This window comes from Micromonospora sp. NPDC049275 (genome assembly GCF_043197115.1).
In the GTDB taxonomy this organism is placed as follows: domain Bacteria; phylum Actinomycetota; class Actinomycetes; order Mycobacteriales; family Micromonosporaceae; genus Micromonospora.
Genome location: NZ_JBICSN010000020.1, coordinates 1 through 55,287, shown reverse-complemented (window position 1 = coordinate 55,287; position 55,287 = coordinate 1). Strand labels below are relative to the sequence as shown.

At 70.7% G+C, this 55,287-nt stretch carries 52 protein-coding genes and 2 pseudogenes (1 of these 54 only partly in view); 23 read left to right on the top strand and 31 right to left on the bottom strand.

From position 1 onward, the window contains the following. Positions 1–2,971 carry the 5' end (the start) of a condensation domain-containing protein gene (locus ACGFIE_RS31880; protein ID WP_393301827.1) on the bottom strand. Its footprint begins 3,659 nt before the window's first position, so 2,971 of the gene's 6,630 nt are visible here — the first part of the coding sequence; its start codon is at positions 2,969–2,971; the stop codon falls past the left edge of the window. Further along, positions 2,968–3,783 (bottom strand): thioesterase II family protein, encoded by an 816-nt coding sequence (locus ACGFIE_RS31875; protein ID WP_393301825.1) that lies wholly within the window; start codon positions 3,781–3,783, stop codon positions 2,968–2,970. The genes ACGFIE_RS31880 and ACGFIE_RS31875 overlap by 4 nt, the downstream gene beginning before the upstream one ends. An 82-nt stretch (positions 3,784–3,865) precedes the next feature. Between ACGFIE_RS31875 and ACGFIE_RS31870 the strand changes: the two are divergent. Then, positions 3,866–3,982 (top strand): annotated as a pseudogene (locus ACGFIE_RS31870) (transposase); the annotation flags it as partial. Positions 3,983–4,123: 141 nt separating this feature from the next. On the opposite strand, the gene ACGFIE_RS31865 reads toward ACGFIE_RS31870, so the two are convergent. Continuing rightward, positions 4,124–5,044: an RNA polymerase subunit sigma-70 gene (locus ACGFIE_RS31865; RefSeq protein WP_393301822.1), complete on the bottom strand. Its 921-nt coding sequence runs from the start codon at positions 5,042–5,044 to the stop codon at positions 4,124–4,126. 136 nt (positions 5,045–5,180) lie between these two features. On the opposite strand from ACGFIE_RS31865, the gene ACGFIE_RS31860 reads away from it, so the two are divergent. From ACGFIE_RS31860 to ACGFIE_RS31845, 4 genes and pseudogenes are all read left to right on the top strand, one after another. After that, positions 5,181–5,897: a DUF899 family protein gene (locus tag ACGFIE_RS31860; protein ID WP_393301819.1), complete on the top strand. Its 717-nt coding sequence runs from the start codon at positions 5,181–5,183 to the stop codon at positions 5,895–5,897. A 113-nt stretch (positions 5,898–6,010) separates the two neighbouring features. Beyond that, on the top strand, positions 6,011–6,418 hold the full coding sequence (locus ACGFIE_RS31855; RefSeq protein ID WP_393301817.1) for a hypothetical protein: 408 nt from the start codon (positions 6,011–6,013) through the stop codon (positions 6,416–6,418). 255 nt (positions 6,419–6,673) lie between these two features. Continuing rightward, positions 6,674–7,342 (top strand): annotated as a pseudogene (locus tag ACGFIE_RS31850) (hypothetical protein); the annotation flags it as partial. Beyond that, complete coding sequence (locus ACGFIE_RS31845) at positions 7,331–8,035, top strand: FG-GAP repeat domain-containing protein (RefSeq protein WP_393301900.1); 705 nt, start codon at positions 7,331–7,333, stop codon at positions 8,033–8,035. The pseudogene ACGFIE_RS31850 and the gene ACGFIE_RS31845, both read left to right, overlap by 12 nt. 621 nt (positions 8,036–8,656) lie before the next feature. On the opposite strand, the gene ACGFIE_RS31840 is transcribed toward ACGFIE_RS31845, so the two are convergent. After that, on the bottom strand, positions 8,657–9,265 hold the full coding sequence (locus ACGFIE_RS31840; RefSeq protein WP_393301814.1) for a class I SAM-dependent DNA methyltransferase: 609 nt from the start codon (positions 9,263–9,265) through the stop codon (positions 8,657–8,659). Between the two features lie 83 nt (positions 9,266–9,348). On the opposite strand from ACGFIE_RS31840, the gene ACGFIE_RS31835 reads away from it, so the two are divergent. The 3 genes from ACGFIE_RS31835 to ACGFIE_RS31825 all read left to right on the top strand — a co-directional run bounded on the left by ACGFIE_RS31835 (position 9,349) and on the right by ACGFIE_RS31825 (position 11,833). Next, positions 9,349–10,578 carry a low temperature requirement protein A gene (locus ACGFIE_RS31835; RefSeq protein ID WP_393301811.1) on the top strand — a complete coding sequence of 410 codons (1,230 nt, stop codon included), beginning with the start codon at positions 9,349–9,351 and terminating at the stop codon, positions 10,576–10,578. Positions 10,579–10,661: 83 nt separating this feature from the next. Continuing rightward, a complete protein-coding gene (locus ACGFIE_RS31830; RefSeq protein WP_393301808.1) occupies positions 10,662–11,102 on the top strand; it encodes a hypothetical protein in 441 nt (146 codons plus the stop codon). Between the two features lie 137 nt (positions 11,103–11,239). Next, on the top strand, positions 11,240–11,833 hold the full coding sequence (locus ACGFIE_RS31825) for a hypothetical protein (RefSeq protein ID WP_393301805.1): 594 nt from the start codon (positions 11,240–11,242) through the stop codon (positions 11,831–11,833). Positions 11,834–11,984: 151 nt separating this feature from the next. Here the strand turns inward: ACGFIE_RS31825 and ACGFIE_RS31820 are convergent, their stop codons facing one another. Then, on the bottom strand, positions 11,985–12,392 hold the full coding sequence (locus tag ACGFIE_RS31820) for a hypothetical protein (protein WP_393301803.1): 408 nt from the start codon (positions 12,390–12,392) through the stop codon (positions 11,985–11,987). A 112-nt stretch (positions 12,393–12,504) separates the two neighbouring features. Next, on the bottom strand, positions 12,505–12,963 hold the full coding sequence (locus ACGFIE_RS31815) for a septum formation initiator (protein WP_393301800.1): 459 nt from the start codon (positions 12,961–12,963) through the stop codon (positions 12,505–12,507). Positions 12,964–13,065: 102 nt separating this feature from the next. Between ACGFIE_RS31815 and ACGFIE_RS31810 the strand changes: the two genes are divergently transcribed. Genes ACGFIE_RS31810 through ACGFIE_RS31800 form a run of 3 tightly spaced genes read left to right on the top strand, consistent with a single transcriptional unit; the run spans position 13,066 to position 15,642 of the window. Continuing rightward, positions 13,066–13,749 (top strand): response regulator transcription factor, encoded by a 684-nt coding sequence (locus ACGFIE_RS31810; RefSeq protein WP_363684145.1) that lies wholly within the window; start codon positions 13,066–13,068, stop codon positions 13,747–13,749. Beyond that, positions 13,746–15,059, top strand: a complete 1,314-nt coding sequence (locus ACGFIE_RS31805) for a sensor histidine kinase (RefSeq protein WP_393301797.1) — start codon at positions 13,746–13,748, stop codon at positions 15,057–15,059. The genes ACGFIE_RS31810 and ACGFIE_RS31805 overlap by 4 nt, the downstream gene beginning before the upstream one ends. 28 nt (positions 15,060–15,087) lie before the next feature. After that, positions 15,088–15,642: a DUF5872 domain-containing protein gene (locus tag ACGFIE_RS31800; RefSeq protein WP_393301794.1), complete on the top strand. Its 555-nt coding sequence runs from the start codon at positions 15,088–15,090 to the stop codon at positions 15,640–15,642. A gap of 33 nt (positions 15,643–15,675) precedes the next feature. Here ACGFIE_RS31800 and ACGFIE_RS31795 read toward each other — a convergent pair whose 3' ends face one another. Next, complete coding sequence (locus ACGFIE_RS31795) at positions 15,676–16,557, bottom strand: LysR substrate-binding domain-containing protein (RefSeq protein WP_393301791.1); 882 nt, start codon at positions 16,555–16,557, stop codon at positions 15,676–15,678. Between the two features lie 100 nt (positions 16,558–16,657). Between ACGFIE_RS31795 and ACGFIE_RS31790 the strand changes: the two genes are divergently transcribed. Continuing rightward, positions 16,658–17,107, top strand: a complete 450-nt coding sequence (locus tag ACGFIE_RS31790) for a GNAT family N-acetyltransferase (RefSeq protein ID WP_393301788.1) — start codon at positions 16,658–16,660, stop codon at positions 17,105–17,107. Positions 17,108–17,236: 129 nt separating this feature from the next. Next, positions 17,237–17,812 carry a PepSY domain-containing protein gene (locus tag ACGFIE_RS31785; protein ID WP_393301785.1) on the top strand — a complete coding sequence of 192 codons (576 nt, stop codon included), beginning with the start codon at positions 17,237–17,239 and terminating at the stop codon, positions 17,810–17,812. Positions 17,813–17,874: 62 nt separating this feature from the next. Here ACGFIE_RS31785 and ACGFIE_RS31780 read toward each other — a convergent pair whose 3' ends face one another. The 8 genes from ACGFIE_RS31780 to ACGFIE_RS31745 all read right to left on the bottom strand — a co-directional run bounded on the left by ACGFIE_RS31780 (position 17,875) and on the right by ACGFIE_RS31745 (position 25,266). Beyond that, positions 17,875–19,767, bottom strand: coding sequence for an ABC transporter ATP-binding protein (locus ACGFIE_RS31780; RefSeq protein ID WP_393301782.1), 1,893 nt, complete (start codon positions 19,765–19,767; stop codon positions 17,875–17,877). 28 nt (positions 19,768–19,795) lie between these two features. After that, the gene (locus ACGFIE_RS31775; protein ID WP_393301779.1) at positions 19,796–19,960 is read right to left on the bottom strand and encodes a hypothetical protein; all 165 of its coding nucleotides are present in this window, start codon (positions 19,958–19,960) and stop codon (positions 19,796–19,798) included. A gap of 147 nt (positions 19,961–20,107) precedes the next feature. Continuing rightward, positions 20,108–20,455 carry a thioredoxin gene (gene trxA / locus ACGFIE_RS31770; RefSeq protein ID WP_393301776.1) on the bottom strand — a complete coding sequence of 116 codons (348 nt, stop codon included), beginning with the start codon at positions 20,453–20,455 and terminating at the stop codon, positions 20,108–20,110. Next, a complete protein-coding gene (locus ACGFIE_RS31765; protein WP_344353583.1) occupies positions 20,425–20,817 on the bottom strand; it encodes a MerR family transcriptional regulator in 393 nt (130 codons plus the stop codon). The genes trxA and ACGFIE_RS31765 overlap by 31 nt, the downstream gene beginning before the upstream one ends. Before the next feature lie 197 nt (positions 20,818–21,014). Then, complete coding sequence (locus ACGFIE_RS31760) at positions 21,015–22,265, bottom strand: DUF222 domain-containing protein (RefSeq protein WP_393301773.1); 1,251 nt, start codon at positions 22,263–22,265, stop codon at positions 21,015–21,017. A 222-nt stretch (positions 22,266–22,487) separates the two neighbouring features. Further along, a complete protein-coding gene (locus tag ACGFIE_RS31755) occupies positions 22,488–23,699 on the bottom strand; it encodes a chitosanase (RefSeq protein ID WP_393301770.1) in 1,212 nt (403 codons plus the stop codon). Positions 23,700–23,818: 119 nt separating this feature from the next. Further along, positions 23,819–24,328, bottom strand: a complete 510-nt coding sequence (locus ACGFIE_RS31750) for a barstar family protein (RefSeq protein WP_393301767.1) — start codon at positions 24,326–24,328, stop codon at positions 23,819–23,821. Positions 24,329–24,369: 41 nt separating this feature from the next. Next, the gene (locus tag ACGFIE_RS31745; protein ID WP_393301764.1) at positions 24,370–25,266 is read right to left on the bottom strand and encodes a LysR family transcriptional regulator; all 897 of its coding nucleotides are present in this window, start codon (positions 25,264–25,266) and stop codon (positions 24,370–24,372) included. Positions 25,267–25,336: 70 nt separating this feature from the next. On the opposite strand from ACGFIE_RS31745, the gene ACGFIE_RS31740 reads away from it, so the two are divergent. Together ACGFIE_RS31740 and ACGFIE_RS31735 are read left to right on the top strand one after the other, a co-directional pair. Then, entirely contained in the window at positions 25,337–26,215 is an 879-nt protein-coding gene (locus tag ACGFIE_RS31740; RefSeq protein WP_393301761.1) for a dihydrodipicolinate synthase family protein, read from the top strand. Between the two features lie 115 nt (positions 26,216–26,330). Further along, complete coding sequence (locus tag ACGFIE_RS31735; protein WP_393301758.1) at positions 26,331–26,939, top strand: hypothetical protein; 609 nt, start codon at positions 26,331–26,333, stop codon at positions 26,937–26,939. Between the two features lie 42 nt (positions 26,940–26,981). On the opposite strand, the gene ACGFIE_RS31730 is transcribed toward ACGFIE_RS31735, so the two are convergent. Continuing rightward, positions 26,982–28,607 (bottom strand): glycoside hydrolase family 43 protein, encoded by a 1,626-nt coding sequence (locus tag ACGFIE_RS31730; protein WP_393301755.1) that lies wholly within the window; start codon positions 28,605–28,607, stop codon positions 26,982–26,984. Positions 28,608–28,858: 251 nt separating this feature from the next. Between ACGFIE_RS31730 and ACGFIE_RS31725 the strand changes: the two genes are divergently transcribed. From ACGFIE_RS31725 to ACGFIE_RS31710, 4 genes are all read left to right on the top strand, one after another. Further along, positions 28,859–30,154: an extracellular solute-binding protein gene (locus ACGFIE_RS31725; protein WP_393301752.1), complete on the top strand. Its 1,296-nt coding sequence runs from the start codon at positions 28,859–28,861 to the stop codon at positions 30,152–30,154. Between the two features lie 52 nt (positions 30,155–30,206). Beyond that, positions 30,207–31,205 carry a carbohydrate ABC transporter permease gene (locus ACGFIE_RS31720; protein ID WP_393301749.1) on the top strand — a complete coding sequence of 333 codons (999 nt, stop codon included), beginning with the start codon at positions 30,207–30,209 and terminating at the stop codon, positions 31,203–31,205. Continuing rightward, a complete protein-coding gene (locus ACGFIE_RS31715; RefSeq protein WP_393301746.1) occupies positions 31,202–32,041 on the top strand; it encodes a carbohydrate ABC transporter permease in 840 nt (279 codons plus the stop codon). The genes ACGFIE_RS31720 and ACGFIE_RS31715 overlap by 4 nt, the downstream gene beginning before the upstream one ends. Before the next feature lie 90 nt (positions 32,042–32,131). Further along, positions 32,132–33,112: a LacI family DNA-binding transcriptional regulator gene (locus ACGFIE_RS31710; protein ID WP_393301897.1), complete on the top strand. Its 981-nt coding sequence runs from the start codon at positions 32,132–32,134 to the stop codon at positions 33,110–33,112. 27 nt (positions 33,113–33,139) lie between these two features. On the opposite strand, the gene ACGFIE_RS31705 is transcribed toward ACGFIE_RS31710, so the two are convergent. The 10 genes from ACGFIE_RS31705 to ACGFIE_RS31660 all read right to left on the bottom strand — a co-directional run bounded on the left by ACGFIE_RS31705 (position 33,140) and on the right by ACGFIE_RS31660 (position 41,412). After that, on the bottom strand, positions 33,140–33,847 hold the full coding sequence (locus tag ACGFIE_RS31705) for a vancomycin high temperature exclusion protein (RefSeq protein ID WP_393301894.1): 708 nt from the start codon (positions 33,845–33,847) through the stop codon (positions 33,140–33,142). A 106-nt stretch (positions 33,848–33,953) separates the two neighbouring features. Then, positions 33,954–34,292 carry a hypothetical protein gene (locus tag ACGFIE_RS31700; protein ID WP_393301743.1) on the bottom strand — a complete coding sequence of 113 codons (339 nt, stop codon included), beginning with the start codon at positions 34,290–34,292 and terminating at the stop codon, positions 33,954–33,956. Continuing rightward, positions 34,292–35,479 carry a WXG100 family type VII secretion target gene (locus tag ACGFIE_RS31695; RefSeq protein WP_393301740.1) on the bottom strand — a complete coding sequence of 396 codons (1,188 nt, stop codon included), beginning with the start codon at positions 35,477–35,479 and terminating at the stop codon, positions 34,292–34,294. Before ACGFIE_RS31695 ends, ACGFIE_RS31700 begins: the two co-directional genes overlap by 1 nt. Then, positions 35,476–35,796, bottom strand: coding sequence for a type VII secretion target (locus ACGFIE_RS31690; protein WP_393301737.1), 321 nt, complete (start codon positions 35,794–35,796; stop codon positions 35,476–35,478). Before ACGFIE_RS31690 ends, ACGFIE_RS31695 begins: the two co-directional genes overlap by 4 nt. Next, positions 35,783–36,211: a YbaB/EbfC family nucleoid-associated protein gene (locus ACGFIE_RS31685; protein WP_393301734.1), complete on the bottom strand. Its 429-nt coding sequence runs from the start codon at positions 36,209–36,211 to the stop codon at positions 35,783–35,785. Before ACGFIE_RS31685 ends, ACGFIE_RS31690 begins: the two co-directional genes overlap by 14 nt. 132 nt (positions 36,212–36,343) lie before the next feature. Continuing rightward, positions 36,344–37,708 carry a PHB depolymerase family esterase gene (locus tag ACGFIE_RS31680; RefSeq protein ID WP_393301731.1) on the bottom strand — a complete coding sequence of 455 codons (1,365 nt, stop codon included), beginning with the start codon at positions 37,706–37,708 and terminating at the stop codon, positions 36,344–36,346. Between the two features lie 303 nt (positions 37,709–38,011). Then, positions 38,012–38,617, bottom strand: a complete 606-nt coding sequence (locus ACGFIE_RS31675) for a response regulator (protein ID WP_393301728.1) — start codon at positions 38,615–38,617, stop codon at positions 38,012–38,014. Continuing rightward, entirely contained in the window at positions 38,614–39,765 is a 1,152-nt protein-coding gene (locus ACGFIE_RS31670; RefSeq protein WP_393301725.1) for a sensor histidine kinase, read from the bottom strand. Before ACGFIE_RS31670 ends, ACGFIE_RS31675 begins: the two co-directional genes overlap by 4 nt. A 20-nt stretch (positions 39,766–39,785) precedes the next feature. Continuing rightward, the gene (locus ACGFIE_RS31665) at positions 39,786–40,517 is read right to left on the bottom strand and encodes an ABC transporter permease (protein ID WP_393301722.1); all 732 of its coding nucleotides are present in this window, start codon (positions 40,515–40,517) and stop codon (positions 39,786–39,788) included. Position 40,518: 1 nt separating this feature from the next. Beyond that, entirely contained in the window at positions 40,519–41,412 is an 894-nt protein-coding gene (locus tag ACGFIE_RS31660) for an ABC transporter ATP-binding protein (protein ID WP_393301719.1), read from the bottom strand. 312 nt (positions 41,413–41,724) lie between these two features. Between ACGFIE_RS31660 and ACGFIE_RS31655 the strand changes: the two genes are divergently transcribed. Both ACGFIE_RS31655 and ACGFIE_RS31650 read left to right on the top strand, forming a co-directional pair. After that, positions 41,725–43,791: a cellulose binding domain-containing protein gene (locus ACGFIE_RS31655; RefSeq protein WP_393301716.1), complete on the top strand. Its 2,067-nt coding sequence runs from the start codon at positions 41,725–41,727 to the stop codon at positions 43,789–43,791. A gap of 197 nt (positions 43,792–43,988) precedes the next feature. Next, positions 43,989–44,789, top strand: coding sequence for an SAM-dependent methyltransferase (locus ACGFIE_RS31650; protein WP_393301713.1), 801 nt, complete (start codon positions 43,989–43,991; stop codon positions 44,787–44,789). A gap of 65 nt (positions 44,790–44,854) precedes the next feature. On the opposite strand, the gene ACGFIE_RS31645 is transcribed toward ACGFIE_RS31650, so the two are convergent. From ACGFIE_RS31645 to ACGFIE_RS31630, 4 genes are read right to left on the bottom strand one after another with little or no spacing between them, the layout of a single operon-like run. Further along, positions 44,855–45,079, bottom strand: a complete 225-nt coding sequence (locus ACGFIE_RS31645; RefSeq protein ID WP_393301892.1) for a hypothetical protein — start codon at positions 45,077–45,079, stop codon at positions 44,855–44,857. Between the two features lie 10 nt (positions 45,080–45,089). After that, a complete protein-coding gene (locus ACGFIE_RS31640) occupies positions 45,090–46,232 on the bottom strand; it encodes a hypothetical protein (protein WP_393301710.1) in 1,143 nt (380 codons plus the stop codon). Between the two features lie 12 nt (positions 46,233–46,244). Further along, a complete protein-coding gene (locus tag ACGFIE_RS31635; protein ID WP_393301707.1) occupies positions 46,245–46,541 on the bottom strand; it encodes a WXG100 family type VII secretion target in 297 nt (98 codons plus the stop codon). After that, positions 46,534–46,845 (bottom strand): hypothetical protein, encoded by a 312-nt coding sequence (locus ACGFIE_RS31630; protein ID WP_393301704.1) that lies wholly within the window; start codon positions 46,843–46,845, stop codon positions 46,534–46,536. Before ACGFIE_RS31630 ends, ACGFIE_RS31635 begins: the two co-directional genes overlap by 8 nt. Positions 46,846–47,063: 218 nt before the next feature. Between ACGFIE_RS31630 and ACGFIE_RS31625 the strand changes: the two genes are divergently transcribed. Both ACGFIE_RS31625 and ACGFIE_RS31620 read left to right on the top strand, forming a co-directional pair. Then, on the top strand, positions 47,064–49,556 hold the full coding sequence (locus ACGFIE_RS31625; protein WP_393301702.1) for a WD40 repeat domain-containing serine/threonine protein kinase: 2,493 nt from the start codon (positions 47,064–47,066) through the stop codon (positions 49,554–49,556). Positions 49,557–49,578: 22 nt separating this feature from the next. Continuing rightward, a complete protein-coding gene (locus ACGFIE_RS31620; protein WP_393301699.1) occupies positions 49,579–53,832 on the top strand; it encodes an FtsK/SpoIIIE domain-containing protein in 4,254 nt (1,417 codons plus the stop codon). A 72-nt stretch (positions 53,833–53,904) separates the two neighbouring features. Here ACGFIE_RS31620 and ACGFIE_RS31615 read toward each other — a convergent pair whose 3' ends face one another. Continuing rightward, complete coding sequence (locus ACGFIE_RS31615; RefSeq protein ID WP_393301696.1) at positions 53,905–54,891, bottom strand: DUF559 domain-containing protein; 987 nt, start codon at positions 54,889–54,891, stop codon at positions 53,905–53,907. Between the last annotated feature and the right edge of the window lie 396 nt (positions 54,892–55,287).

The following is a 55,287-nucleotide window of genomic DNA, read 5'->3' as shown; positions in this document are numbered from 1 at the left end:
GCACCGCCCGGGCCTGCTTCGCCGCCGGCAGGCCGGTCAGGTCCAGCGTCTCCAGCCACGGGTCGACGTGCGGACGGACGACTGGTTCCGGCTCGCCGCCCCGGCCGGCGAAGGTGGTCCGCAGCACGTCGTGCCGGGCCAGCACGTCGTCGAACGCCCGCCGCAGCGAGGTCGTGTCGAGGTCGCCGCGCAGCTCGACGGCGGCAGTGGTGTTGTGCCGGACCACGTCGTCGCCGAGCTGGTCGAGGGCCCAGAGCCGCACCTGCGCCGAGGACGCCACCGCCGGTGTTCCCGGCGGTGCGGGCGTGAGCGGGGCGAGGGCGGTGGCGTCCGGGTCGGCGTCCAGCACGGCGGCGAGCCCGGCCACCGTCGGGTTGGTGAACAGGGTGTAGAGCGACACCTCCCGGCCGAACTCGGCCTGCACCTGCGACAGCAGGCCGGTGGCGAGCAGCGAGTGGCCGCCGAGGTGGAAGAAGTCGCTCGTCACGCCCACCTGCTCGACACCGAGCGCGGCAGCCCACAGACCGGCCAGCCGCTCCTCGGTCGGGGTGCGCGGCGCGACGACCTCCTCGTCGTCCGTGTCGACCCGCGCCACGGCCGGGCGGCTGCGCTCGGCGATCGCCGCGGCGGTGCTCAACTCCTCGATGACGTACGCGGCCCGCTCCGCGCCGATCGCCGTCAGCAGCCCGCTCCCCGCGCTGGCCGCCACCGGCGCGGGCGGGTCCAGCGGCCAGACGTGGGCGAGCAGCCGACGCAGCTCGTCCCACCCGGCCGGCACGGCCAGCGCAAGCACACCGGGGTACGCGTCGCGCAGCGCCGCGACGGCCTCCGCGTCGGTGTCGAGCACCACGGTCGTGGCCGGGTCGGCGGCGGCCAGCTCGCCGGCCGAGAACGGCCGCACCTCGTGACCGGGCAGCGCGTCGGCGAGCCTGTCGAGCGGCAGCCGCTCGCCGTCGACGAGCACGAGCCGGCGCGGCTGGCCGACGAGCCGCCGCAGCTCCCGCAGCACGATCGTGCCCAGCGCCGCGAAGTACTCACCCGTGTACGGCACGTGGCCCAACTCGTCCGCGCGCTCGTCGCTCACAGGCGCCACCGGATAGGCGCCGGCCTGGTCGGCCGCCCAGACCGCGTGGACCCCCGGGGTGCGGGCGGCCAACGCGGCAAGCCTGTCGTCGAGCCGGCCGGACCGCTCGCCGTGCCGTTCGGCGGCGCGCGGCGACGCCGGGCAGACCACCAGCAGCAGCGGGGCGTCGGTGCGCCGCCGGTACGCGGCCACCGCCGCGTCCAGGTCGTCCATCGCCGTGTCCAGGGCCGCCTCGCCGACGGTGTCGTCCTGCCGGCGCAGCCAGTCCTCCCACCGCAGCAGGCAGACCGTCGCGTCGGCCGTCGGCCCGGCCAGCAGGTGGGCCACCAACTGGCCGTACCCGGCCAGCTCCACCGACGCGGGTACGCGCAGGAAGCGCAGCCAGAACTCCACCGGGTCGCGCAGCGGGTCCACTGTGAAGGTGGCCGCCAGGGCGATGCGGTGCCGGCGCAGCCCGGTCACCTCCGACAGCGGCCGGTCCGGGGCGTCCGCCATGGCGCGCAGCAGCTCCGGCAGCCGGCCCACAGTCGAGGCGATGGTCTCGTCGAGGTACAGGTCGGCGTTGAAGTCGACAGCACCCTCGATCCGGTCACCCTGGACGGTCAGGCTGACGAACAGGTCGAAGTCGGTGAGGCCGCTCTCCGCGGGCACCGGGCGGAAGGTGACTCCGGCGGCCTGCCGCTGCGGCACCCCGCCGTCGGTCATCGTGGCCAGCACCTGGAACAGCGGGTTCACGCTGGGGTCGCGGACCGGCCGGACCTCCTCCACCACCCGCGCGTACGGGGCCTCCTGGTGCGCGTACGCCTCGCTGACCGTGCGGTGCACCCGACGGACGAGGTCGCGCACGCTCGGGTCGCCGCCGGTGTCCACCCGCAGCACCAGCATGGTGGCGAAGCAGCCGATGAGCGGCTCCAGGTCGGTGCTCGCCCGTCCGGCGGCGGGCATGCCGAGCAGCAGGTCGTCCTGGCCGGTGGCCTGCCGCAGCAGGGCTGTCAGCCCGGCGAGGACAACCGCGTTCACTGTCGCCCCGGCCCCCCGGGCCAGCCCGGCGAGAGCGCCGGTCACCTCGGCGTCGACGGAGAACGGCAGGCTGCGGCCACGGTGGGTCTGCACCGGCGGCCGGGGGCGGTCCGGTGGCAGCGTCGAGCGGGCCGGCGCCGAGGCGAGCCGTTCCCGCCAGTGCGCCAGGTGACCGGCCAGCTCCCGTTCGGCCTCCGGCCGGCGGCGGGCGGCGACGTGCGCGACGAACCCTGTGGGCAGCGCGGGCAGCCCGGCCGGCACGTCGGCGGCGAACTCGCCGTACCAGCTCACCAGCTCCTCCACGAACACGCCTGCCGACCAGGCGTCGAAGACGATGTGGTGCGCCGTCACCAACAGCAGGTGCTCGTCGCCGGCGAGGGCGAGCAGCCGTACGGCGAGCAGCGGCCCGCTGGTGAGGTCGAAGATGACGGCCGCGTGCGCGGCGACCTCCCGGTCGACAGCCGCCTGCCGTTCCGACTCCGGCACCTCCGTCAGGTCGAGCACCGGCAGCGGAACCTCCAGGGCGTCCGACACCCGCTGGGTGACGACGCCGTCGACGGACGCGAACACGACGCGCAGCGCGTCGTGCCGGGCCACCACCGCGTTGACCGCCCGGTGCAGCGCCGCGACGTCCAGGGGTCCGCTGATCCGCTCGGCGAAGGGCACGTTGTAGACAGGCGTGCCCGGCTCCAGCCGGTCCAGGAACCAGAGCTGCTCCTGGGTGAAGGAGAGCGGACGGTCCACCGTGGCCGGCGTCGGGTCGGCGGTGTCGGGTCGGTCGGCACGGGCCTGGCGCAGGCGCAGGGACAGCAGCTCCCGCTGCTCGGGGGTGAGGTCGGCGAGGTCCGGGTGCAGGTCCTGGGTCATCGGGTGGCCCCTTCGACGTACGCGCGGTCGGTGGCCGGCCCGCCGTCGAGCAGGCGGGACAGCGGGGGAGGGGAGTCGTGCAGGTAGAGGTGACCGCCGGGCACGACGGTCAGCGAGAAGCCGGCGTCGGTGCAGGCCGCCCAGCCGGCGACCTCGTCCGGGCTGACCAGGGGGTCGTCGATCGCCGCCACCGCGTCCACCGGCAGTGGCAGCGGGGGCACGGTCGCCGGCCGGTACGACGCCACCACCGTCAGGTCGGCCCGCACGGTGGGCAGGATCAGCTCCAGCAGGCCCGGGTCGGCGAGCACCTCGTCGGGGATCCCGCCCAGGTCGTGCAGCCACCGGGTCAGCGCCGCGTCGTCGAGGCGGTGCGCCGCGCCGAGCGGCGGGGCGTTTCGCGGCGGACGGGCCGCCGACACCACCAGACGCTGCGGTACGGGGTCACCCCGCGCGACCAGTCGCGCGGCCACCTCGTACCCGATCAGACCGCCCATGCTGTGGCCGAAGATCGCGAACGGTGCCGGCACCCGCGCGACGATCGCGTCGACAAGCGGGGGCGCCAGCTCGTCCATCGTGCTCAGCGGCGGGTCGGCCAACCGACGCTCACGCCCTGGCAACTGCGCGGTCCACACCTCCACGTCGTCGCCCAGCAGGCTGGCCCACGGCCGGTACGCGGCAGCGCCGGCACCGGCGTACGGCAGGCACACCAGCCGCAGCCGAGCGGCCGGGCGGGGCGCGACGCAGCTCAACCATGCTGCTGCGCCGGCCGCTCGGGTGGCGGTCGTCGGCACGGATACGTGTGGTGTCGCCATGCCCGCACACGCTAGGAACGGGCCGTGACAGCGGTCTTAGCGTCGGCTGAGGGATCCTCGGGGTGTCCACTGCGCGCGACCCGTGGTCACCGACGAGACCGGCTTCCTGAAGAAGGGCGTGTGCTCGGTCGGGGTGCAGCGGCAGCAGTACGCGGGCACCGCCGGCCGGGTCGAGAACAGCCAGGTCGGGGTGTTCCTGACTCCTCAACGCCTTCGTCCTCGCCCTGCCACTACCCCCGGCGCACACCCTGCACTGGTCCACCTGGCGACGAACATCCCAAGCCCGAGCCCGGCGATCCCACTACCAGCGCAGGCCCGGCCACCGAGCTTGAAACAGGCCCTACGGCTCGAGCGTGGCGGGCATGCTGAAGGCGGCGACGTGACGGGCACCGATGAAGGCGTTGCTCTCTACGATCTTCCCGTTCTCGATCCGGAGTACGTCGACGACCAACGCCTCGTAGTGCCGGCTGCCGGGCCGCCGGAGATAGTTGATCAGTGCCGGGCGCCCGTTGGCCGAGGTGGGGAACGTACGCCAGTCGAGCGGTCGGCCGAGGAACTCCGCGACCGCGTCGATCCCGACGACCGGCGGCTCGGGCGGCATCGTGATCCGTACGTCCTCGGCGAGCAGTGCCCGGATCGTCTCCGGGTCCTTCGCGTTGGCGTAGCGGCGCAGGATCTCTTCGTCCTCACTGGTGAGCCGCGGGCGGCGCCAGTCCTTTGGGTCCGACGGAGCGCGCTGCCGGAGGGTGTGGCGGGCCCGCTGGAGGAGGCTGTTGACGGCCGCCACGGCGGTGTCGAGCGCGCCGGCGATCTCCTGCGGCGTCCAGCCGTGGACGTCGCGCAGCACGAAGGCCGCCCGCTGCCGCGGCGGCAGGTACATGAGCGCCGCGATCAGGGCCAGCTCGACGGTCTCCCGGGCGGCGAGACCGGTCTGCGGATCGTCGGCCAACAGGGCGTCGGGATAGGGACCGAGCTCGGTGGACCACTCCAGCGGGTCACCATACGGAACCGTCCGGTGACCGGCCGCCTTGCGGCTGTCCAGGAAGACGTTCGTGGCGATCCGGTAGAACCAGGTGCGCGGCGACGCCCGACCCTCGAAGCGGTCGCGAGCCCGCCAGGCACGCAGGAAGGCCTCCTGCACCAGGTCGTCCGCGTCGGTGACGTTCCCTGCGAGGCGGTAGCAGTGCACGTGTAGCTCACGCCGGTGCTCGTCGAAGGCGCGCTGCAGCCAGACCGCCTGCTCGTCACGCGAGTCGGACATGTGATTTCCCCTGGGCTGAGTGGTCCGCACAACCGTACTGACGACCGCGGACCCATCCGTCATCGGTCACCGATGACGATCGCCGGCTCGGTCGTCTGTACCTGTGACCTATCCCCACTCCATGAAGGAGACAGCCATGACGGCAACCCCCGAGTCCAGCGCCGCCGCGCCCCCGGTCGTCGACCGGGAGACCTGGCTGCGCGAGCGCGATGAACTGCTGGTCCGGGAGAAGGCCCATACCCGCGAAGGAGACGCCATCGCAGCCGCTCGTCGTCAGCTGCCGATGACCTTGATGCCGACGGTGACGGTGCGGGGCCCTGGCGGGGACACCCCGCTGGTGGAGGTGTTCGAGGGCCGCCGGATGCTCATCGCCTACTTCCACATGTGGCACGACGGCAAGCCGCACGAGCATCAGTGTGAGGGGTGCACCTTCTCGACCTGTCACATGCAGATGCTGGACTACCTGCACGCTCGGGACGTCACCTACGCCGTGTTCTGCCAGGGTCCCTACGAGGAAAGTGCCCCGTTCGCGGAGTTCATGGGCTACCCGTTCCCCTGGTATTCGGCGAAAGAGTCCGACCCGGCTCTGGCCGACGGTCGTGACTTCGGGTTCATCGCCTGCTACCTGCGCGACGGCGACCAGGTCTACGAGACCTACTGGACCACCGGGCGGGGCGTGGAGGCGTTGATGACCACCTACCACGCCCTGGACCTCACCGTGTACGGCCGGCAGGAGAACTGGGAAGACTCACCCCAGGGTTGGCCACGGGTCAGTGGTCACCCGTGGCGGCTCAACGGCCGCCCCACCGCCCAATGGTCACGCCCCGGCGTTACGCCGGCGGTGACGTCCTGACGCTCGAGATGGTCATGCTCGGGTCGGCCGCGGTGTCGGCCTGCTGCTGCGTCGTGCCGCGGGCGGGCGCGTCCCGCAGGACCCGGATGCTCGCGGGTGCGATGGTGGCTGTCATGGTCGCGGTGACCCTCGACGCCGCACCGGTTGTGCAACAGACGGGCGCGCTGCTGCTCCTCGCCTTCGCGGTGGCACTCGTCACCAGCGGTCCGACCGAGCGCGGCCCGGAGGTGGAGTGGCACCGTGCGGCCGGGGCCGTGCTCATGGCGCTCGCCGTGCTGATGCATCAACACGGCGGGTCGATGGCTGTCCACCACATGGCCGCCGGGCCCCGGATGGACCACGGCACCGTCACCGGCCATGAGGCGGCGCTCGTGTTGCTACGCGCCGCCACGGCGGTTTACCTCTGCTGGATGGCGGCCGCACTCGTCCGGCTGCGCAATCGACCGATCACGGACCTGCTCCGTTGGGAGCACCTGGCCATGGGGGCGAGCCTCGCGGCCATGGTCTTCTTCATGAGCTAGCCCCCGAATCACCCCTGTTCCCAAAACCCGGCAGAGGCGGTTTATCGACAGAGCTCATCAGCCATCAAACCCTCGCTGGTGAATATGGTCAGCGCCGTTCACTTCGGGCGCGAGAATCAGCCGACGCAATGCTTGCCGTCGCCATCTGATGAGAATAAGCTGGTGGTAGGGCGTCGGCGCACTGCATCCCCGAGCAACTAAAATGAAAGCGAATGAGTGAAACTCCGATCGGCGATCAGAACTGAAATAGCAGGAATCCAATCCAGGCTTGTCGCGGCCTCGATCACCACTTCGGCAATACTGGTGGTCGGCGCTTTCGCGACTCCGGCACCAGCCAGCGCGGCAGATAATCCGAATCCGGCGAGAATTGCCTCTGCCTCCTGGTGGTTGATGGAAGAACTCCTGAAGCTTCAAGAAGGCACGGAAAATGGCGGCATTTACGCCAACAAGTCGGGCTACCACAACACACGCGCCGCCAACGCGTCGAATGACTATTCTGTTCGCGACGATGAGGACAAGGGTGGTCCTTCTGACAAGGCCGCCGCTTACGACTGGACCTTCCCCGAAGCTCAAAGCCTCTCTTTGGCCACCCACCCGATCGACCCCCGAGCGGATCAGCAACTCCCTTCCGACGTAACGGCTGCGGCATCCAACTACACCAACATCGCTCGTTACTCGAACCGGCTTCTGGCGTCCGGCCGGGACTCGAATGATCCGCGCCTCAACGGATGGCGTGAGTTCTACGGTCAAGCCGACAATGACACCTCTGTCGAAGGCTACGACTTTCGCTACGACGGCACCGTAACCTCCGACAGCTCGCACCTCTGGCACATCCACCTGAGCGAGGACCGAGATAAGGTCGAGAGTCTCGACAACAAGCGAGCGCTGCTCAGCGTCCTTCGTGGTGAGACGGTGGAGCAATGGCTGGCGGGGTCCGGGAAAGCTGTGGCAGATTCCCAGAGCACGGACCTCGACGGTGACGGAGATGCAGACCTCCTTCGGGTCAATACCGACGGGACGGTTTCGGCATTCCGAAACAACGGGATCCTGGATGGCAATGCGTGGTCGTCTCCGTTAGTCGTCGCAGCCAGTCCCGGTACGACCGATCCGCTCCGCATGCGGTTCGCCGACCTGAACAACGATGGCATGGCGGAGTTCGTGCGAATCAACAGCGACGGGACGCTCTCGGCATTCCGAAACAATGGGATCCTGGATGGCAATGCGTGGTCGTCTCCGTTGGTCATCGCAGCCAGCCCCGGTACGACCGATCCGCTCCGCATGCGGTTCGCCGACCTGAACAACGATGGCATGGCGGAATTCGTGCGAATTAACAGCGACGGGACGCTCTCCGCTTTCCGAAACAATGGGATCCTGGATGGCAACGCCTGGTCGTCTCCGTTGGTCATCGCAGCCAGCCCCGGCACGACGGACCCGCTCCGCACACGATTCGCCGACCTGAACAACGACGGCATGGCAGAACTCGTCAGAATCAACAGCGACGGAAGCCTGTCCGCTTTCCGCAACAACGGGATCATGAATGACCGGGCCTGGTCAGCTGACGTTGTAATCGCCGCCAACCCCGGGACCACGGACCCGACGCGGCTGGCGATCGCGTAACTCAAGTTAAGCGGTCCTCATGCGGCAGCCGCCGCTAGGGATCTTTCGGGTGCGATTCGATATTGGAGGTGCGGCGGTCATCGCGAGGGCCGTTGTGCTACTTGCGCCGCGACGCCTTCGATGCCGCGTCTGGCGTGCAGTTCGAGGTCGAGTTGGCCCTTCAGCGTGTCGTTGACCGACTCTGCCGGATCGGTTTCAGCAAGTGCTCGCCCGGGTGTGGGGCACGGTTGCGGTACGACAGTGTGGCAACCGCGCCCCACGCTCTGCCAGCCACTGGTCGAGTTCCGCGGACACCTATCCCTTGTCCGCGACGATCAGCAGGCCTGGACGCTCGGTGACGAGGTCAGAGGCGCAGTAGCCGTGGCCGTGGCCGGCCCACCGCGACCACGCGGATCGCCTGCTTGAGCAGCGGCACGCAACCGCTTGTGGTGGCCGGACTGAGCGGGCAGATGCCCGGGGACGAACCGCAGCCAACGGGCTTCGGACCGCACGCCGAGCAGGGCCTGAGCCACGGCCAGGGTGAGCAAGCAGATCAGGTAGGCCGCTGGCCGACCGGCGATCCGGTCGCCTCGTCGCGTCCACCACCCAGCGCTGGGCCGGGCCCGGAACGGCGCCGCGCGCTCACCCGCCGGTGGCGACCGCCGCGATGGCGTAGTGCGGCCGGTGGACGCCACCGTCGGGGCGCTCCAGGCGCTCGACCTCCGTGAAGCCGGCGCGCGTCAGTCGCCCGGAGATCTCGTCGACGGGCCACCGGTAGGCGGTGGTGACCTTGTGGGGAAAGGCGTCCACCTCGTCACCGGCGAAGAGGCCGAGCACCAACCTCCCGGACGGGGTCAGGGCACGTCGGAAGGTGGTGAGCACGCCGTCGAGGCGCTGCGGTGGCAGGTGGATAAGCGAGTACCAGGCCAGGATCCCGGCAACGGAGTGGTCGACGACGTCGAGGTCGTCCAACGACCCGAGGCGGTAGCTGCCGCCGGGGTGGGTCGCCCGTGCGTGGGCGATGAACTCGGGGACCACGTCGATGCCCGTGGCGTCGACGCCCAGCGAACGAAGGTAGTCGGTGAGGTGGCCCGGGCCGCAGCCCAGGTCGAGCACGGGACCGGGTCGGCCCCCCAGGTGCCGGGCGATGTGGGCGAGGTCGTCGGGGTCCACCTTCTCGCGTGTGCCGAACAGTTCGATGTAGAGATCCGCGACCGAGGCGTACGCCTGCCGTACCTGTTCCGTGCCCACCGTCCGACTATAGGAACCCCGTGTCGGGCGGATCGCGCGCAACCCCCCGCCCGAAAGATCGTTGATGCCGAGGGGTGTACCGGATGTCGGACTCGTGGACGGCACGGCTTCTGCGGGATCCGGTGGCCGCACCCCGGGCGGCGTTCCTCGAGCTCTTCTTCGACCTGGCCTTCGTCTTCGCCCTCACCCGTGTCGCGCAACGGCTGATAAGCGAGTTGAACGCCCGGGAGCCCGATCGCGACGTGCTGGCAGGTGCTGCCGAGGCGCTGTTCTTCTTCCTGCTGCTCTGGTTGATCTGGATGTTGGCGGCGTGGGTCACCAGCCTCTACGACCCGGCGCTGGCGTTCGTCCAGGCGTTGGTGATCGTGGTCATGTTCGGCGCGCTGGTGTTGGCCATCACGATGCCCCACGCGTTCGGCGGTCGAGCCGTGTTGTTCGCGGCCACCTACGTCGTCATCCAGCTCGGCCGCCCGCTCGCGCTCACGCTGGCGTTGCGCGGCCATCCGCGTCGGCTGGTGACCACCCGCATCACGATCTGGACGGCGGTCGCCGCGGTGCCCTGGCTCGTCGGGGTCGCCGTGAGCGAGCACGCCCGGCCCGCGGTATGGGCCGGCGCCCTGGCCATCGAGTACGTCGGGTTCGCCACCGGCTGGCCGATACCCCGGCTCGGCGCCTCCCGAGTCAACCAGTGGGTGATCAACGGGGTCCACCTGGTGGAGCGCTACCAGCAGGTGTTCCTGATCGCACTCGGCGAGGCGATCCTGGTGATCGGTCTGGCCTCCAGCGCGGCCCCGATGACCCCTGCGGAGATCGCCGGCTTCGTCGTCGCGTTCGCTGTCACCGTGCTGTTCTGGCGGATCTACTTCCACCGCTCCGGACACCGGCTCCCCACGGCGATCCGCGATTCGCAGACTCCGGCGCGACTCGGCGAGAGGGCGACCTACGTCCACCTCGTGACGGTCGCCAGCGTGCTGATCACGGCGGTCGGATTCGAACTGGTCATCGCCCACCCCACCGGCGAGGGCACGTTGCCGACGGCCGTCATCGTGCTGGGCGGTCCGGCGCTGTTCCTCCTCGCACAGAGCTGGGCGGAGCACGAGGTCTTCGGGCGGCGCCCCATCCGCCGGCTGGCCGGGGTGCTGGTGCTGGTGGCGGCAGCCCCGGTCGGCGCCCTGCTGCCGGGACTGGCGGTCCTGGTCATGGCCGCCGTGGTGCTCAGCGTCGTCGGAGGGGCCGACACACTGGCGGGCCACCTGCGCGATTCCCATGGTGTTGGCGCGGGTCCGTCCGGGGGCGGCCAGGGCACACGCTGAACCAGCGCATCGCCGCCCGGGGCGATGTAGACGCTCGCCTGCTCGTTGAGCGCGCACGTGACGGGTCAACCTAGGCTGCACCGATGGCAATCGACACCACCGGAACGTTCTGGCGGGGCGACAACTTCACCGACCTCGCCGACTACCTCCGCGAATACCAGCCTGGCGGCTACCCGGTGGCTCAGCTCAAGGAAATGGCCTGCGAACAGTGCGGGGGCGCGACCTTCGCGGTCCTCGTCGACGACGAGAACGGTTGTGCACAGGCACGCTGCTTGACCTGCGACGACGACGTCCTGATCGCGGACAGCTCCGACCACTGGCAGGACGCCGACCCCGACGACTGCGCCTGTCCGTGCGGCGGCGAAGCCTTCCAGGTCGCCGTCGGTTTCGCCCTGCGTGCCGACGGAGAGGTCCGGTGGGTCAGCGTCGCGCTCCGCTGCACACAAGATGGAACCCTCGGCGTCTATACCGACTGGAAGATCGACTACTCACCCAGTCGGCATCTCCTGATCGGCGCGACGTGACCAGCACGGCCCGGCGGTAACGCGTTTCGTCGACCGGGTTCAGGGTTGCTCGGTGGAAAACCTGAGGCGAAGACCGGGGCCGTCCCCGGGGCTTCGCCCGGAGTCGGGCGCGTGCTGGGGACCAGATGATGTTGGGCATGAGACGCGCCGCATTCTTCGTCATCGCCGGGCCGGCCTGCATCGTGGGTTACGGGCTCGTACGCCTGTGGGGAAAGTCCGACGGGACGTACGGCCCGGGGTTCGACTGGCAGGCCGCGCACCTGGTCGCCCTGGCGGGCATGGTGTGCTTCGTGCCGGCGGTGCTGGCGCTGGCCGGCCTGCTGCGCCCCAGCCCGTGGCGCACCGGCCTGGTGTCCGTCACGCTTGTCGGGCTCGCCGCCACGATGGTGCAGTTCGGGGCGGACATCGTCGAGGGGCTGCTGGCCGCCGACCGGGCCGAGATGTCGGCGCTCGGCGCGGACTTCAAGGACGTTCCCGGCGTCGACGTGGTCGTCTACGACGTCGTACCGCAGCTGTTCTTTGTCGGTCTGCTCGTCCTGGCGGGCATGCTCGCCGCCCGGCGGCGGCTGCCGTGGTGGAGCGTCGCCCTGCTGCTGGTCGGCATCGTCCTGCCGGCCGTCACGCTCGACCTGCTGCCGCTCGGCGGTTTGTGCATGTTGGTGGCGCTCGCGCCGGCGGTGCCCGCGCTGCGGCGGCCCGCCCCGCGAGCAAGCCTGGAAACCGTAATTTGATCTTACCGACCGGAGTCGCTCTGAGCTGCTGAGATGAAGCGACCCCACCACCTGGGCCACCGTGACGACGGTGACCGGCGCCGACGGCGGTGCGGACGAGCTGACCCACTGCTGACGTGGCCGGCACGGGCGCCCGTGCCACGTCCGTCACTCAGCTGCTGGGCGTCGGTGCGGGCTTCCGGGTGAACGGCCACGGATACTCCCCGAAGAGGTTGGTGCACGCCGTGAGCATTCCCTGTCGGGCGTCGGCCAGGCGTTGGTTGGCGGGTCCCGCGTCCACAGTGGGGTCGTTCTTCACCCAGAGGTCGCCGGCTTCCTTGGCCGCCGATCCCAGCCGCTGACCCGCCTCCCGGACGGCGGGATCGGTCGAGTCGATGGAGGCCATCGCAGTGGTCGCGTCCCCGATGGGGGAATCCTTCGCCTCGATGCTGCGGACCACGCGCGTGCACGCGGAGGCGGCCGCCTTGTCCGAGGGCGTGGTGGAGCTGGGGGCGGGGGCTTCGGCGGGGGAGCAGCCGGTCAGCAGCAGCAGCGAGGCGACAACGAGGGTGCGGTTCACGGCAGGGAGCTTAAACGATCTTCAGGTCCCGATGCCGACCCCTGACGACCTGCTCGTCGTGGCCGGCAAGTCGCTGCTCGACCAGAGGGAGGCGCTGCGAGCTGTCGCGACGTCAGTCGTCGGCCACGGCCACCGGCTCCGCGCCGATGCAACGGACCTTCAACTCGTGCCTGCCGGCCGAGCCCTCGAACGTGACCTCGACGTCGTCGTCCGGGCCCCGGTCCACGTCGCGCACCCGGTAGCCCTGCGCGGGCGCCCAGGAGACGAGGCGTACGCCGGCGGGACCGCACTCGGCCACGGCCGTGCCGCCGTCGGTGGCGAAACTGCGGGGGACGCCGGCATCGGGGCTGGGTGCGGCGCTCGCGGTGCCGGCCGGCGCGACGGCTGTCGGGGCGGCGGACGTCGGCTCCGGCGCGGCGAGCGCCCGTTCGATCTCTGCCTCGCTGCGCACCCCACCCGGTGTGCCGGTGAGGCTCTCGCCCACCAGACGGATCGCGCCCAACCCGATCACTGTCGCCACGGCGACCGTGGCCACCCACCCGACGGCGACGAGAAGCGAACGACGGCCCATGACACGACTATCCCCGATCCGTCCTTGTCGCTGGCACATGCGGAGGCTAAGGCATGGTTAACGTGCGCGTCGCTGCCGGCGGGAGCCGTTAGCCTGCCGGGTGTGGCCCGCCTGCTGCTCATCGAGGACGACCTGACCATCCGTACCCCGCTGATCCGTGCCCTGCGGGAACGCGGCCACGCGGTGGCCGCGGCCTCGACCGCGATGGCGGGGCTGCGCGACGCCCTGGAGGACCGGCCGGACCTCGTCGTGCTCGACCTGGGCCTGCCCGACCTGGACGGACGCGAGTTGCTGCGGATGCTGCGCGCGGTCAGCTCGGTGCCGGTCATCGTTGCCACGGCCCGCGACGACGAGACCGAGATCGTCCGGGTGCTCGACGCGGGTGCCGACGACTACGTGGTCAAGCCGTTCACGGCCGCGCAGCTCGACGCCCGTGCCCGAGCGGTGCTGCGGAGGGGCCCCGCCGGCGCCGACGCGCAGGAGGTGGCCCTCGTCGTCGGCGGGCTGCGGGTCGACAGCCGGTCCCGGCAGGTCACATTGGACGGCACGCCTGTGGAGCTGACGCCGCGCGAGTTCGACCTGCTGCACCACCTGGCCGGGCGGCCCGGCCAGGTGGTCACCAAACGCGAGCTGCTCACCGAGGTCTGGCAGATCCCGTACGGCGGCGCCGACAAGACCGTCGACGTGCACCTGTCCTGGCTGCGCCGCAAGCTGGGGGAGAGCGCCCAACAGCCGCGCTACCTGCACACGGTGCGCGGTGTCGGGGTACGGCTGGAGGCGCCGTGAGGGCACGGCTCGCGCTGCTGGTCGCGGCGGTCAGTGTGCTCACGCTCATCGCCTTCCTGGTGCCGCTGGCGTTGCTCGTCCGTACCGTCGCCCAGGACCGGGCCACCGTGCGGGCCACCGCCGACGCGCAGAGCCTCGTACCTGTGGTCGGGACCGCCGACGCGCCGACCATCCGGCTCACCGTCGAGCAGCTTGCCGCGGAGTCCGGTCGCCAGGTGAGCGTCTTCCTGCCCGACGGCACGGTGCTCGGCGCCCAGGCGCCCCGTACGCCAGCGGTGGCCCTGGCGGCGCGGGGGCAGAGCCTCACCGGGGAGTCGGCGGCCGGCCGGGAGGTGGTCATCGCCGTGCAGGGCCGGGCGGACGGCACCGGCGTGATCCGGATCGTGGTGCCACGGCAGGAGCTGACCGCCGGTGTGACCCGGGCCTGGCTGGTGCTGGCGCTGCTGGGTGTGGTGCTGGTGCTGATCGGGTTGGCGGTCGCCGACCGGCTGGCGCGCACGCTGGTCCGGCCGATCAGCGACCTCTCCGCCGTGTCGCACCGCCTCGCGAACGCCGAGCTGGACGCCCGGGTCACGCCCGCGGGCCCGGCGGAGCTGCGCGAGGTGGCCGGTGCCCTCAACCACCTGGCCGGTCGAATCCAGGTCCTGCTGGTGCAGGAGCGCGAGCAGGTAGCGGACCTGTCGCACCGGTTGCGTACCCCGTTGACGGCGTTGCGCCTGGAGGCGGAGTCGCTGCGCGACCGGGACGACGCGGCGAGGATCACCACCGCCGCCGACGGGCTGGAACGGGCGGTCACCGGTCTGATCCAGCAGGCCCGCTGGCGTCGCGCGCCCGCGCCGGGCACGGCCGCGTCGGATGCCGCGGCGATCGTCGCGGACCGGGTGGCGTTCTGGTCGGTGCTGGCCGAGGACACCGGTCGGGCGGTCCGCCTCGACCTGGCCCCCGGCCCGCTCTCCGTCGGGGTGCCCGCCGACGACCTGACGGCTGCCGTGGACGCGCTGCTCGGCAACGTCTTCGCGCACACCCCCGACGGCACCCCGTTCGCCGTCCGGCTCGCGCGCGACGACGGGGAGGTGCTGCTCACCGTCGCCGACGAGGGGCCGGGCATGCCGTCGGGCGCGGTCCGACGGGGTGCCAGCGCGGTCGGGTCGACCGGGCTCGGCCTGGACATCGCCCGTCGCGCCGCGCAGGCCGGCGGCGGTCGGCTGGAGCTGCGGACCGGGCCGCGGGGCGGGGCGCAGGTGCTGCTCCGCCTCGGTCCGCCGACGTCCGGGCGGGAGGCTCCGCCGACGTCCGAGCGGGAGGCATAGCCGCTGCGGTGCGGGGTAGCTGCCAGCCATGGCGCGGTATACGAAACCCGAGCTCAGAGAACAGATCAAGGAAGAGATCAAGGCTTCCGACAAGGGCGGTCGGCCGGGGCAGTGGTCGGCGCGCAAGTCACAGCTGGTCACTCAGGAGTACAAGAGGCGCGGCGGGGGATTCCTGGGCGAGAAGGACGAGCGGCAGAAGTCGCTCCAGCGCTGGGGCAACGAGAAGTGGCAGACGAAGGAGGGCGACACCCGCGCCCGCAAGGGCGACACGACGAGTCGTTACCTGCCCAAGAAGGCGTGGGACGAGATGTCGGAGAGCCAGAAGCGCGCGACCGATACCAAGAAGCGCGAAGCGTCCCGATCCGGCAGGCAGTACGTCGCCAACACCGGGCCGGCCAAGAAGGCGCGTCGAGACGCCACCACGGCCGGCCGCATGTCGGAGATGTCGGTCGCCGAGGCGGCCAAGCTGGTCCGTGGCCTCGACACCCGCCAGCTCAGGACCGCGCTGCGCAACGAGCACGCCGGCAAGGACCGCAAGACGCTCGTCCAGCGGCTCGAGGCCGAACTCAACAGGCGCGGTTGACAGTGCGGTACGGCTGGTGACGCACCGGGCAGCTCAGCGAGCCTGACCCGCGGCCTCGAAGCCCGTCGAGGTGATTCGGTCGTCCTGTCGGTGGCGCAGGATCTGCACCTCGGTGGTGGCCTCGGTGCCTGTCAACGGCAGCACTCCCACCGAGGCGGGCGCCACGGCGAAGATGCTCGCCGGCGCGATCGTCACCCCGAGGCCTGCCGCGACCAGGTGCGCCACAGTGGCCCAACTGGTGGCCTCCTGGACGATGTTCGGTGTGTAGCCGGCTTCCAGACAGGGCCGGAGATTGCGCTGGTAGGCCCGCTCGCCGGCCACCCGGGGGAAGAAGACGAACGGGTCGTCGCGCAGCACGGCGGCGTCGATCGCGAGGTCTCCCGCGTGCGGGTGATCGGCCGGCAGGACGGCGACGAAGGACTCGGTGGCAAACGTGGTGCCGACCAGGTCGTCGTGGTCGTCCGCGTCCCGAACCACGCCGAGATCGACCTCGCCGTTCAACAACCGGTCGACGATGTGCGCCGTGTACGCCTCGTGCAGGCGCAGGTGGACGGCCGGATGGCGTTCGCGGAATCGGCGGATCGGCCCCGCCAACCCGAGCGGGATCGCCGAGCTGACGAAACCGATGTCGAAGCGCCCCTGCTCCCCGCGCCCGATCCGGCCCGCCTCCTGCACGTCGTCGGCCACGGTGGCCAGCACCCGCCGGCACCGGTCCAGATACGCCTCGCCCGCAGGCGTCAGCGCCACCGACCGGGAGGTGCGTACGAACAGCGGCGTGCCGATCATCGCCTCGAGTTGGCGGATCTGCTGCGACAGCGGCGGCTGGGCCATCCGCAGGCGCATCGCGGCCCGGCCGAAATGGAGCTCCTCGGCGACCGCGACGAAGTAGCGCAGGTGGCGCAACTCGGGTTCCATACTTCAAGGATACGGATGACCCCGAACAAGATATTGGACGTTCGAATGGCGGTGGCCAGAGAATCGAGCCATGAAGCCGAGCACTCTGACCATCACGTCCATGACGACCGCTGCGGAGGCCGAGGCCTTCCGGACGCTGAACGAGGAATGGATCTCGCACTTCTTCACCATCGAGGAGTCGGACCGCAAGACGCTCAACGACCCCTTTGCCGCCATCGTCGACCCGGGTGGCGACGTGCTGATCGTCCGCGACGGCGGGGAGATCATCGGGTGTGTCGCCCTGGTGCGCAGCTCGGACGAGGTCTTCGAGCTGTCCAAGATGGCGGTGCTCCCGTCGGCGCGCGGCAGGGGCCTCGGCCGTCAGCTCATCGAGGCCGCGATCGCGCGCGCCCGCCAACTCGGTGCGACCACCCTGTTCCTGGGCAGCAACAGCAGGCTCGCGAACGCGGTGCACCTCTACGAGACCACCGGTTTCCAGCACGTCAGCCCAGACCAGATCCCGCTGCCGCCGTACGCCCGCGCCGACGTCTTCATGAAGATGGCGCTCTGAGCACGTCCGGCCGACGCGGAGTTCCAGGGCTCGGCGCGGGCTTAACCCGGCCTTAGCGTTCGGACAGCGCGGCGCTATCCCCGTTCGGCCGATCCTCGGAGTCGACAACCGAGGAGAGGTGGACACACGATGAAGCGCACCAATCTGCTTCTGGCGACGGTCGGCGGCTCGGCGGTGCTGGCGGTGGCCGGGGTCGCGCTGGGCGTCGCGGCCGCGAACGACACGCGGACCGGCGACACGGCACTCGCCGCGGCGACCGTCGCCCCGACGGGCACGGACGCGCCGGACGACGGGGCCACCACCGCCGCGCCGGGCACCACCGGCACGTCGACGGCCGGCACCCCATCGGGTACGCCGTCGAGCGGTACGCCGTCGGGCGGCACCGCTCCATCGGGCGGCACCGCTCCGTCGGGCGGCACCGCTCCGTCGGGCGGCGCGGTTGACGAGAAGCGCGCCGGCGAGATCGCGCTCGCCAGGGCCGGCGGCGGCCAGATCGTCGAGGTCGAGGCCGAGCAGGAGAACGGCCGGCCGGTGTGGAGCGTCGAGATCGTCGCCGGCGACACCGAGCACGAGGTGGACGTCGACAGGGACAACGGCTCGGTGGTCAAGGCCGAGCAGGAGCCGGTCGACGCCGATGACAAGAACGACGCCGATGACAACGACGACGATGACAACGACGCCGACGACAACAACGACGACGACTGACCGTCAGTTGCCGCCGCCCGTCACGGGATCTCCCGAGGCGGGCGGCGGCTCTGGTCGCGGCCTCAGACGGCGACGCGTTGCTCCTGGACCGTCGGCTCGTCCTGGTCGAACTGGGTGCGGTACAACTCCCGGTACCGGCCGCCGGCGGCGAGCAGGTCGCCGTGTCGCCCACGCTCGACGATGCGTCCGTCCTCGACGACGAGGATCTGGTCTGCCGCCCGGATGGTGGAGAGTCGGTGCGCGATGACCACGCTCGTCCGGCCGGTCAGGGCTTCGGCGAGGGCCTCCTGAACCGCGGCTTCGGAGGTGGAGTCGAGATGCGCGGTGGCCTCGTCGAGGATGACCACACGCGGACGGGCCAGCAGCAGTCGCGCGATGGTGAGCCGTTGCCGTTCCCCGCCCGACAGCCGGTATCCGCGTTCACCGACGACGGTGTCGAGCCCATCGGGAAGTGTGCGGATCAGGTCGCCGAGGCGGGCACGCCGGAGCACCTCCCACATCTCGTCCTCGGTCGCGTCCGGCTGGGCGAACGCCAGGTTGGCGCGGATGCTCTCGTGGAACAGATGCCCGTCCTGGGTGACCACGCCCAGCGCGGTCCGGATCGACTCGGCAGACAGGTCGCGTACGTCGACGTCGGCGAGTTTCACCGCGCCGTCCTCGACGTCGTACAGGCGGGGGAGAAGCTGCGCGATCGTGGACTTGCCCGCCCCGGAGGAGCCGACCAGGGCAACCATCTGCCCCGCCTCGGCGCGGAACGACACCCCGTGCAGCACTTCCTCGCCACCGCGGGCGTCGAGCTTCACCACGTCCTCCAGAGAGGCGAGCGACACCTTGTCCGCCGACGGGTAGCCGAACCGTACCCCGTCGAACTCCACCGCGACCGGCCCGTCGGGAAGCGGGCGGGCGTCGGGCTTGTCGAGGATCAGCGGCGTGAGGTCGAGGATCTCGAACACCCTCTCGAAGCTCACCAGCGCGCTCATCACCTCCACCCGCGCGCTGGCCAGCGAGGTCAACGGCGCGTAGAGGCGCGACAGCAGCAGTGCGAGGGCGACCACCGTCCCGGCGTCGAGGCTGCCCCGCAGGGCGTAGAGACCGCCCAGCCCGTAGACCAGGGCCAGCGCCAGCGAGCCGACGACTGTCAGCGCGGTGATGAAGACCCACTGGAGCATGGCGGTACGGATGCCGATGTCCCGCACCCGTCGCGCCCGCGCCGCGAACTCGGCTGACTCCTCGGCCGGCCGCCCGTACAGTTTCACCAGGGTCGCGCCGGGCGCGGAGAAGCGTTCGGTCATCCGTGTGCTCATGGCTGCGTTGTGCTCGGCGGCCTCACGCTGCAACTGGGCGAGCTTCGAACCCATCCGGCGTGCCGGGAGGACGAAGATGGGCAGCAGCACGAGCGCGAGCACCGTGATCTGCCACGAGAAGCTGAGCATCACCGCAAGCGTCAGCGCCAGGGTGACAGCGTTGCCGACCACCCCGGACAGGGTGTCGCTGAAGGCCCGCTGCGCGCCGATCACGTCGTTGTTCAGGCGGCTGACCAGCGCACCGGTGCGCGTCCTGGTGAAGAACGCCACTGGCATGCGCTGGACGTGGTCGAAGACGGCCGTCCGCAGTTGGACGATGAGCCCCTCACCGATGCTGGCGGAATGGAACCGCGTCACCAGACCCAGGCCGGCTTCGGCCAGGGCGATAACGGCGATCAGCACCGCCAGCCGGATCACGACGCCGCTGTCGGCGCCGTCCACGATGGCCTCCACCACCCGTCCGGCGAGGACCGGCGCCGCCACCGTGAGGACCGCCGTCACCACACTCAACAGTAGGAACCTGACGATCAGGGCCCGGTGCGGCCGCGCGAACTCCGCGATACGCCTCAAGGTGACACGGGACAGCGGTCGTTCTTCCTGCGCGTTCATCGCGTGGCGCAGTGACGTCCACGCGGTAACTTCCATGCTCATGCGGTACCTCCGCGATGAGGCTAGAACCTCACCCGAGGTTGAGGTCAAGCCAATTCGCGGGGGCGGTCCAGCTCGGTGGGCAGCGCTGCCGACCGGGACGGGGCTTGAGGACCACCACGGTGGTGTCGGAGGGTCGCGGCCCCGCGAAGGCGCCGAGGTTGGTGTTGATCTCGCGCCAGCGGCCCACAGTCACCGGCGCCGTGCTGTGGTCATCGGCGTTCGGTTGCGAACGGCACCCGTAGGGCGATGCCTCGGCGGGTCACGGCCAACGCCTCACCGGTGAAGCTGATGCCGATGGTGAGGTGGATCGGACGGGCCGCCGCCCGACCAGCGGCGACGGTCAGAGGCCGGCGTGCAGGGTCAGGCTCTGCCGCAGGTGGAGCTTCGGCCGGGACCCGACGATCGAGCTGACGACCTCACCCCGCCGGAACACCAGCAGCGTCGGCAGGGACATGACCTGGTAGCGCCGCGTGGTCTGCGGGTTCTCGTCGGAATTGAGCTTGGCGATGACCATCCGGTCGTCGAACTCCTGGGCCAGCTCGACGAGGCTCTTCTCGATCATCTTGCAGGGTGGGCACCACTCGGCCCAGAAGTCGACCACGACGGGCCGGTCGCTGGTCAGCACCAGCTCGGCGAACGTGGCATCGGTGACGGTGGTCAGGGAGCCGACTGTCGTTTCCTGGGGCATGTTTCCTCCCGGTGCGCGATGGCGTGGGTGAGCTGGGTGCGTAACTGCTGACGGACTGCGGTGAGCCGATCGAGGTAGTCGTCGACCTCGGCGAGCTTGCGCCGCAGCACCAGCACCGAGTCGGGGCAGACGTCGCCGGACGCGTTGCCCGCCCGCAGGCAGGCGACGAACGGACGGACGTCGTCGAGGCCGAAGCCGACGTCGAGCAGCGCCCGGATCTCCCGGACGACCCGCAGCTCCGCCTCGTCGTAGACGCGGTAGCCGTTGGCCGAGCGCTGTGGGCGTACCAACCCGTGGGCCTCGTAGTAGCGCAGCGTCCGGGTGCTCGTGCCGGCCCGTTCCGCCAGCTCGCCGATCAGCATCAGACCTCCTCGACCAGCCCGTCGCGACCAGGCTAAACCTTGTCGTTGGCGTCAAGGCAAGCCGCGCGACGACTCCCCGCACGGTGCCATCGAACGAGGTCGGGCGACCAACGGCGCAGGTGATCGGGTGGCGGGCTGGCTCAGTTGGTGACGGGCGATCATCTGCGCGCCTGGCGTTGTTCTGTTGGCTGCCGTGCTTACGTTCGTCGGTGGTAGTGGTTTCGGCGGGGGAGCTGTGCGGGGTCGAGCCAGGTGGGTGGGATGAATTCGGGGTGGCCGTCGCCGCCGATGCGCACGGACCAGTCGCCGTGGTGGAGGTGCCGGTGGTGGTGGCCGCAGAGCAGGACAGCATTGGTCAGGCTCGTGTCGCCGCCGTCGGCCCAGTGTCGGATGTGGTGGGCGTCGCACCAGCGGGGTGGACGATCGCAGCCCGGGAACGCGCAGCCACGGTCGCGGAGCAGCAGCGCCCGACGTAGCGGGCCGATGACGAGCCGGCGTTGTCGGCCGACGTCGAGGGGTTGGCCGGCGCCGCCGAGGACGGCGGGCAGGATGGCGGCGTCGCAGGCGAGGCGGCGCACGGCCTCGGGCGTGAGCTGCAGGCCGGTGTCGAGAGCACCGATGCCCAGCTGTCGGGTCAGTTCGTCGTAGCTGGTGGTGATGACGAGCTGGGTGGGATCGCCGCCGTTCTCAGGGAGGTCGCCGGTGCGCAGCGCGAGTCGGCAGACGTCGGCGAGGGCGTCGTGGCGGCGTTGGCCCGGGGTGCGGGTGTCGTCGGGCCCGGACGGTGCTGTCAGCGGGTCGATGGCGGCGCGGAGCAGGCCAGCGGTCTCGGCGTCGAGGGTGCCGGTCAGCCGGAGTCGGCCGTCGGTCTGCTGGGAGAGGGTGAGGTGCCGGTCGCGGGCGGCCCGTGACTCGGCCGCTCGCAGCGCGGCTTCGGCGGCGGCGTCGGCGACCTCGGGGGCGACGTGGTCGAGAATGCGGGTGCTGAGTTTGCGCAGCAGGTTGGGGTCGAACCGTCCGGCCCAGTCGACAAGCAGACCGACGGCCTTGTCGGCGGCCTCCGCGCCGGCGGTGGTGTGCACGGTGGTGACGGTGTCGGCGATGACCCGGGCCTGCTCCTGGGTGATGTGTCCGTCGGCGAGCGCCTGTCGTACCCCAGGGTTGCCGGTGTCCAGAGTGGTGGCGAGGTCGACCAGTCGGCGGGCGGCGGGGACGGTTAGCCGGAGCCGTTCGCGCAGCCAGACGGCGGTTGAGGACGCGCCCTGCTCCGTCGCGGTGCCCCGGCTGTCCACCTCGCGCACGAGAGCCGACGTGACTGCGGCGAGGCGTTGCTGGAGCCGGTGCGCGGCGTCGAGCGCGGCGATCAGGTCGTGGTCGGCGAGGGCCCAGGGGGCCATGTCGGTGCAGACGGCGACCACGCCGTCCGCCTGCGCCAACTCCTCAACCATGAACCGACACTAGAACAGGTGTACGACAAGACACGTTCACGGTGATCAATGATCCTCCAGCGCGGTGAGGCCTCGGGCGGACTCCGGCTGTGGACACTGGAGGTGATCTATCGTTGCGAAGCGTTGGAGGCGGTGCCGAGTGTCGGCGTCACGGCAAGGTCGCTTGACGGCACGGCTCAGGGCGCCGCGAGGCGACGCCCTGAGCTTCGGTGCGTGCGGTCCCTAGCCGATGCGGAACTGCTGGCCGTAGACGGCGAACGTCAGCGGCGTGTTCAGGTTGAAGTTGCCGTTGTTGAGGAATACCCGCTGGGCGGTGTCGACGCGGGACGTGTCCGAGTGAGCCTCTTCCTTCTTCATCTCGATGACCCGCTCGTCGAGGAACGCGTTGAGCCAGGTGCGCTCGTCGCCACCCTGGGCCGGGGGCTTCGCGCGGGCGAGGGCGCGGCTGCGGATCTGGCGCATGCCCTCGTACCCGTGCATGACCGCCGCGTCGTAGTAGGCGAACTGGCCGAGGGCCCGGACCCCGTCGTTCTTGCCGTCGCGGACCGACGGGTTGAAGTACACCCGGTCCCGCTCGGCCTCCTGGGCCGCCCGGAACACCGAGTCGTTGGCCGCTGTCCGCCAGTCGCGGGGGAAGTTGGGGTCGAGGCCAGCGTGCGACGCGGTGCCGTTGACGTTGCGCAGCGCCGGCAGGTATCCGGCCAGCACGTTGCCCGGCTTGCTGCTGGTGTACGCCTCGACCAGTTCGAGCATGTCCCCGGTGCCGGAGCAGAAGCCGATGATGCCGGCGGTGTAGCCACGGCCGTCGCCGATGTCCTCGATGTAGGAGAACTGCGCGCGCCAGTCCAGCGAGGAGTTCTCCGCCGCCGAGACGAGCTGCATGGCGACGTCCTTCTTCGCCGCGTCGTCGAGGTTGGTGCCCGCCGGCACGGTGGCGGTCGGCGTGGGGGTGGTGCCGCCGCCGGGCAGGGTCCATCGCTGGTTGGTGGTGCCGCCGCAGGTCCAGATCTGCAACCGCGCGCCGTTGGCGGTGCTCCGGTCGGTCACGTCCAGGCACTTGCCCGAGGCGGTGTTGACCAGGGCGCCACTGCTGGCCGTCCACTTCTGGGCGCCGGTGTTGTTGCAGTCGTACAGCTGGACCTTGGCGCCGTTGGCTGTCGACGCGGCGGTGACGTCGAGGCACTTGCCGAGCGCGCGGATCGAGGCGTCGGAGTTGCCGACCGTCCACGTCTGGGCCGCGCTGCCGTTGCAGTCGTAGAGCTGCACCGCCGTGCCGTTGGCCGGATTGGCGCCGGCGACGTCGACGCACTTGCCACCGAGGCCGGTGATCGGGCCGGCGGTCGCGGCGCTGGCCGACGGCAGGCCGTAGCCGATCGCCGCGACACCGATAAGCAGGGTGCCCACGACGTAGGCGGCTGTTCTCTTGCGCACCATGGTGTTCCTCGGGGAAGGGGCGGCGTGCCGCCGGCCGGTCGGTGGCCCGGCGCGACGATCGGCCCCGGCGGGCAACCGTGGAAATTAGGAAACTCTATTAACAAATAGCAGTGCGTCGATCAACTGTCAATCGCGGTCTCGCCGATGAGCGTCGCGCTCAGCCGGCCAACAGTGAGAGCCACGCGTACGTCTGGACCGGCGGCAACTGGCTCCGCCCAAGCGGCGGGCTCCGCCCGCGCGAGTAGGAAGACGAAGTGCAGGGCGAACGGCGGTCGATCTTCATGAGGAATGCCGTCGGCGTCGAGTTGACGGTTCGCGTGCCATGCCGCCTGGCAGAGCGCCGACACGAAGAGACCCAGGAACTCGGCGTCGATCAGTTCGTCGGCCTCCTCTATCAGGACGACGAGGGTCTGGTCGGCAGCGTCATGGCCGTGCCAGTCGTGCAGGCAGTCCACGAGCGCATCCCAGTTGTGGCCGAAGTAGCCAGGAAACGACAGCTCACGGGCGAAGGCCGCGAACAGTGACGCCGGCTGCCGCAGCTCGTGGGCGTGCAGCTTCGCTACCCGACCACCCTGCTTTCGCAGCTCGGCCACCTCGGCGACTATCCAAGGATCGTCCTCGCGGGTCACGAAAACCCATGGTGGTTGACACATGATCAGGCTGGGACCACTCACGTCCATGTCGATGCGCGTCCTTCGCGGGTGGCGGCGTGCAGAGCGGCGATCACCGCGGCGACGGCCGGATGGGCGGCGGCGCCGCGACGGAACGCGATCCGGGTGCGCCGCCGGGTCGGCAGGGCGGTCAACCGGACCTCGGCGGGCGGCGAGGCGGCGGCGAGCTCGGGTACGAGGGAAACGCCCTGCCCGGCGGCGACCAGGGCCAGGACGGTGGCGAAGTCATCGGCGTGGTGGCGGGCCTGCGGGGTGAATCCGGCGGCCCGACAGACCCGCAGGGTGACCTCGTGACACAGCGTGCCGGACGTGGCCGATATCCACGGCACGTCCGAGACATCGTCCAGGGCGCCGGTCGCGGTGGCCACCGGTTCGGCCAGGTAGACCGTCTCTTCCAGCAGCGGTACGGAGTCCAGCGCCGGGTCGGCCTCGGCGGGCGCGATGTCGTAGTCGTTGAGCAGGCCGACGTCGAGGCTACGTTCGAGCAGCGCGGCCGGAACGGCGACCGGGTCCAGTTCGGTGACCGTCAGCTCCAGCGCCGGGTGCTCACGGCCGAGCGCGACCAGCACCGGCGGCAACAGGGTACGCATGGCGCTGGGGAAAGCGCCGATGCGGACCGGTCCGGCGGGTCCGGTCCGGACGGCGGCGATCGCGGCGTCCGCTTCTTCCAGCGCGGCCAGGACGGTTTCGGTGTGCCGGACCAGGACCTGCCCGGCCGCGGTGAATGCCACCCGGCGGCCGGTGCGTTCCAGCAGCGGCACCCCGGCTTCCCGTTCCAGCGCGGCCAACTGCTGCGAGACCGCCGACGGTGTGTACGTACGGGCTTCGGCGACCGCCGCTATCGTGCCGAGCCGATGCAGGTCGCTGAGCAGCCGTAGCCGGCGGACGTCAAGCATCAGTTCAGCTTACGTATTGGTGGAGCAATCGGAACTGGACCTTCATCTGTTGTCGTACGAGGGTGAAGACATGACCTTGACCGGCCTGTACGTCCCGCTGATCACGCCGTTCGACGCGTCCGGGGCCGTCGCCCTCGACGCGCTGACGGTCCTCGCGCACGATGTGTTGGATGCCGGAGCGGCTGGTCTGGTCGCTCTCGGCACGACGGGGGAGCCGACATCCCTCAGCGGCGAGGAGCGACGCGAGGTGCTCGACGCCCTCGTCGCGGTGTGCCGTACGCGCCGGGCGCATCTGCTCGTCGGTGCCAACAGCGTCGAGGCCCTGCACGCCCTTGGCGAACGTCCCGAGGTGACGGCCGCTCTCAGCCTGGTGCCGCCGTTCCTCCGGCCGGGCGGCGCGGGTGTGCTCGCCTACTTCGCCCACCTCGCCAAGGCCAGCCCGGTGCCACTTGTCGTCTACCACGTCCCGTACCGCACCGGACAGCAGCTCAGCGCGGACGAGCTTCGGCGGCTCGCCGACCTGCCCGGCGTCATCGGCATCAAGTACGCCGCCGGGGGGATCGACACCGGGACCGTCGACTTCCTCGCCGACCTCCGGCCCGGCTTCGCCGTGCTCGGCGGCGAGGATCCGCTCATCTCCCCGTTGCTCGCCCTCGGCGCGCACGGCGCCATCGTGGCCTCGGCCCACGTCGCCACGACGGACTTCGTCCAATTGGTCGAGCACTGGCACGCGGGCGACCTCACGCGTGGACGACCACTCGGCCATCGGCTCGCGGGCCTGTCTGCGGCGTTGTTCGCCGAGCCCAACCCGGCGGTGATCAAAGCGGTCCTGCACGCGCAGGGTCGCATCCCGACCGCCGCGGTACGGCTGCCGCTGCTGGCCGCCAGCCCGGATGCCGCACGGCGGGCGCTTGGGCACCTGAACGAGCTGACGAGCTTACCGACGTGAGTGGGCCCATTGTTCATCTCGCCGTCGACGTGGCCCGAGCGCGGTTGGCTATCGTCGTCCGGCAACGGATCATGGCGGCAGCAGTGCCGCGGCACCGAGACGCGAGGAGCGTTCCATGGCAGTCGACCACCGCCGTACCCGGCCTTTCTGGGCCGCGGCCGCCGCCGTGCTCGCCGCGGCGGCGCTGTCCGCCTGCGGCAGCGGCGACACCGCCGCGCCGGCCGCCGCGCCCGCCACCAGCGCGGCCGCGCCGACGGACGCCGCGCCGCCTCCGCCGGCGCGGGGCAAGCTGCGCGGGTACGGCACGGTGCGGCAGCTCAGCGAGACAGCGGACCTGGTCGTCCGCGGCGCGGTCGAGTCGGCCGGCTTCCGGGTCGACGAGGTGCTGCGGGCCAAGGGCGAATCCGGCGTACGTCCCGGGGCGCGCATCACGCTCGCCAGCCTCGACGCCGGTGTCGCGGACATGGCCCACATGTCGAAGCTCGAAGCGGGTCAGGTCGTGGTGCTCTACCTGTCCCAGGACCCCGGGACCCCGACGTTCCGGACGCTCAGCGGCGACTTCGGTGTGTTCGACGTGACCGGGTCCGGCGACGACGCCGTCGCGTCGACCCGCTCGCAGGCCATGGCCGTCAGCGGCCTGCTCGCCGAGGATCCGGCTGCCTCAGGTCACGGCTTCCGGACCACCCTCGGTCAGCTGCGCGCTGTCGCCGCCCAGGTCAGCTAGCAGGCACCCCCCACGCGGGCGGCATCTGTGCCGTCCGCGTGGTCAGTGCTCCCCGTAGGTGGCCCGGTCGAAGTCGGCGTACACCCCGTCGCCGCCGAGATCCTGCACCCACAGGCCGACGAACGCCCCGGTGAAGCCCCACGCCGCCGGCTCCCCGTCGATGATCAGGGCCGCGTGCTCGTCGGACAGGATGGTCGCGTCCAGGTCGACGGGCAGCCGCTGCCAGCCCGCGCCGAGGTCGTAGTCGAAACGCACCACGGGCCCGTCGAACACCGCCCGCAGACCGACCCGTTCCACACCGCTGGCGTCGACGGTCAGATCCGGGTACGGGGTGCGCCGCCCGTTGTCGGAGCTGAGCAGCTCCAGCACCGTACGCCCGTCGTCGGCGCGGGTCAGGTAGAGGTGATGCCAGTTGAGGGTGTTGTAGTACGCGGTGATCCCGGCGAGTTGACGGTGGTCGACCGGGTCGAACTCGACAACGGTCTCCAGCGAGCAGTGCGTCGCCCCGACACGTCGCGCGACAAGGCTCGGCGCCTGTCGGCCCACCGGCGACTGCCCACCGTGGACCCGCAGGTGCGAGGGGCGCGACCGCAGGTCGACCCAGTCCGCGGTGGCCGGCCGGCGCAGCGTCGACCAGCAGGAGCCAAGCTCAGCGGCGTCGAAGTCGTCGGTGGCGGGCTCGTCCGGCCACGGATGCGGGGCCAGGTCGGGAGCGGCGACCTCCTCGGCGGGCACCCCACCGGGAATCCGGGGCCAACCGCCCGACGGCCACTCGACCCGCTGGATCGCCGTCTCCCGGCCCAGCACGCAGTTGCCCAGCGGCGAGTAGGGGCGGCCGACCAGGTGGGCCAGGTACCACCCGTCGTCGGGGGTCTGGACCAGGCTGCCGTGACCGGCCTTCTGCAACCGCAGGTCCGGCCGACCCACGGAGCTGAGCAGCGGCCCGTCCGGGTCCACCTCGTACGGGCCGAAGAGCTCCCGCGAGCGGGCCACGGTGACCTGGTGCTCCCAGCTCGTGCCGCCCTCGGCGGTGATCAGCCAGTACCAGCCGTCGTGGCGGTACAGGTGCGGACCCTCGGTGACGCCTACCGGCGTGCCGGTGAACAGGATGCGCGGTCGGCCGACGAGACGACGCGCCGCGCGGTCGTACTGCTGGATCTCGATGCCACCGAAGCGGTCCCGGCCGGGTCGCCAGTCGGCGCTCATGCTCAGCAGCCAGCTGGTGCCGTCGTCGTCGTGGAACAGGGCGGCGTCGAAGCCGCGCCCGTGCAGTTTCACCGGATCCGACCAGGGGCCGGCGATGTCCGGTGCGGTGATCAGGAAGTTCTGCGGATCCCAGTAGCCGCTGGCGAAGCTCGCCACGTCGCTGTAGACGAGGTGGAACTCCCCATCGTGGTACGTCAGGTCGGGCGCCCACACACCGTTGGAGTCGCCGCAGCCGCGCAGGTCGAGCAGGCGGCGGTCGGTGATGATGCCGCCCAGGGGGCGCCAGTGGACGAGGTCGCGCGAGTGGTGCACGCGGACCCCCGGATACCACTCGAACGTCGAGGTGGCCAGGTAGAAGTCGTCGCCGACGCGCAGGATCGACGGATCCGGGTGGAACCCGGCGAGGACGGGGTTGCGGATCGACCAGGCAGCGGTCGCCACGTCAGCGGTGTCGGTCGACACGGGGGCGGCTCCTCTGTGCGGCTATGAAACTTCCGGAAACTTGCGGGACCAGATCACTGGAAGCCCCTCGTACGGTAGCCGGTCTTATCGCGATAGGACAGGGGTCTTGACCGCTGGGGGAACTGCTCGTAGCGTCCCGGCCATCGATCGGTAATACCGACGAAGCAATGAAAGTTCCGGAGATCCAGGTTCGAACCCTTGCCGGCTCGGCCGGCGTCCGAGCACCCCGTGAGTCCCCGAAGGGATGGATCATGACAGCGCACCTTTCCCGCCGATCGCTGCTCGGCCTCGCCGGCGCCGGCGCCGGCGCCTACCTGCTCAGCGCCTGCAGCGGCGACGAGAAGTCCAGCGACCCGAACGCCCCGCAGACCATCAACTGGTGGCACATCCAGAACACCGAGCCGATGCTGCCGGTGTGGGCCGCGATGGCCAACGAGTACAAGACCGCGCACAGCAACGTCACGTTCACCATCCAGCCGCTGGAGAACGAGGCGTTCAAGGCCAAGCTGACCACCGCAACGCAGGCGGGCGACCCACCGGACCTCTTCCAGTCGTGGGGCGGCGGCGTGCTCAAGCAGCAGGTCGACGCGGGCCTGGTCAAGGACCTCACCGACGACGTGAAGGACCTGGTCGCCGGCATCCTTCCCGCCGCCATGCAGCCGTACACGATCGACGGCAAGATCTACGGCATCCCGTTCGACATCGGCATGGTCGGGTTCTGGTACAACAAGGATCTCTTCACCCGCGCCGGCATCACCGAGCCGCCCGCCACCTGGGCGGCTCTGCTCGACGCGGTCCGCAAGCTCAAGGCCGCCGGCATCACCCCGGTCGCCATCGCCGGCAAGGACAAGTGGCCGGCCCACTTCTACTGGTCCTACCTGGCCATGCGGATCGGCGGCGTCGGCGCTCTGCAGAAGGCCGTCAACGACAAGAACTTCGACACCCCCGACCTCGCCGCGGCGGGCGAGCGGCTCAAGGAACTCGTCGACCTGCAGCCCTTCCAGAAGGGCTTCCTCGGCGCCGAGTACGGCTCACCCGACGGGCAGGCCGCCACCATGGGCAACGGCAAGGCGGCCATGGAGCTGATGGGTCAGTGGGCGCCTGCGGTGCAGGGGTCCAGCTCCACCAGCAAGAAGGGCATCGGCGACAAGCTGGGCTTCTTCCCGTTCCCGGCCGTGGACGGCGGCAAGGGCACCTCCACCGAGGTCTTCGGCGGTGGCAACGGCTTCGCCGTCGGCAAGGACGCGCCGGCCGCCACCATCGACTTCCTGAAGTTCCTGCTCAGCGCCGACAACCAGCGCCGGTCCGCGAAGACCGGCGCGGTGCTGCCCACGGTGAAGGACGCCACCGACGCCATCAGCGACCCCAACAACAAGGTCGTCGCGGAGACCCTGGCCAAGAACACGGGCTTCCAGCTCTACCTCGACCAGGCCTACGCGCCCGCGCTCGGCCAGCAGATCAACGACAGTGTCGCCGAGATCATCGCCGGCAAGAAGGCGCCCGCGGCGATTCTCAAGGACATCACGCAGGTGGCAAAGACCGTCTGACGGTGTCCCCGTATCCATCCCTAGCCGGCGATAGAACCCGAGTGGAGCAGGCATGACCAGGCCATCGACCGTGTCGGACACGAGGCGCGGCGACACGGCGACCGATCCGCCGGCACCGGGGCCGGGCACCACGCGTCAGCGTGGCCGCCAGCCCCGGCCGGGGCGGGGTGGCGTCCTCGCCGTCTTCCTGGCGCCCGCCCTGGCGCTGTTCCTGCTGCTGGTGGTCGCGCCCATCCTGGTGGCCGGCTACGCCAGCCTCTACAAGTGGAACGGCTTCGGGCTTCCGGAGAACTTCGTCGGGCTGGACAACTACACCCGCGCCTTCGGCGATCCGACGTTCCGCGGCGACCTGTGGCGCGGCCTCGTGCTGGTGCTGCTGTCGCTCGCCGTGCAGTTGCCCGCCGCGCTGGCCCTGGCCATGCTCCTCAACCAGCCGCTGCGCGGCCGGGCCGCGTACCGGCTGATCTTCTTCGCTCCGTACGTGCTCTCCGAGGTGACCACGGCGGTCCTGTTCACCCTGGTGTTCTCGCCCAACCGGGGCCTCGGCGATTCGGTCTCCCGGTGGTTGGGCGCCGACGCGGGCGCCGTCTTCGCGGACCCGGACACCGTGCTGTTCGCCGTCTTCCTGGTGGTGTCCTGGAAGTACTTCGGCCTCTACATGATGCTCTTCCTGGCGGCCCGTCAGGGCATCCCGAAGGAGCTGTCCGAGGCCGCGGTCACCGACGGCGCCAGCGCCTGGCAGGCGTTCCGGTACGTCACCCTGCCCCTGCTCGGCCCGACGATCCGCATCAGCATCTTCCTGTCGGTCATCGGCACCATCCAACTGTTCGACATGGTCTGGGTGTTGACGCGCGGCGGCCCGATCCACACCTCGGAGACGATGGCCGTCACGATGTACCAGTACGGCTTCCGCCGCTTCGAGGTCGGCTACGCCAGCGCGATCAGCATCGTCATGTTCCTGCTGAGCCTCGTCTTCGCCCTGTTCTACCAGCGCATCGTCCTGCGTCGGGACACCGCGGGCGCGATCACCAACCAGGGAGGCCAGCGATGACCGCCACGACCAGTCGCGCCCAGCGGACCCGCAGCATCGTGCTGCACCTCATCTGCATCGGCGTGGGCGCGCTCATCGTCGTGCCGGTCTGGTTCGGCGTGATCGGCGGCTTCAAGGACAACGGTCAACTGTCGACGAACCCGCTGGGCCTACCCGATCCGTGGGTGCCGAGTAACTACACCGACCTCTTCGCCTCCGGGGTGTTCTGGCGACAGCTCGGCAACAGCCTGCTCATCGCCGTCAGCAGCACCCTCATCGTGGTCGGCGCGGCGGCGATGGCGGCGTTCGTCTTCGCCCGCTACGCGTTCCGGGGCCGCGAGTTCCTGGTCACCCTGTTCGCGATCGGTCTGATGTTCCCGTTCGCGGTGGCCATCCTGCCGCTGTTCGTCCTGCTTCGCACCATGGGCCTGCTCGACAACCCACTCGGTGTCATCCTGCCCCAGGCGGCGTTCGGGCTGCCGATCACCATCATCATCCTGCGCCAGTTCTTCCGGACCATCCCCGCCGAGGTGGAGGAGGCCGCCGTCCTCGACGGCTGCGGCTCCTTCGGGTTCTTCTGGCGGGTCCTGCTGCCGATGGCCCGTCCCGCCCTGGCCACCGTCTCGGTGCTGGCCGTCGTGACGAGCTGGAACAACTTCATGCTCCCGCTTGTCGTCTTCAGCGACCAGAGTTGGTGGACCCTCCCCGTCGGGGTCCAGGCATTCCAGGGCCAGTACGCCGACGACACCGCCCGGGTGCTCGCCTACGTCGTCCTGTCCATGATTCCCGCCCTGGGCTTCTACGCCGTGGCCGAACGCCAACTCATCGGGGGCCTGACCGGCAGCGTCAAGGGGTGACGACACCGGATCGCCAACCCACCTGAAGAGTCCCGTCGGACAAAGGAGCGGACCGTGGGCTCCGACAACGGCCGAAACGTCACCATCGCAATGATCGCGCGACTGGCCGGTGTGTCAGTGCCCACGGTCTCCCGGGTCATCAACGGCCGCTCCGACGTCGCTCCCGATACCCGGGAGCGCGTCGAGGCGCTGCTCAACCACCACGGTTACCGCCGCCGCACCCAGGCCCGGCGGACCGAGGCCGCACTGATCGACCTGGTCTTCAACGACCTCGACAGCCCCTGGGCCGTGGAGATCATCCGTGGGGTGGAGGACGTCGCCCGTGCCAGTGGCGTCGGCACTGTCGTCTCCGCCATCCACTGGCGCATCTCCTCGGCGAAGCAGTGGCTGGACAACATGCGGACCCGATCCACAGTGGGCGTCATCTTCGTGACCTCGATGGTGAACCCACCTCTGCAGGCGGAGCTGCGCCGGCTGCACCTGCCGGTGGTCATCATCGACCCCGCCGGTGTCGACCCGCAGGAATCGCCCACCATCGGCGCCACCAACTGGGCGGGCAGCCTGAGCGCCAACCAGTACCTGCTCGGCCTCGGTCACCGCCGCATCGGCTTCATCGCCGGGCCACCACACCTGATGTGCAGCCGGGCCCGGATCGACGGCTACCGCGCGGCGCTCGGCGCGGCCGGTATCGCCGTCGACGACGCGCTCATCCGACCGGGCAACTTCTACCACGAGGCCGGCTTCACCTCGGGTACGCAACTGTTGTCCCTGCCCGACCCGCCCACCGCCATTTTCGCCTCCAGCGACCAGATGGCGCTCGGCGTCTACGAGGCCGTCCGCAAACGCGGCCTGCGGGTGCCCGACGACATCAGCGTGGTCGGCTTCGACGACCTGCCGGAGGTCCGCTGGTGCTCCCCGCCGCTGACCACGGTCCGCCAGCCACTGGCCGAGATGGGCATGCTGGCCGCCCGGACCGTGCTGCGGCTCGCCGGGGGTGAGAAGAGCGAGAGCCCGCGCATCGAACTCGCCACCGAACTCGTCGTCCGCGACAGCGCCGGCCCGCCCCGCTGAGAGGCGCGATCGGGTTCGGCGCTGACGTCAGGCGTCGCGCAGGGCGTCGTCGACACTCGTCTCCCGACGGCCGAGGTGGACCGGGTCCCGGCCGGACAGCACGTCCAGCGCCGCCTTCAGACAGGCGCCGTTCTCGCGGGCGGCACTGATCCGCCACGTCTGGGCGTACCGCTTCGCCGTCTCGTCTCCGACGCCGTTGGCGTCGATGCCGAGCCTCCGGCACAGCGCCACAGCGCGGGGAAGATGAAACGACTGGGTCACGACCGTCGCGCGCGTCACCCCGAATATCCGCTCCGCCCGCGCGCAGGAGTCGTACGTGTCGAAGCCCGCGTAATCCAGTACCACCTTCCGCGCCGGCACACCCCTGTCGACCAGCCACCGCAGCATCGCCGCAGGCTCGTTGTAGTCGGCGTTCATGTTGTCGCCGGACACGAGGATCGCGGCCACCTTGCCCCGCTCGAACAACCGTCGCGCGACCTCCAGGCGGGCCGCGAGAAAGGGTGACGGCGTGCCGTCGGGGTCCACCTGGGTGCCCAGCACCAGGGCGACCGGCGCGGTCGGCACATCGGCCTCGCCGTAGAGGTGGCCCTCCGCGGCGTTGCGAACCCACGCCACGCTGGCGACCGTACCGCCAGCCAGCAGCACCGCACCCGCCACCAAAGCCAATGACGTACGACGGACGAACCGCCGATGCTCACCGTGCCACCGCCGGACAGCGCCGAATCGTCCCCGCATCCCGAATCGTCCCCGCATCCCGTGAGGGTATGTCGACCGCGCGGTGTGACGACCGGCCCGGGGCTCGTCGACCCTCATCTCGAAGGGCCCGCCATCGCGAACCCCGCTACGGATGATCGACCGATTCCTGGAACCCAGCCGAGTAGGTCGCGTCCACCAACTCCTGAAGGTGGCAAATGACATCGGCCTTGTGTTCGGTATCCGGCAGGTGCTGTTGCCCGGCCGCTATCAGGCCACTCCGCCAGTGGCTGACGATCTCTCGCTGTGTCGCGTCGGGTAGGTCGCTAACCCACATCGAACCGAGGTTGTTGTCGACGATTTCCTGCAGGTGGTTGGCGGTCTGTCTGTCCGACAGCCGGGAGATCAGGAACTCCAGCGTCCAGTCGAACAAGCCTCCCGTCGCGGTCCAGTCGACGCCGGGCTTCAGCACGATGAGGCCAGCCATCATTTCCCTACAAGGAATACTCGTGGGCCGAGGCGTCGCTCCGTGATGAACCGTTCGATCCGGGCGACCTGTTCTGGGGTGAACCTCGAAACGTCTACTGGCACCAAATCCGCCTTGTCCAGGTGTCGCTCGATCTGATATTGCAGCTGGGGCCACTGGCGCTCAAAGAACTGCGCCGGGAAGTTGCCCACTGCATCGTAGGTCCGCCCGGCCTCGTCGACCCAGTCGGCGGAAGATTCCGTCGGCGCGCGCCGCAGCGTCACGCCTAGGTGCTGCTCCAAGCGCGTTGCGGTCTCGGCCTCACCCGGACGGAACCTTCCGGTCGCCGGATCCATGCCCAGCTCACGGACTCGTTGCGGCTCGGCGGGGGATGAGCCTTTCCGCGGTGGCTCAGGTTCCGGAGGGTTGCGGCTCGCTGGCGGTCCACCTTGCCCAGGCTGACGTAGGGCCTGCCTCAGCTTCTCGATCAGGTCGCCGAGTCGGCGCATCTCCGGGACGAGTCGGCGGAGGCTGGCCAGTAGTGCGCGCAGCAGCCGTGCTATTCGTGCTCCCCAGGAGGCGACCAGGGTGGTGACCTGTTCGGCGACCAGTGGTGTGGCGAGGCCTGCGGTGGCGACGAGTTCGCCCGCGTACACGATGAGGCGGGAGACGCAGGTGGCGATGGCGTCGCGGACGAGGAGCCGGACGGCGGCGACGAGGCCGGCGGTGCCTTCGGTGATCGCGGCCATGGTGTCGGCGCCCTTGGCGAGGCCGCTGATCGCCTGCTGTTGCTGGGTGGCCCAGGTGCGGTAGGCGGGGCCGGCGCCGCCGCCCCAGCCGGTGACGTCGGCACGGACGGTGCGGGCCAGTTCGGTGGCGTCGTCGTGGAGGGAGGCGGCGATGTTGCGCCAGGTCTGGGCGTGGGCGGTGATCTGGGCGGGGTCGCCGGCGAGCCAGTCGAGGGCTTCGCTGAGGGGTTTGACGTGTTCGATGAGCCAGGCGATGCCGTACTGCAGGAGTGCGCCGACCGGGTCGGAGACGAGGGCGAGGGCGTCGAGGCCGGCGCTGACGACGCCGAGGCTGCCGTCGATCCAGCTGCCGTTGCGGATGCCCTGGGCGATGAGGTCGATGTCCTCGCAGATCCAGATGCCGGCCCAGGTGGTGGGTGGCGTGGCGCTGGCGGATGCGACGAGCGGGTTGGCCGTCACCGTCCAGCCTCAGGGTGGCGTAGACGGTGGCTGGCGCGGCTGTCGGAGGCCCGGTAGCGGTCGGCGCCGACCCGCAGTTTCCCGGCGGTGTCCCGCAGGGACCCGGCGGCAGCGTCGACGCCGCCGACCAGCGTGCGCTGTAGTCCGTCCAGCAGAGTGGGCAGGAACGCGCAGAGCTGCCCGTACGCGTCGGCGCCCAGCCGGACGTGTTGACCGGCCTGACGGGCGGTGTCGACGCGGTCGGCTATGCGATCGAGGTGGGTGGCGTGGACGGTCAGGGCCTGCGGTTCGACCCGCACCTCGTCACCGCCGGGCATCGCTTCGCCCCGGGTCGGGCCGGAGCCGGCTGCGGTAGGAGTCGATGACGGCCCGTGCGCTCACGTCGTCGCCGAGGGTCTCGGCGGTGGCGTCGGTGATCTGCCGCAGCAGGTCGGCGTGGGCGGCGGTGGTGGTGTCCAGGATCTGCCCGGCGGTGTGGGCCGCGGAGTGCTGCCGCACCCGTTCGTCGAGCCGAAGACCGGTCAGCAGGCCGGACGAGTCGACTGTCACCGTGACGGACCGGTCGGGGCTGGTGGCGGTGCCGGTGAGCGCCCGCAGCCGTGCGGAGAGGGCTGTCGCCTTGGCGGCCCGCTCGGCCAGGGAGGCTTCCCACTCGTCGAGGCGACGCCCCGCCGCATCCAGCGCGGCATCGTCCGCCCACATGCCGACCCCCCGGAAAACATCGGCGTCCATCACCGTCGAACCGCCGCCACGTTACCAACCGGTGGCGCTGCGTGTCGTCCCCCGCAGTGCTCACGCGGGGGCCACGCGGCCCGGCTCGGGAAGGATCCCGGGCCGGGCCGCGGCGCCGATCGGGTTACCGCATCAGCTTCTGGTCCACCGCTGGCTGGCGCCGCCGTTGCAGGTCGCGAGGACCATCTGGCTGCCGTTGGCGGTGCCGGAGGCGTTCGGTGCGAGGCACAGGCCGGATTGGACTCCGGTGACCGTGCCGTCGGTTCCGAGGTTCCATTGCTGGTTGGTGCCACCGTTGCAGTCCCAGATGATCACCCGCGTGCCCGGGGACGTACCGGCGCCCTCGGCGTCCAGGCATTTGGTGCCGTACACCTGGAGTTGCCTGCTGGCGGTCGACGTCCACTGCTGGTTGGTGCCGCCGTTGCAGTCCCACAACGCCACCTGGGTGCCGTTCGTCTGCGACCTGGACGGGACGTCCAGGCACCGGCCGGCGTTGACGTTGCGCAGCGGCCCGGCCGTGCCGCCCGGCGGCGGGGTGGTCGGCGGCGCGGTGGTTGGCGGCGGGGTGGTGGGGTTGGTGGTGTCGAAGCCGAGGAAGCGGATGGCCTGGGCGGCGTCGAACGGGATCGAGTGGCCGTAGCCCTGGAAGCTGATCGCCTCGACCGGGGCGGTGGGGCCGGTGCCGCCGTAGCGGGTGCGGGTGGCACTGGTCTGGGGGTAGTCGGTGTAGCTGGGGGTCTGGGAGACGCCCTGCACGTTGGTCCACTGCTTGATCTGTTCGCCGAAGTTGACGTAGCTCAGCGTGGTGTCCGTGGTGCCGTGCCAGATCTGGACGCGGGGACGGGCGCCGGTGTAGCCGGGGTAGGCGTTGCGGACCAGGTCACCCCACTGCTGCGGGGTCTTGGTGATGCGTCCGCCGGAACATTCGCTGTTCCACTCCGCGCCGTTGGTGGTGGCGAAGCAGCCGAAGGGAACCCCGGAGGAGCTGAAGCCGGCACTGAACACGTCCGGGTAGAGGCCGAGCATGACGTTTGTCATCATGGCGCCGGAGGAGAAGCCACCCACGGCGATCCGGGTCGAGTCGACGGGGTAGCGGCTGCGGACGTAGTCGAGCATGGACTTCAGGCCGACGGGGTCGCTGCCGCCGTCGCGGCGCAAGGCCTGCGGGGAGGAGACGTCCCAGCACTTGCTGCTGCGGGTCACCGACGGGTAGATCACGATGAAGCCGTAGCGGTCGGCCAGGGAGCTGAGGCCGAAACCGCTGTGGACGGCGGGGCCGCTTCCGGTGCAGTAGTGCAGTGCGAGCAGCAGCGCCGGGCGGGCCGCGACCCGGTCCGGCACGTACAGGTGCATCTGCAGGTTCGTCGGGTTGGTGCCGAAGTTGCTCACCTGGGTGAGCGTCGCGGCCGACGCCGGGGTGGCGAGCGTGACCACGGCCGTCATGGTGGCCAGAGCCGTCGCCAACCCGGCGGCCAGCAGAGCGAGCCTTGTTCTCATCGGCGGTTCCTTCACGGTCAGTGCAGCGGTGGGGAGTGGGGAGAGCGAGGACGGGCCCGGACACGCGACGGCCGCCGCGCGGCACCTGCGGCTGCTGACCGGTCCTGTTGCGGCGTCCGCGCATGAGAGGGCGTCGTGACCAGCGAGGACTCTCCCGGTGAGTCGTGGACGCTGATCGCCTCGCATCGACTGTGAGCGATAACATGTCGTTCGTCAAGACGTAACGTATGACGTCAGTTCACGTGGGTGAGCGGCCGACGTCCGGCGAGTCTCCGGAGACCAAGACATTTCCTGGCCGTCGAATCAGAGCCAGCCGTTGGCGCGCGCGGTGCGGGCCGCCTCGATCCGGTTACGGGTCGCGGTCTTTCCGATGGCGGCGGACAGGTAATTGCGGACGGTGCTCTCCGACAGGTGCAGCCCGGCGGCGATGTCCGCGACCGTTGCACCGTCCACGGCGGCGGCGAGCACATCCCGTTCCCGGTCGGTGAGCGGGTTCGGGCCGGCCGACAGGGCTGCCGCCGCGAGGGCCGGGTCGATCACCCGGTCGCCCGCGAGCACCCGTCGGACGGCCACCGCCAACTCCTCGACCGGTCCGTCCTTGACCAGGAAGCCACGGGCGCCGGCCTCCATCGCCCGCCGCAGGTAGCCGGGCCGACCGAACGTGGTGAGGATCAGCACCCGGCAGGAGGGCAGCCTGTCCCGCAGGGCGGCGGCTGTGTCGAGACCGCTGCCGTCGGGCATCTCGATGTCCAGGAGGGCCACGTCTGGACGGACCCGGAGGGCGATCTCCGTCGCCTCGGCGCCGGTCGCGGCTTCGGCCACCACCTCGATGTCGGGTTCGAGGTTCAACAGCAGGGCCAGCGCCCCGCGCATCATGCCCTGGTCCTCGGCGAGCAACAGCCGGATCATCGGGTCCACCGTCCGGCGGGGGAGTGCGGGACCCGTGCGGTGAGCAGCATTCCGCCACCGCGTACCGGCGCAACGTGCAGTTCGCCGCCCGCCTGCTCCAGCCGCTCGCTGAGGCCGCGCAGGCCGTTGCCCGGCTGCGGCCGGCCGCCCACCCCGTCGTCCCGAATGGTCAACACCGACTCGCGTGCGTCGGCGACCACCTCGATCTCGCACCGCGACGCGCGGCTGTGCCGCAGCACGTTCGTCACCCCTTCCCGCAGCGCCCAGCCGAACGCGTCGTCGGCCTCCACGCCGAGCGGATGGTTGGTCTCCCGTACGGTGACTGAGATTCCGACGTCGGCGAGTGCCGTCCGGACGCTGTCGAGTTCCCGGCCGAAGCTGCGCTCCCGGTAACCGGTGACCGCCTCGCGGACCTCGCTGAGGGCGGTACGACCGATCCGCTCGATGTCGGCCGCTTCTGCCGCGGCCTGGTGCGGGTCCGTCGGGGCGATCCGGCGCACCACCTCCGCCTTCACCACGACCAGCGACAGCGTGTGGCCCAGCAGGTCGTGCAGGTCCCGGGCGAACCGCAGCCGTTCCTGCTGCACTGCCGTCCGGGCCAACTCCCGCTGGGTGCGGCGTAGCTCCTCCACGAGGCGGGCCGTCCGGGAGAACGCCAACGTCAGGGTGCCCGCGAGCACGGTGATCAGCGCCGTCTGGGCGGTGTCGCCGGCGGGCAGACCGTGCCCCACGCCGATCGCCACGACGGCGGCGACGGACCCGCCGACCCACCCGAATCCCCAGGCCACTCGGACGAAGCCGACCGCGCCGGCTGCCGCGACGTACATGAGCAGGACCAGCCAGCCCTCCGGCCCGCCGCCGTACACGACCGCCAGCCCCACCCCGAGCAGCGCGAAAGCCGCCAGGCCGGCATGGTGCAGGGCGGGTCGGACGGCCAGGTCGGCCACGGGTACGGCCACCAGGGCGAGGTAGAACAACGCGAAGGCGACCAGCCCGACGGTCGCCGCCGCCGCGGGCTGCACCTGCCCGCGTGCGATGGCGGCGGCCGGTGTCAGCAGGAGCCAGAGCCACAGCGTGTGCGCCGCGACGAGCAGGAAACCGCGACGGTTCCGAACCCGCCCGACTGATTCTCCCGTATCGGACGCCATGGTGGACACGGTAGTGAGGCTCAACGGCGGACGGTCGACCGTCGGTACGCCCATACCGCGAGCGCCGCGAAGGCCAGGCCCCACGCGGTGAGCACGCCGAGACCCGAGGGGGAGGGCGCCAATCCGGCCACCGACCGCCACCCGAGTTCCGCGAACCGGTACGTCGGCAGGGCGTGTGCCAGGTGCCGCAGCACGGCGGGGAAGTAGGCCACCGGCACCAGCAGGCCGCCGAGCACCGACAGGCCGAGGAAGGCGAGGAAGTTGACCGGCTGGGCGAACTGGGGGGTGAGGCCGTACCCGATGGCGAGCCCGAGCAGTGCGAACGGCAACGTGCCGACCCACATCAGCAGCAGCAGCGCGGCCCACCGGCCGGCACCCAGGTCGACGTGGTGCTGGATCCGCCCGGTGATGCCGACCGCGACGACCGACGGCACTCCGCTGAGCGTGCAGACCAGGGCCTTCGCGACCACCGCAGGCCCGGCGGGCAGGGGGGTGACGCGAAGTTGGCGCAGCCAGCCCACCGCCCGCTCCTGGGAGACCGACGAACCCACCGAGAGAACTCCCGCCAGCGCGCCGTAGCCGGCCAGGCCGACCATGAGAGCCGCCGACGCGTTGACGCCCTCCAGGCGATCGCCGTCGGCGCTCAGCGCCGAGAAGATCACGTACGTCACCACGGGTCCCAGCACGCTGAACAGCAGCAGCCGCGGGTCCCGGACCAGCCGACGCAGCTCGAATCGTAGGTATGCGCGCATGTCAGTGCTCCGATGGAGTAGCGGTGAGAGTGAGGAAGGCAGCCTCCAGGGCGGCGGTGGTGACCTCCAGGCCCCGGAATCCGCGGGTCTTAGCCAGGGCGAGCACCGTGGCGTCGGAGTCGTCGCTGGTGAGTACGACCCGGTCGCCCCGGACCTGCACCGACCGGACGCCGGGAACTGCCTCCAGCCCCTCGACCGGTCCGCCGGCGAGGTCGAAGGAGACCGTGCGTCCGCCGGCCAGAGCGCGGATCTGGGCCGGTGGTCCATCGGCGACCACGCGGCCCGAGGCAAGCACCACGACCCGGTCGGCGAACTCGTCCGCCTCGTGCAGATGGTGGGTGCTGAACAGGACGGTGTGCCCCTCGGCGGTGTACCGGTGGATGGCCGTCCAGAACGCCTGCCGGGCGGCGACGTCCATCGCGGCGGTGGGCTCGTCGAGGATCAGCAGGTCCGAGCCACCAGCCAGCGCGAAGGCGAACCGGGCGCGCTGCGCTTCGCCGCCGGAGAGCCTGTCGAGTCGGCGGTCGGCCCGCTCGGTCAGCCCGGCCAGGGCGAGTATCTGTTCGGTGGCCAGCGGGCGGGGATAGAGCGCCCGGGCCAGCTCGACCACCTCCCGGATCGTCGCGGCGGGCACCCACCCCGCGTCCTGGAGCATCGCGCTGACCTGCCCGGCCCGGACCGCTTCGGCCGGGGGCCGCCCGAACAGGGTCACGTCGCCGCCGTCGGGCGGGTCGAGGCCCAGCATGATCGAGATGGCGGTGGTCTTGCCGGCGCCGTTGGGGCCGAGCAGGGCGACCGTGCTGCCCCGCTCGATGGTCAGGTCGACTCCGTCGAGGGCCCGGACCGGGCCGAACCGCCGGGTCAGTCCGGTGAGGCGTACGGCTGTGTCATTCATGTCCAGCACGCTAGGAGGGGGCAGGCCGGTCCGGCAGAGCCACCGATACACGGCCGGCCAGGACATTTGTCCCGGGTGGTGGCGCGTACCCCTTGAGATCCGCGATTCGGCCGTGCCATTCTTGGCCGTCGATTACCTGCCGCGTGCGGGGCTGACGCCCGTCCACTGGGCAGCCGGGACCGGACCACGGATCCCGGGGGACGGGGCACGAACGACGGGACGCCGGGGCCTGTCCGTCCACGAGTCCGCCGCTGCCGCGCCGCACCCTGCCGGCTGGGTGACTCACCGTCGTTCACTCGAAGGACTCCAGCCATGCACATCCCGATTCGCCGTGCGGCGCTCCTGGCGGGCGTGCTGCTCGCCGCGACCGCGCTCCCCGGCATCCACCCCCCGACGGCGCTGGCGGCGGTCGACCCCGACGTCGTCGCCGTGACCGTGAACGCCCGCGCCGGCCTGGCGACGGTGCCCGACACCGCGTTGGGCGTCAACCACGCCATCTGGGACCAGAACCTGGGCACCGCCGAGACGTCGGACCTGCTGCGCGACGCGGGCGTGCAGATGATGCGCTACCCCGGCGGCTCGTACGCCGACATCTACCACTGGAAGGACCACACCGCTCCCGGCGGGTACGTCGCACCGAACACCGACTTCGACACGTTCATGGCGGGAGTCAAGCGGGTCGGCGCCCAACCGATGATCATCGCGAACTACGGCACCGGTACGCCGGCCGAGGCCGCCGACTGGGTGCGCTACGCCAACGTGACAAAGGGCTACGGCGCGCGGTACTGGACGATCGGCAACGAGAACTACGGCAACGGGCTCTACGGGTCGGCGTGGGAGGCGGACGACCACCCGGACAAGAGCGCCAGCCAGTACGCGCGGCTGGTCGTCGAGTACGCCGACGCGATGAAGGCGGTCGACCCGAGCGTCAAGGTGGGCGCGGTGCTCACGATGCCGGGCAACTGGCCGGACGGGATCACCGCCGGCGGCGACCCGGGCCCCTGGAACCAGACCGTGCTCTCCCTCGCCGGTCCGAAGATCGACTTCGTGGACGTGCACTGGTACCCGGGCGGAAGCGCCGCGGAGTCGCTGAGCCGCACCAACCAGCTCCCCGACGCGACCTACCTGCTCCGGCAGCAGCTCAGCCGGTACGCGGGCCCGAACGCCGACCGGATCGGCATCAGCTTCACCGAGCTGAACGTCGGCGCCGGCCAGAACACCCAGCCCGGGGCGCTGTTCCTGGCCGACGCCTACAGCGGGCTGCTGGAGAACGGTGTCTTCACCGCCCAGTGGTGGAACGTGCACAACGGCATCGGCACCGTGAGCGAGGTGGCGGGCCAGACCGACTACGGCGACTTCGGCATGCTGTCCAGCGGCGGCTGCACGGCAGACGGCACGGTGTGCGAGCCGCCGTTGAACACGCCGTTCGCGCCGTACCACGCGCTGGGCATGATGAAGCTGTTCGCGCACACCGGCGACCAGTTCGTGCGCGCCGGCACCGACGAGCCGCTGGTCAGCGCGCACGCCGTACGCCGCGCCAACGGCGACCTGGCTGTGCTGCTGGTCAACAAGGATCCGGACGCGGCCCACGACGTGACCATCGACTACGCCGGGTTCGCGCCGTCGGCAGCCGCGCCGACGGTGTCCACCCTCACCAACGGCGCGACGGGCATCGCCACCGGCCAGTCCGGCTCGGCGACCAGCCGGACGCTGCCGCCGTACTCGTTGACGACGCTCGTGCTGCGCCCGGCCGGCGCGACCGCCGGGCGGCCGACGGAGCCCGGCCAGCCCACCGCCAGCGGCGTCACCGACCGGGGCGCGACGATCACCTGGCCGGCGGCCACCGCCGGCAGCAGCCCGATCGCCAAGTACGAGGTGTACCGGCAGAACGGCGCGGTCAGCGAGCAGTTCGGCGAGACGACGACGACGTCGTTCACTGTCGGCAACCTGGTGCCGGGCAGCAGGTACACGGTCAACGTGCTGGCCCGTGACACGGCCGGCCGGGTGTCCTGGGCCTCACCGCCGTTGACGTTCGCCACCGGCAGCCCGGCGGCCAGCGCGTGCACCGTCCGCTTCACCGCCGCCAACGACTGGGGCAACGGCTACATCGGCGGCGTCGAGATCACCAACAACGGGACGACGCCGATCGGCGGCTGGACGCTCACCTGGACCTGGCCCACCGGCTGGCAGCAGGTGAGCAGCGGCTGGAGCGCCACCTGGGAGCAGGTCGGCACGGCCGTGCGGGTCACCCCGACCGACGACAATCGGCAGATCGCCGCCGGCGCCAGCGTGAGCGCCGGCTTCGTCGGCGCGTACAGCGGACCGAACGTGCTGCCCACCGTGTTCCGCCTGAACGGCACCGTCTGCGCGACCGGCTGACGTAGTCGCCAGGGGCGTTGATGTTGGGTTGGCGCCGGCCACTCCCCGAAGCGCGTGATGCCTGTGAGTCATCAAAATGACTCACAGGCATCACGCTCGTTCGGACACGACCGACCGGCCCGCGTACGCATCGGTGGGCAGTCGATCGACCATCGTGGACGTTATGCTGCGGGGTCAACGGGGAGAGGTGGTCGGTCGTGACGCAGTCGGGACCCGAGGTCGGTTTGCAGCCGGACAAGCCGAACGCGGCGAGGATGTTCGACTACTACCTGGGCGGCAAGGACAATTTCGCCGCCGACCGGGCTGCCGCCGAGATGGTGTTGCAGGTGGCGCCGTGGATGCCCGAGGCCGCCCGGCAGGGCCGCGACCTGATCGCCCGGACGGTCCGCCACCTCGTCGAGGAGAAGGGCGTCCGGCAGATCCTGGATCTCGGTTCCGGGCTGCCCACGCGGGACAACGTCCACGAGATCGCCCACCGGATCGACCCCGATGTGCGCGTCGTCTACGTCGACAAAGACCCGGTGGCCTGCGCACACGGGCGCGCCCTGCTCGCCGACTCCAAGGCGGTGTCGGTGGTGCAGGCCGACCTGCGAAACCCCGATCAGGTGCTCGACCACCCGGAGATCGGCGCGGCGATCGACCTCGGCAGCCCGGTCGCGGTACTGATGATGTTCGTGCTGCACCTCGTGCCCGACGATCAGGACCCGCAGCGGATCGTGGCGACCTACCGCGACGCTCTCGCCCCGGGCAGCTACCTGGCGCTGTCCCACGCCAGCACCGACGTGCATCCCGAGTTGATGGCGCGGATCTCCGCGATCTACGCGCGGGCCAACAGCCCGTTCGTGCCGCGCAGCCACGCGGACGTGTCCGAGTTCTTCGGTGACTTCGTCCTGGAGCCACCCGGGCTGGTCAACATGTGGCCGTACCCCGAGCCGCCGGCCACCGTCGACGCGGACGTCGCCCGCACTGGCTACAGCGGCGTGGCCCGCAAACCGTAGTGCAACCCATGGAGCCGCTGCGGCCTGAATGGGCCGACGTCCTGCGGCGACAGATCTTCGTGTCGTCAGCTGGCGAAAATCATTCTCGCGGGAAACTCGCCGTTGGATCGCCACGCTTTGACGATCTTTGCCGTGATCGCGCTGGCGGCCGCGTTGAAATCCCCGTCCCCGACACGTGCCTCCAGGGTTCTGGCATCGATGAGGAGAATCCGGTCAAAACTATCCTCGAAACCGAACTCGTAACGGACTTCACTGTCGTCGGCTTCGATTCGGCGGGCGGCCACCATCATCCCCACGGGTTCAACCTCCAAAGTTCGCAAAGTCCTCGTACGTTGGGCCGGGTATCGACCTCTCCCAGTTGGACACACTGTTGGCGAAAAGATGCGCTTCCCGGTAATCCGCTTGCGGATGTGTACGGTAGTATCGCAATTCTGCCAATTCGTGCTCCAGGAGAGCATAGTCCTCGGGTAACGGATCGCCCCGTCGGAGCCGCAGCCATGCCTCTGCCATGGGTGCGCTCGGATCGTAACGTTGACGAATGATCCCGCCCGCGTAGTCGTCCATCGGATGTTCATCGAAGAAGATGTGTCGACGGATTTCCTCGATCTCCTGGCGGGAGAACCCAGCCGAACCGTCGAGGCGGGGGGCGTCTGCGATGTGGCCAGCGATCGTCTCAGTGTCGTCGTACTGACGGATCGCGTTGTACGCCTCTTCGGCCCACCGCTCCTGCCGATCATAGTCGGCCATGTTGCGAGGGCGGGTGGTGTGGCCTCCGTGGACTCTTGGTCCTTCCGATCCGAATCCCGGCACGTCACTCGACTCGTTCGCTGCCTCCGACAGCCGCGACGCGGCGGCCCGGATGGCCTGGGCGCAGCGATCCGCGGCCACCTGATAGAGCTCCTTTGCCCGAAGCGCGGAAGCCCGGGCCCGCCCGCGTTCGGCCTCGCAGAGCCGCGCATTTCTGCCGATCGCGATGACCTGACTGAAGAGCGGCTCGCGTTGTCCTGCCGCGAAGGACTCGTCTAGTCCACGCCAGATACCTGGTCCATAGGTGCGCCTGCCGGTCAGCCCGCAGAATTGCGCGAGCAGGGCCTGGTATCGGCTGTCAGCCGCCTCACCCAGTCGTAGAGCGCCCCGGGAGTACACCTGCAGCCGAATCAGATCGTCTGCGAACGCGGACAGAGCCTTGGCGCAGGCCAGATAGCAGTCAGCCAGAGTCGTCGCCTCGCTAGGAAGCCACGTGAGCTCGCGATCGTGGGTCGCGGCGAACTCGCCCCGAAGGGCCAGCGCGCCCCTGTTCGCCACGATGGAGCGCAGTCGGGTGGCGTGCCTGTTGGCCTCTCCGGCTCGGTGCTGGAGAGTGGTTGCCATCGCCTGGATCGAGGCCGGCTCACCCGGGGTGGGATCACCGTCGTAGAGGTCGAGGACCTGCCAGTCGTCCATGTCGGCCGGTGCTCAGCCGTTGATGCCCCCGGCCAGCCGGGCGTCCAGATCCTGGTGCTCCCGGACGACCCCGACCAGGAACGACGACATGCCCTCCAGGCCACCGATCATGTTCTGGGCGCCGGTGGTCCACTGCTGGTACGAGTCCTGGAAACGACCCGACGCCAGTTGGGTGCGGAACTCGCTGTTGACCAGTTGGTCGATCATCGCCTTCAGGGCGGTCAACTTCTGGGTCATCTCCTCCTGCCCGCTGGTCAAGGTCCGGGCGGCCGTCTGGAGGCCCTCGTAGCCGACGCTGACGTCACTCATGGTTCTTCCCCTTCGAGGGTTGGTGTGTCGGTAGCTGTCTGCCGAGCGAGTCGTCGACCTGGGCATGGCCCGCGACCACGCGGTTCAGCCGATCGGCAACGCCCGCCACGGCGGCCGTCAGGCCGCGCTGGTGCTGAATCGCGGATGTGGTGAATTCCTGCAGGGCCAGGTCGACGTCGCTGGATCCGGTTGGGGTGGGGCGAGGGGCTCGCTGCCCGACGAACTCGAGATCGGACCGGATGTCGGTCAGCTGTCGTGCGGCACTGACGACCGCATCCCTGTTGAAGCCGAACCCCGTCGCCATCGCCCCGTGACCCCCGTGAAGCCGCGCCGTCGTCGATCCAAGTCGGCACCGCGATCCACCGACGACTCGCTCGAGAAGCGCATTGCGTCTGATGTGGACGGACACCGGGCATCGACCTGGCGGAGTATCGTTCGCACCGACTGTAATGGTCGATGGCAAGGAGCGCGAGGGTGCCAGATTCCCAGCCGGGGCAGCGGCTCGTCGCGGGGCGCTACCGGTTGGAGAGCGTCATCGGCCGGGGCGGCATGGGTGTGGTCTGGCAGGCGACCGACGAGCTGATCGGGCGCGTCGTCGCGGTCAAGGAGGTCCGCGCCCCCGTCGGTCTCGCCACCGAGGAACGGCGGCTGTTCGGTGAGCGGGCGCTGCGGGAAGCGCGCACCGCGGGGCGGATCAACCATCCGGCGGTCGTGGCGATCCACGATCTCGTGCCGGCGAGCGGCGACGACGAGGCCGTCTACATCGTGACCGAGTTGGTGGACGCTCCCACGCTGGCCGATCTCCTCGACCGGGAGGGGCCGTTGCCGCCGGCCCGGGTGACGGCGATCGCCGTCCGCATGCTAGACGCGTTGAAGGCCGCGCACTCGGTGGGAGTGGTGCACCGCGACGTCAAGCCCGGCAACATCATGGTGCTGCCCGGCGACGAGGTGAAGCTGCTCGACTTCGGCATCGCGCAGGCGGCGGGGGACGCCCGGCTGACCCGGCACGGGATGATGGGTTCGACCGGTTACCTCGCGCCGGAGTTGTTTCAGGGCAGCGACCCCACGCCCGCGGCCGATCTCTGGTCGGCGGGTGTGACCCTCGCCCAGGCCGTCACCGGCGAGCTGCCGTTCGAGCGGGCGTCCACCGCCGCCACGCTGCACGCCATCCTCTACGACGACATTCCCGCCGTCCGGTGCGGGGAGCCGCTTGCCTCGGTGATCGCCGGCCTGCTCACCCGGGACGTGGCGCAGCGGCTCACCGTTCAGCAGGCCCGAGACCTCCTCGACGTTCCGGTCATGGCCGGCCCCACGGGCCAGCGGGACAGCACCGCCTCCGCCACAGCCACCGGGCCCGACGGCCCCGCCCCGGACGGCACGGAGACCGATCCGACGAGCGAGGCCTGGGAACGGCAGGCCACGACCGTGCAGCCCGGCGGGTCCACGCCGCCGCGCCAGCGGGATGCCGCAGGGTCGCGGTCGACGTCGACCACGACACCGGGACTGGGGCTCCTGGTCGAGGTGCCGGAAAAGATCCGAGGCGCGCACACCCTGGCTTGGCTGGTCCTGGTTGGCCTCGCGCTGTGGGCGGCCGTTCTCCTCCTCGAGCTGGTGACGGCGCAGGCCTTACCGAAATGGATGTCGATCTTGCCTGCGATCCTTCTGTTGCTTGCGGCAGTGGGCATTGTGGCGGAAGCCATCGTCGATCCGTGGCACGGCACGATCAAGTTCGGCTCGCGCTCCGTGCATTTCGAGGGCTCTCGTGGATCACCCCCTGATCTGCCGTGGGAGCACATCACCAGCATCGCGGTATGGCCAGGCGCCAGGCTGTCACCCGCCAGTTCCAGGCTGGGGATTGAACTGTCGTCGCGTGTGCCGACACCTACGCCGGCCTCGGGAAGGGTCCGGCAGGCTCGCCAGGAGCCCGATGGCCGCGGACCAACGTGGGTCGTCGGTGACATCGGTGTCGGCCCTCGGACCCTGGCCGAAGGGTTGGGCGCTGTCGTTCCCGGCCATGTCCGAATCGATGGGTCTCGGGAGATGCCGGACTGGGCCTCGCGGGCCTTCCAGCCGTTCGATCCCCGGCGATCGTGGGTGCCGCTGCGTTTCGCGCTGATGGCCGGCCTCCTCTTTGGCGGCCACGTCCTTCTGCACGATCGGAATGCCGCGATGGTGGCGCTCGACGACGACTCCGTCAGCGCGGTGGCGTTCAGCCCGGATGGCGCTACGCTCGCCAGCGCGGCCACCGGCATAGTCGCCATCACGCTCTGGGACGTTGCGACCGAGACGAGACTGCCCGCCCTCACCGGGCACCGCGAGGACGTCACGACGCTCGCCTTCAGTCCCGACGGCAAGACACTCGCCAGCGGTGGCAGGGACGGCGTGGTCAAGCTCTGGGATGTCGCCACCCGGCAGAACACGGCAACACTTCCGTTCGGCGAATACGACACGGTTAACCAGGTGCTGTTCTCTCCGGGTGGAGACAGCATCGCGGCGGTCGGCTCCGGCGACGTCAAGGTGTGGCCAATGGCATCGCTCGGAAAGCCCGCCCAGCTGTCGGCCGAGGACATCGACGTCACGATGATCCGCTTCACCCAGGACGGACGTGTCGTCGTCGCCCTCGACAAGAAGGGGTCGCTGCGCGCCTGGGAGGCCGCCAGCGGACGCGATGCTGCCCGGATCGACGGGCCTCTCGCACCCTGGGTGGACACCAGGACCGATGGGCAGACGCTGATCCGAGCCTCTGGCTCGGGTGCCGTGGTGGCCACGCTGGACACGGGCTCGACTCCTCCCGACGCGACTGCCTTCGGCCCGAGTGATCTCTTTGTCACCGCCAGTCCGGGAGAGGTCCGGGTCTGGCACACCCTCACCGCACGGATGGCGTACGTGTACAAGCAGGGCTTTCTCAGCGATGCCGACCTGCCGTCCGACGCGGTGGCGCTGAGCAAGCGCGGCGCCGTTGCGCTCGGTGGTCGTGACGGATTGCGGCTGTGGACGTACGGGTCGGCCCGGTGAGGGTTCGGCCATGATCCTGCGAATGACCGTGCGTGACGCCGACACGGGGGCGACGCACGACGTCGAGGTCACCGCGACGCCGACCACCAGCGTGCGGTCCCTGCTGGCCGCGCTTCCCGTTCCGGCCACGGGCCGCCGCTGTTTCGCCGGGGCCGTCGCGCTGGACCCGGCCGCGTGCCTGGCCGACACCCCTCTGCTGGCCGGCTCGGTGCTCAGCGTGGGCGGTCCCGGCCCGGCCGGGCGCCTCGTCAGCGACGGCGCGGTCGGCGTACTGGAAGTGGTGGACGGCCCGGACGCGGGCCTGGCCGTCGCGCTGCGGCCCGGCACCCACCCGATAGCGCGCAGTTCCTCGGCGGCGCTGCCGCTGCGCGACACGGACGTGTCCCGCCGCACGCACGCCCTGTTGGAGGTGTCGCCGGACGGCACGGCCACCCTCACCGATGGCGGATCGAGCAACGGTACGTTCGTCGACGGCGCCGCGGTCACCCACACGATCCCCGTTTCGTCGACAAGCGTCGTCCAGATCGGCGGTGACGAGTTGCGGTGGACGCCCCTGCCCACCGAGGCGCGACGGCTCGTGCGGGCCCCTGATGCTCGGGTCGACTTCGACCGCGCCTTCGCCCGCGTCCCGGTGATCCCCACCGTCGAGGTGACCATGCCGGTGCGGCCCATCGTCACCCGCGGGCCAGTGGCTGCCGGGATCCTGCTGGGTGGCGCGGGGTCCGTGGCGGTTGCCCTGTTCACCCACACACCCATCCTGCTGATCGGCGCGGCGCTCTCCGTCGGCGGTTTCCTGCTCAACCAGTCGGCGCAGGAGAAGCAGGACGCGGAGCGCGAGGCCGAGTTCACCAAGGCGAGGAAGACCGTCGAATCGACGATCGCCGCCCAGGTCAAGGCCGAGCAGAGGGTACGCCTGACGCTCGCGCCGAGCCCCGCCGAGATCGTGGACATCGCCGGCGGTGTGCGATCCGGCCTGTGGACCCGCCGCGCCGGGTCACCGCAGGCGCTGGCACTGCGGGTCGGCACCGTCGACCAGCCGGCGTCGGTGACGGTACGCGGTGAGCCCTGGCCGGAGTTCCGCACCCCGAAGCTGTCGGCCGTCCCGATCACCGTGGACCTGGGTGCCGTCGGTGTGCTCGGCGTGACCGGCCCGGACGAGGCGGTCCGCGACGTGCTGCGCTGGCTGCTGCTGCAACTGGCCACCCTGCGCGGTCCCGACGATCTGCGGATGGTGCTGCTCAGCACCGCCGAGGCGGGCGACCTGGCCTGGGCGCGGTGGCTGCCGCACGTCGACGCGGGCGACAACGCGGCCTACTCGTGCCGAATCGGCAACACCGCCGCCACCCGCGCCGAGCGCGTACGTGAGCTGCGTACCCTCGTCGGGTCCCGGCGTGCCGAGCGCGACCCGCAGCGGTTCGCGGAGGTGGTCGTCGTCCTGGACGGCGCGTTGGCGCTGCGCGACCTGCCCGGGATGGACGAGGTGCTGCGGGACGGTCCGGCGGTCGGGGTGTACCTGATCTGCGCCGACCGGCACAGCATGAACGAGTGCCGTGGGTTGATCGAGACGTCGGGGGACTCGGCGCGGCTCACCGGCATCCCGGACGGCCAGGCGGTGACCGTCGACGCCGACCGGATCGATGCGACGACCGCCGAGCGGTTGGCGCGGGCGTTGGCGCCGATGCGGGACCGGGCGACGCTCGGGGCGGTTCAGAACGCCATCCCGCGCGCGGTGCGCCTGCTGGACCTCCTCGACCTCGGCACGCCCACCGCCGCCGACGTGCTGGCGCTGTGGGAGCGGGGGCACGGCCCGCGTACCCGTGTGGTGCTCGGCGCGGACGCGACCGGACCGGTGTCGGTCGACCTCGCCGGCCAGGGCCCGCACACCATGCTGGGCGGTGCGACGGGGGCCGGCAAGAGCATCCTGCTGCAAACCCTTGTCACGTCGTTGCTGCTGGCCAACCGTCCGGACGAGCTCAACCTGGTGCTCGTCGACTTCAAGGGAGGCAGCGCCTTCCTGCCCTTCGAACACTGCCCGCACGTCGTCGCCCTCATCCGTTCCACCGGGGAGACCCCCGCCGACGTGTTCGACGAGGCGGCCGCGGCCCGGGTCCTCGCCTCGATCCGGGCGGAGGTGAGCCGGCGCGAGTCCCTGCTGGCCCGCTACGACGGAGAGATCGACAGGTACTGGCGCAAGCGTCTGGGTGGCGCCGACCTGCCGCCGCTGCCCCGACTGGTGCTCATCTTCGACGAGTTCGGCCGCGTGCTGGACGCCTCTCCGGACTTCGTCAGGGAGTTGGTGAACGTCGCCGCGAAGGGCCGCTCGCTCGGCATGCACCTCGTGCTGGCCACGCAGTCGTTGCAGGGCAAGCTGTCGCCGGAGTTGAAGAACAACGTCTCCCTGCGGATCAGCCTCCGTCAGAACGAACCTGCCGACAGCACCGAGGTGCTCGGCGTGGCGGACGCCGCAAGCATCCCCGGCGCGCTGCGCGGGCGCGGCATGATCCTCTGCACCACCGCCGAGAGCCGCGTCCCGCAACCGTTCCAGTCCGGCTATCTCGGCGACCCGCCGCCGGGCGGCGGGGCGGCGCCGGCCCTGGTCCGGGTCCTGAGCCCGACGGACCTCGGCGCCCCACGACCCACCGCCGCGCCGACGGCCGGCGGCGGGCCCACCGACCAGGTACTCGCCATCGCGGCGATCGAGGACGCCGCCGGCCGCTCCGGGCTGGTGGCACCCTTCCGACCGGTGCTGCCCCCGCTGCCGGCCACGCTGACGGTCGACGAGCTTCCCACCCGGTGGACCGCCGCCGCGCCGACGACTGCCGTACCCTTCGGCCTCGCCGACGACCCGGCACGCCAGGCGCAGCCGGCGGACTTCCTCGACCTCGCCGGGGTCGACCGGCTGCTCGTCGCCGGCGGCCCGCAGTCCGGCCGGACGACCTTCGCCCGGACCCTGATCACCGGCCTGGTCGGCCGGTTCCGGCCCGACCAGGCCCACCTGTACGTCGTGGAACGGCACCCGGCGGGCCTTGCCGAGTACGCGGCGTTGCCGCACTGCGGCGGGGTCTTCTCGCCCGTGGAGCCCGACCGGATCCGCCGCCTGGTCACCTGGCTCGACGAGGAGATCCAGCGCCGCACCGGCACCGCGTCCTCGCCGGACGGACCACTGCCGCACATCGTGGTCGTCATCGACGGCTGGGAACACTTCGAGGACCACGGCGACCCGGCCTTCGTCGAGACGTCCCTGGTCGCCACCCTGCGCGGCGTCGTCAGCGCGGGTACGCCACTCGGGGTGCACGTCGTTCCGATCGGCGGCCAGGACATGCTCAACCACCGGCTGCCGACCCTGTACAACCGGCGGCTGCTCCTGCCGTTCCCCAAGGAGGAGACCCGGCGGGCGCATTTGCAGAGCGGCATGGCCAGTCCACCCGTCCTGCCCGGGCGGGCCGTCGACGCCGGCAGCGGACGGCACGTGCAGATGTGCCTACCGACCCGGTCGGCCACGGACCTCGCCGCCACGTCACCGGACACACCCCGGCACCGGCTGCCCCGGCGGTTCCCGGCCCTGCCGTCCCGGATCGACCTCGCCGCGCTCAACACCTTTGCGGCGGACCGGGGCCGGTCGACGTGGATACCGCTGGGAGTCGGTGGAGCCGACACCACAGCGGTCGGCGTCGACCTGTTCGAGGCCGGGCAGCACCTGATGTTGATCTCCGGGACCGGCGGGACCGGCCGTACGACGGCAGCCGCCACGGTGGTCCACGCGCTGCTACAACGAGGCATCGGCGTGCTCGCCGTCGCGCCCCCACAGTCCCCGCTGCCAGGGCTGCTCCCCGACAACCCCGGGCTTCGGGTGCTCACCGGTGCCGCGATCAGGGACACCGACATACGCGACGCCGTCGCGGCGTTCGGCGACGAGCGGTACGCGGTGGTCGTCGACGACGTCGACCGCATCAACGTGCTGCCCACCGAGCAGGGCTTCGCGAGCAGCCCCACGCTGCTCGACGACATCGTCCACCCCGCGGCTCGCGGCCGGCAGGCCCTTATCGTCACCGCGGACGCCGCGCCCCTGTTGACCGGTTTCCCCAGCCCGCTCACCCGCCTGGTCAACGCCGTCATGGTTTCCGGGACACGACTCGTGCTGGCCCCGAGCCACCGGACGGCGGCCGTGGCCCACTCCATCACCCTGGAACCCGACCAGTACCTCACCGGCCCACCCGGGCGCGGCTACCTCACCACCGGCCGTACCCCGGCACTGATGCAGGTGGCCGCGCCGTAGCGCTGTGCCGCGTCGGCTTGGTGCTGACCGCAGCGGCGGGTGGGGACGGACCCCCGCGCGGTCCGGTTGGGATCATCGGGTACGTCGCGGCGGCCGTACCTCGGTGTGGGTTGGGGTTGGGGTCCAACCGGCCGCGACGAGAGCGCGGCGGACGGTTTCGGCGACCTCCTCCGGATGGGCGCGGACCAGCCAGGCCGGGAAGCGCAGTATCCGGTCACCGCTGGTCCAGACGTCGTTCTGCCGGCGCATGTCGGCCGCCCACTGCCGGGCGTCCATGTGGTGCGCGCCGTCGATCTCGACCTGCAACCGCCATTCCCGCCAGTACGCGTCCAGCCAACGGTTCCGGCCGGCCGCATCCACCCGATGAGTCTGAAGGTCGGGTGCGGGCAACCGGTGCCGGCGGCACAGCCGCAGGAAGTCGATCTCGGAGAGCGCCTGGGCGCCGCCCGCGATGTCGGCGACGGTCTGCCGGATCAGGCGTCGACGAGGTGCCCGGGGCAGAACGTCGAGGACGGCGTCCAGTTCCGCGGGGAGCACCCGGCGCTGCTGGCATCCGGCGGCCAGCACTGCCTGTGCCTCGTCCACACTGGCCGCCCATCCCGCCGCGTCCACGAGGGCGCGTGCCGTCGTGGTGCGCGGCGGACGGGCGAGCTGGAGATGCGCCTCGGGTAGCACCGTCGTGCGATGGACCAGCACGGCGGGCATGTCGATCGGGAGTCGGCGCAGGCTGGTCCGCGCCGAGCGGCGGTCCGCGGGCACCACCACGTGCAGGGGCTCACGCCGTAGTCCGCGTATCCCGGCCTCGGCGGCGGCGGTCACGCCGGCCAGCACCGCCCCCGGTCCGGCCGCCAGCACCGCAACCCACAGCTGCTGGTCGTGGGCCAGCCGGCCGTTGCCGGCCAGCACGATGCCTCGACAGATCGACCGCCAGCGTCCGGAGCGGATCCGGCCTCGGACCGTCCCCTCGCTGAGCAACCCGGAGAGCTGCGCGGTCGTCAGCACGCCCGCCTGCTCGAAGGCGAGCCACTCGAGTGCGTCGGCGTCATCGGCGGGCAGCATACCGCCGAGCCTTACCGCTGGCCCGACGCTGCGCTACCAGATCTTGGACAGTTCTGCCGCTGCCGTGGATCGTCGTCAACCCTCGTCGTCGGTCGTCGGTCGTCGGTCGTCGGTCGCCGGTCGCCGTCGCGCCTCGTCGTGGCCTTGGTCGGGCGTAGCCGTAGCCGGGCATTGCCGTGGTCGGGCCGGGCGTGGCCGCGGTCGGGCGTGGTCGTGGTCGGGCGTGATCGTGGCCCGGGTAGTGGTCGTCGTGGTCGTCGCCGTCGCGGTGCCACCAGATCTTGGACAGTTTCCGTTAGCAGGGCGGGCTCAACCGGTGGTTGCAACACCCTTCCGTTTTCTTCGTTGGGGTGGTTATGGCGTCGAGGTTGAGCCCGCTGGAGCGGGAACAGATCG

What these genes read in the sequence shown, in the direction of transcription:
- trxA (WP_393301776.1), bottom strand. Translation starts at nt 20,455, where the DNA reads ATGCCCCAGGAAACGACAGTCGGCTCCCTGACCACCGTCACCGATGCC.
- ACGFIE_RS31715 (WP_393301746.1), top strand. Translation starts at nt 31,202, where the DNA reads ATGACCGCCACGACCAGTCGCGCCCAGCGGACCCGCAGCATCGTGCTG.
- ACGFIE_RS31825 (WP_393301805.1), top strand. Translation starts at nt 11,240, where the DNA reads ATGAGACGCGCCGCATTCTTCGTCATCGCCGGGCCGGCCTGCATCGTG.
- ACGFIE_RS31765 (WP_344353583.1), bottom strand. Translation starts at nt 20,817, where the DNA reads ATGCTGATCGGCGAGCTGGCGGAACGGGCCGGCACGAGCACCCGGACG.
- ACGFIE_RS31735 (WP_393301758.1), top strand. Translation starts at nt 26,331, where the DNA reads ATGGCAGTCGACCACCGCCGTACCCGGCCTTTCTGGGCCGCGGCCGCC.
- ACGFIE_RS31815 (WP_393301800.1), bottom strand. Translation starts at nt 12,963, where the DNA reads ATGGGCCGTCGTTCGCTTCTCGTCGCCGTCGGGTGGGTGGCCACGGTC.
- ACGFIE_RS31785 (WP_393301785.1), top strand. Translation starts at nt 17,237, where the DNA reads ATGAAGCGCACCAATCTGCTTCTGGCGACGGTCGGCGGCTCGGCGGTG.
- ACGFIE_RS31710 (WP_393301897.1), top strand. Translation starts at nt 32,132, where the DNA reads ATGATCGCGCGACTGGCCGGTGTGTCAGTGCCCACGGTCTCCCGGGTC.
- ACGFIE_RS31700 (WP_393301743.1), bottom strand. Translation starts at nt 34,292, where the DNA reads ATGGCTGGCCTCATCGTGCTGAAGCCCGGCGTCGACTGGACCGCGACG.
- ACGFIE_RS31615 (WP_393301696.1), bottom strand. Translation starts at nt 54,891, where the DNA reads ATGCTGCCCGCCGATGACGCCGACGCACTCGAGTGGCTCGCCTTCGAG.
- ACGFIE_RS31755 (WP_393301770.1), bottom strand. Translation starts at nt 23,699, where the DNA reads ATGGTGCGCAAGAGAACAGCCGCCTACGTCGTGGGCACCCTGCTTATC.
- ACGFIE_RS31740 (WP_393301761.1), top strand. Translation starts at nt 25,337, where the DNA reads ATGACCTTGACCGGCCTGTACGTCCCGCTGATCACGCCGTTCGACGCG.
- ACGFIE_RS31705 (WP_393301894.1), bottom strand. Translation starts at nt 33,847, where the DNA reads ATGCGGGGACGATTCGGCGCTGTCCGGCGGTGGCACGGTGAGCATCGG.
- ACGFIE_RS31830 (WP_393301808.1), top strand. Translation starts at nt 10,662, where the DNA reads ATGGCAATCGACACCACCGGAACGTTCTGGCGGGGCGACAACTTCACC.
- ACGFIE_RS31800 (WP_393301794.1), top strand. Translation starts at nt 15,088, where the DNA reads ATGGCGCGGTATACGAAACCCGAGCTCAGAGAACAGATCAAGGAAGAG.
- ACGFIE_RS31720 (WP_393301749.1), top strand. Translation starts at nt 30,207, where the DNA reads ATGACCAGGCCATCGACCGTGTCGGACACGAGGCGCGGCGACACGGCG.
- ACGFIE_RS31745 (WP_393301764.1), bottom strand. Translation starts at nt 25,266, where the DNA reads ATGCTTGACGTCCGCCGGCTACGGCTGCTCAGCGACCTGCATCGGCTC.
- ACGFIE_RS31660 (WP_393301719.1), bottom strand. Translation starts at nt 41,412, where the DNA reads ATGAATGACACAGCCGTACGCCTCACCGGACTGACCCGGCGGTTCGGC.
- ACGFIE_RS31640 (WP_393301710.1), bottom strand. Translation starts at nt 46,232, where the DNA reads ATGGACGACTGGCAGGTCCTCGACCTCTACGACGGTGATCCCACCCCG.
- ACGFIE_RS31875 (WP_393301825.1), bottom strand. Translation starts at nt 3,783, where the DNA reads ATGGCGACACCACACGTATCCGTGCCGACGACCGCCACCCGAGCGGCC.
- ACGFIE_RS31780 (WP_393301782.1), bottom strand. Translation starts at nt 19,767, where the DNA reads ATGAGCATGGAAGTTACCGCGTGGACGTCACTGCGCCACGCGATGAAC.
- ACGFIE_RS31725 (WP_393301752.1), top strand. Translation starts at nt 28,859, where the DNA reads ATGACAGCGCACCTTTCCCGCCGATCGCTGCTCGGCCTCGCCGGCGCC.
- ACGFIE_RS31635 (WP_393301707.1), bottom strand. Translation starts at nt 46,541, where the DNA reads ATGAGTGACGTCAGCGTCGGCTACGAGGGCCTCCAGACGGCCGCCCGG.
- ACGFIE_RS31680 (WP_393301731.1), bottom strand. Translation starts at nt 37,708, where the DNA reads ATGAGAACAAGGCTCGCTCTGCTGGCCGCCGGGTTGGCGACGGCTCTG.
- ACGFIE_RS31670 (WP_393301725.1), bottom strand. Translation starts at nt 39,765, where the DNA reads ATGGCGTCCGATACGGGAGAATCAGTCGGGCGGGTTCGGAACCGTCGC.
- ACGFIE_RS31645 (WP_393301892.1), bottom strand. Translation starts at nt 45,079, where the DNA reads ATGATGGTGGCCGCCCGCCGAATCGAAGCCGACGACAGTGAAGTCCGT.
- ACGFIE_RS31685 (WP_393301734.1), bottom strand. Translation starts at nt 36,211, where the DNA reads ATGGACGCCGATGTTTTCCGGGGGGTCGGCATGTGGGCGGACGATGCC.
- ACGFIE_RS31665 (WP_393301722.1), bottom strand. Translation starts at nt 40,517, where the DNA reads ATGCGCGCATACCTACGATTCGAGCTGCGTCGGCTGGTCCGGGACCCG.
- ACGFIE_RS31760 (WP_393301773.1), bottom strand. Translation starts at nt 22,265, where the DNA reads ATGGTTGAGGAGTTGGCGCAGGCGGACGGCGTGGTCGCCGTCTGCACC.
- ACGFIE_RS31655 (WP_393301716.1), top strand. Translation starts at nt 41,725, where the DNA reads ATGCACATCCCGATTCGCCGTGCGGCGCTCCTGGCGGGCGTGCTGCTC.
- ACGFIE_RS31690 (WP_393301737.1), bottom strand. Translation starts at nt 35,796, where the DNA reads ATGCCCGGCGGTGACGAGGTGCGGGTCGAACCGCAGGCCCTGACCGTC.
- ACGFIE_RS31860 (WP_393301819.1), top strand. Translation starts at nt 5,181, where the DNA reads ATGACGGCAACCCCCGAGTCCAGCGCCGCCGCGCCCCCGGTCGTCGAC.
- ACGFIE_RS31865 (WP_393301822.1), bottom strand. Translation starts at nt 5,044, where the DNA reads ATGTCCGACTCGCGTGACGAGCAGGCGGTCTGGCTGCAGCGCGCCTTC.
- ACGFIE_RS31620 (WP_393301699.1), top strand. Translation starts at nt 49,579, where the DNA reads ATGACCGTGCGTGACGCCGACACGGGGGCGACGCACGACGTCGAGGTC.
- ACGFIE_RS31675 (WP_393301728.1), bottom strand. Translation starts at nt 38,617, where the DNA reads ATGATCCGGCTGTTGCTCGCCGAGGACCAGGGCATGATGCGCGGGGCG.
- ACGFIE_RS31835 (WP_393301811.1), top strand. Translation starts at nt 9,349, where the DNA reads ATGTCGGACTCGTGGACGGCACGGCTTCTGCGGGATCCGGTGGCCGCA.
- ACGFIE_RS31795 (WP_393301791.1), bottom strand. Translation starts at nt 16,557, where the DNA reads ATGGAACCCGAGTTGCGCCACCTGCGCTACTTCGTCGCGGTCGCCGAG.
- ACGFIE_RS31630 (WP_393301704.1), bottom strand. Translation starts at nt 46,845, where the DNA reads ATGGCGACGGGGTTCGGCTTCAACAGGGATGCGGTCGTCAGTGCCGCA.
- ACGFIE_RS31790 (WP_393301788.1), top strand. Translation starts at nt 16,658, where the DNA reads ATGACGACCGCTGCGGAGGCCGAGGCCTTCCGGACGCTGAACGAGGAA.
- ACGFIE_RS31855 (WP_393301817.1), top strand. Translation starts at nt 6,011, where the DNA reads ATGGTCGCGGTGACCCTCGACGCCGCACCGGTTGTGCAACAGACGGGC.